55 protein-coding genes (2 of these 55 running past the window's edge) are annotated in these 57207 nt (G+C 70.9%); 43 read left to right on the top strand and 12 right to left on the bottom strand.

The window, feature by feature from the left end; genetic code table 11:
- From JOD60_RS13320 to JOD60_RS13310, 3 genes are all read left to right on the top strand, one after another.
- Positions 1–1279, top strand: partial view of a CoA-acylating methylmalonate-semialdehyde dehydrogenase gene (locus JOD60_RS13320; protein ID WP_076691063.1) — the 3' portion only. 230 nt of this gene lie to the left of the window's left edge; 1279 of the gene's 1509 nt are visible here — the last part of the coding sequence; its start codon lies off the left edge, out of view; it ends in the stop codon at positions 1277–1279.
- Positions 1280–1427: 148 nt separating this feature from the next.
- The gene (locus JOD60_RS13315; RefSeq protein ID WP_076691062.1) at positions 1428–1664 is read left to right on the top strand and encodes a response regulator; all 237 of its coding nucleotides are present in this window, start codon (positions 1428–1430) and stop codon (positions 1662–1664) included.
- Entirely contained in the window at positions 1661–2332 is a 672-nt protein-coding gene (locus JOD60_RS13310) for a CYTH domain-containing protein (RefSeq protein ID WP_076691061.1), read from the top strand. The genes JOD60_RS13315 and JOD60_RS13310 overlap by 4 nt, the downstream gene beginning before the upstream one ends.
- 39 nt (positions 2333–2371) lie before the next feature.
- Here the strand turns inward: JOD60_RS13310 and JOD60_RS13305 are convergent, their stop codons facing one another.
- Positions 2372–2941 (bottom strand): TetR/AcrR family transcriptional regulator, encoded by a 570-nt coding sequence (locus JOD60_RS13305; RefSeq protein ID WP_076691060.1) that lies wholly within the window; start codon positions 2939–2941, stop codon positions 2372–2374.
- Between the two features lie 73 nt (positions 2942–3014).
- On the opposite strand from JOD60_RS13305, the gene JOD60_RS13300 reads away from it, so the two are divergent.
- Positions 3015–3587: a dihydrofolate reductase family protein gene (locus JOD60_RS13300; RefSeq protein WP_076691059.1), complete on the top strand. Its 573-nt coding sequence runs from the start codon at positions 3015–3017 to the stop codon at positions 3585–3587.
- A 106-nt stretch (positions 3588–3693) separates the two neighbouring features.
- On the opposite strand, the gene lpdA is transcribed toward JOD60_RS13300, so the two are convergent.
- A complete protein-coding gene (gene lpdA, locus JOD60_RS13295; protein WP_076691058.1) occupies positions 3694–5094 on the bottom strand; it encodes a dihydrolipoyl dehydrogenase in 1401 nt (466 codons plus the stop codon).
- A 9-nt stretch (positions 5095–5103) separates the two neighbouring features.
- On the bottom strand, positions 5104–5658 hold the full coding sequence (locus JOD60_RS13290; RefSeq protein ID WP_076691057.1) for a copper resistance CopC family protein: 555 nt from the start codon (positions 5656–5658) through the stop codon (positions 5104–5106).
- Between the two features lie 121 nt (positions 5659–5779).
- On the opposite strand from JOD60_RS13290, the gene JOD60_RS13285 reads away from it, so the two are divergent.
- Positions 5780–6187: a four-helix bundle copper-binding protein gene (locus tag JOD60_RS13285; RefSeq protein WP_076691056.1), complete on the top strand. Its 408-nt coding sequence runs from the start codon at positions 5780–5782 to the stop codon at positions 6185–6187.
- Between the two features lie 53 nt (positions 6188–6240).
- Here the strand turns inward: JOD60_RS13285 and JOD60_RS13280 are convergent, their stop codons facing one another.
- Positions 6241–6588, bottom strand: coding sequence for a hypothetical protein (locus JOD60_RS13280; RefSeq protein ID WP_076691055.1), 348 nt, complete (start codon positions 6586–6588; stop codon positions 6241–6243).
- 185 nt (positions 6589–6773) lie between these two features.
- Here JOD60_RS13280 and JOD60_RS13275 point away from each other — a divergent pair, with 185 nt between their 5' ends.
- The 3 genes from JOD60_RS13275 to JOD60_RS13265 all read left to right on the top strand — a co-directional run bounded on the left by JOD60_RS13275 (position 6774) and on the right by JOD60_RS13265 (position 8609).
- Entirely contained in the window at positions 6774–7283 is a 510-nt protein-coding gene (locus tag JOD60_RS13275) for an FHA domain-containing protein (RefSeq protein WP_076691054.1), read from the top strand.
- Complete coding sequence (gene ftsR / locus JOD60_RS13270; RefSeq protein ID WP_076691053.1) at positions 7280–7960, top strand: transcriptional regulator FtsR; 681 nt, start codon at positions 7280–7282, stop codon at positions 7958–7960. The genes JOD60_RS13275 and ftsR overlap by 4 nt, the downstream gene beginning before the upstream one ends.
- Positions 7961–8063: 103 nt before the next feature.
- Positions 8064–8609 carry a MerR family transcriptional regulator gene (locus JOD60_RS13265; protein WP_076691052.1) on the top strand — a complete coding sequence of 182 codons (546 nt, stop codon included), beginning with the start codon at positions 8064–8066 and terminating at the stop codon, positions 8607–8609.
- Positions 8610–8688: 79 nt separating this feature from the next.
- Here the strand turns inward: JOD60_RS13265 and JOD60_RS13260 are convergent, their stop codons facing one another.
- Positions 8689–9495 carry a ParA family protein gene (locus JOD60_RS13260; RefSeq protein ID WP_076691051.1) on the bottom strand — a complete coding sequence of 269 codons (807 nt, stop codon included), beginning with the start codon at positions 9493–9495 and terminating at the stop codon, positions 8689–8691.
- 63 nt (positions 9496–9558) lie between these two features.
- Here JOD60_RS13260 and JOD60_RS13255 point away from each other — a divergent pair, with 63 nt between their 5' ends.
- The 3 genes from JOD60_RS13255 (at position 9559) to def (ending at position 14861) form a co-directional block, all read left to right on the top strand.
- Complete coding sequence (locus JOD60_RS13255; RefSeq protein WP_076692220.1) at positions 9559–12966, top strand: pyruvate carboxylase; 3408 nt, start codon at positions 9559–9561, stop codon at positions 12964–12966.
- A 72-nt stretch (positions 12967–13038) separates the two neighbouring features.
- A complete protein-coding gene (locus JOD60_RS13250) occupies positions 13039–14370 on the top strand; it encodes a MinD/ParA family ATP-binding protein (RefSeq protein WP_076691050.1) in 1332 nt (443 codons plus the stop codon).
- Entirely contained in the window at positions 14370–14861 is a 492-nt protein-coding gene (gene def, locus JOD60_RS13245; protein ID WP_076691049.1) for a peptide deformylase, read from the top strand. The genes JOD60_RS13250 and def overlap by 1 nt, the downstream gene beginning before the upstream one ends.
- 86 nt (positions 14862–14947) lie before the next feature.
- Here def and JOD60_RS13240 read toward each other — a convergent pair whose 3' ends face one another.
- Positions 14948–16795, bottom strand: a complete 1848-nt coding sequence (locus JOD60_RS13240) for an AMP-dependent synthetase/ligase (RefSeq protein ID WP_076691048.1) — start codon at positions 16793–16795, stop codon at positions 14948–14950.
- A 186-nt stretch (positions 16796–16981) separates the two neighbouring features.
- Here JOD60_RS13240 and JOD60_RS13235 point away from each other — a divergent pair, with 186 nt between their 5' ends.
- The 3 genes from JOD60_RS13235 (at position 16982) to JOD60_RS13225 (ending at position 20082) form a co-directional block, all read left to right on the top strand.
- A complete protein-coding gene (locus tag JOD60_RS13235) occupies positions 16982–17920 on the top strand; it encodes an ROK family glucokinase (RefSeq protein WP_076691047.1) in 939 nt (312 codons plus the stop codon).
- Between the two features lie 31 nt (positions 17921–17951).
- The gene (locus JOD60_RS13230) at positions 17952–18632 is read left to right on the top strand and encodes a lysophospholipid acyltransferase family protein (protein ID WP_076691046.1); all 681 of its coding nucleotides are present in this window, start codon (positions 17952–17954) and stop codon (positions 18630–18632) included.
- 112 nt (positions 18633–18744) lie between these two features.
- A complete protein-coding gene (locus tag JOD60_RS13225) occupies positions 18745–20082 on the top strand; it encodes a class II 3-deoxy-7-phosphoheptulonate synthase (RefSeq protein WP_076691045.1) in 1338 nt (445 codons plus the stop codon).
- A 64-nt stretch (positions 20083–20146) separates the two neighbouring features.
- Here JOD60_RS13225 and pknB read toward each other — a convergent pair whose 3' ends face one another.
- Both pknB and JOD60_RS13215 read right to left on the bottom strand, forming a co-directional pair.
- Complete coding sequence (gene pknB / locus JOD60_RS13220) at positions 20147–22084, bottom strand: Stk1 family PASTA domain-containing Ser/Thr kinase (RefSeq protein WP_076691044.1); 1938 nt, start codon at positions 22082–22084, stop codon at positions 20147–20149.
- 59 nt (positions 22085–22143) lie between these two features.
- On the bottom strand, positions 22144–23184 hold the full coding sequence (locus tag JOD60_RS13215) for a LysM peptidoglycan-binding domain-containing protein (RefSeq protein WP_076691043.1): 1041 nt from the start codon (positions 23182–23184) through the stop codon (positions 22144–22146).
- A 167-nt stretch (positions 23185–23351) separates the two neighbouring features.
- Here JOD60_RS13215 and JOD60_RS13210 point away from each other — a divergent pair, with 167 nt between their 5' ends.
- A complete protein-coding gene (locus JOD60_RS13210) occupies positions 23352–23702 on the top strand; it encodes an Rv2175c family DNA-binding protein (RefSeq protein WP_076691042.1) in 351 nt (116 codons plus the stop codon).
- Between the two features lie 12 nt (positions 23703–23714).
- On the opposite strand, the gene JOD60_RS13205 is transcribed toward JOD60_RS13210, so the two are convergent.
- On the bottom strand, positions 23715–24812 hold the full coding sequence (locus JOD60_RS13205; RefSeq protein ID WP_076691041.1) for a polyprenyl synthetase family protein: 1098 nt from the start codon (positions 24810–24812) through the stop codon (positions 23715–23717).
- Positions 24813–24893: 81 nt separating this feature from the next.
- On the opposite strand from JOD60_RS13205, the gene JOD60_RS13200 reads away from it, so the two are divergent.
- The 10 genes from JOD60_RS13200 (at position 24894) to murG (ending at position 36061) form a co-directional block, all read left to right on the top strand.
- Positions 24894–25265 carry an SCO2097 family morphological protein gene (locus JOD60_RS13200; protein WP_076691040.1) on the top strand — a complete coding sequence of 124 codons (372 nt, stop codon included), beginning with the start codon at positions 24894–24896 and terminating at the stop codon, positions 25263–25265.
- A 213-nt stretch (positions 25266–25478) separates the two neighbouring features.
- Positions 25479–25910 (top strand): division/cell wall cluster transcriptional repressor MraZ, encoded by a 432-nt coding sequence (mraZ, locus tag JOD60_RS13195; RefSeq protein WP_076691039.1) that lies wholly within the window; start codon positions 25479–25481, stop codon positions 25908–25910.
- A 99-nt stretch (positions 25911–26009) separates the two neighbouring features.
- Entirely contained in the window at positions 26010–26969 is a 960-nt protein-coding gene (gene rsmH / locus JOD60_RS13190; RefSeq protein WP_076691038.1) for a 16S rRNA (cytosine(1402)-N(4))-methyltransferase RsmH, read from the top strand.
- Positions 26966–27574: a cell division protein FtsL gene (ftsL, locus tag JOD60_RS13185; RefSeq protein ID WP_076691037.1), complete on the top strand. Its 609-nt coding sequence runs from the start codon at positions 26966–26968 to the stop codon at positions 27572–27574. The genes rsmH and ftsL overlap by 4 nt, the downstream gene beginning before the upstream one ends.
- Positions 27575–27579: 5 nt before the next feature.
- Positions 27580–29394 carry a peptidoglycan D,D-transpeptidase FtsI family protein gene (locus tag JOD60_RS13180; protein ID WP_076691036.1) on the top strand — a complete coding sequence of 605 codons (1815 nt, stop codon included), beginning with the start codon at positions 27580–27582 and terminating at the stop codon, positions 29392–29394.
- Between the two features lie 27 nt (positions 29395–29421).
- On the top strand, positions 29422–30834 hold the full coding sequence (locus tag JOD60_RS13175; protein WP_076691035.1) for a UDP-N-acetylmuramoyl-tripeptide--D-alanyl-D-alanine ligase: 1413 nt from the start codon (positions 29422–29424) through the stop codon (positions 30832–30834).
- Positions 30831–31940, top strand: a complete 1110-nt coding sequence (mraY, locus tag JOD60_RS13170; protein WP_076691034.1) for a phospho-N-acetylmuramoyl-pentapeptide-transferase — start codon at positions 30831–30833, stop codon at positions 31938–31940. The genes JOD60_RS13175 and mraY overlap by 4 nt, the downstream gene beginning before the upstream one ends.
- Entirely contained in the window at positions 31922–33517 is a 1596-nt protein-coding gene (gene murD, locus JOD60_RS13165; RefSeq protein WP_232321611.1) for a UDP-N-acetylmuramoyl-L-alanine--D-glutamate ligase, read from the top strand. The genes mraY and murD overlap by 19 nt, the downstream gene beginning before the upstream one ends.
- Complete coding sequence (gene ftsW, locus JOD60_RS13160) at positions 33468–34757, top strand: putative lipid II flippase FtsW (RefSeq protein ID WP_076691032.1); 1290 nt, start codon at positions 33468–33470, stop codon at positions 34755–34757. Before murD ends, ftsW begins: the two co-directional genes overlap by 50 nt.
- Before the next feature lie 212 nt (positions 34758–34969).
- Positions 34970–36061 carry an undecaprenyldiphospho-muramoylpentapeptide beta-N-acetylglucosaminyltransferase gene (murG, locus tag JOD60_RS13155; protein ID WP_076691031.1) on the top strand — a complete coding sequence of 364 codons (1092 nt, stop codon included), beginning with the start codon at positions 34970–34972 and terminating at the stop codon, positions 36059–36061.
- A 42-nt stretch (positions 36062–36103) separates the two neighbouring features.
- Here murG and JOD60_RS13150 read toward each other — a convergent pair whose 3' ends face one another.
- A complete protein-coding gene (locus JOD60_RS13150) occupies positions 36104–36895 on the bottom strand; it encodes a hypothetical protein (protein ID WP_076691030.1) in 792 nt (263 codons plus the stop codon).
- 171 nt (positions 36896–37066) lie between these two features.
- Between JOD60_RS13150 and murC the strand changes: the two genes are divergently transcribed.
- From murC to JOD60_RS13105, 9 genes are all read left to right on the top strand, one after another.
- Positions 37067–38470 (top strand): UDP-N-acetylmuramate--L-alanine ligase, encoded by a 1404-nt coding sequence (gene murC, locus JOD60_RS13145; protein ID WP_076691029.1) that lies wholly within the window; start codon positions 37067–37069, stop codon positions 38468–38470.
- A 3-nt stretch (positions 38471–38473) separates the two neighbouring features.
- On the top strand, positions 38474–39538 hold the full coding sequence (locus JOD60_RS13140) for an FtsQ-type POTRA domain-containing protein (RefSeq protein WP_076691028.1): 1065 nt from the start codon (positions 38474–38476) through the stop codon (positions 39536–39538).
- Positions 39539–39747: 209 nt separating this feature from the next.
- Complete coding sequence (gene ftsZ / locus JOD60_RS13135; protein WP_076692219.1) at positions 39748–40902, top strand: cell division protein FtsZ; 1155 nt, start codon at positions 39748–39750, stop codon at positions 40900–40902.
- Positions 40899–41597 carry a YggS family pyridoxal phosphate-dependent enzyme gene (locus JOD60_RS13130; RefSeq protein ID WP_076691027.1) on the top strand — a complete coding sequence of 233 codons (699 nt, stop codon included), beginning with the start codon at positions 40899–40901 and terminating at the stop codon, positions 41595–41597. Before ftsZ ends, JOD60_RS13130 begins: the two co-directional genes overlap by 4 nt.
- Before the next feature lie 33 nt (positions 41598–41630).
- Positions 41631–42110 (top strand): cell division protein SepF, encoded by a 480-nt coding sequence (locus JOD60_RS13125; protein WP_076691026.1) that lies wholly within the window; start codon positions 41631–41633, stop codon positions 42108–42110.
- Positions 42111–42112: 2 nt separating this feature from the next.
- Positions 42113–42415, top strand: a complete 303-nt coding sequence (locus JOD60_RS13120; protein WP_076691025.1) for a YggT family protein — start codon at positions 42113–42115, stop codon at positions 42413–42415.
- Positions 42416–42524: 109 nt separating this feature from the next.
- The gene (locus tag JOD60_RS13115; RefSeq protein ID WP_076691024.1) at positions 42525–43142 is read left to right on the top strand and encodes a DivIVA domain-containing protein; all 618 of its coding nucleotides are present in this window, start codon (positions 42525–42527) and stop codon (positions 43140–43142) included.
- Between the two features lie 5 nt (positions 43143–43147).
- The gene (gene lspA, locus JOD60_RS13110) at positions 43148–43762 is read left to right on the top strand and encodes a signal peptidase II (RefSeq protein ID WP_157127951.1); all 615 of its coding nucleotides are present in this window, start codon (positions 43148–43150) and stop codon (positions 43760–43762) included.
- 1 nt (position 43763) lies between these two features.
- Positions 43764–44681: an RluA family pseudouridine synthase gene (locus JOD60_RS13105; RefSeq protein ID WP_076691022.1), complete on the top strand. Its 918-nt coding sequence runs from the start codon at positions 43764–43766 to the stop codon at positions 44679–44681.
- Between the two features lie 178 nt (positions 44682–44859).
- Here JOD60_RS13105 and JOD60_RS13100 read toward each other — a convergent pair whose 3' ends face one another.
- Positions 44860–45330 (bottom strand): NUDIX hydrolase, encoded by a 471-nt coding sequence (locus JOD60_RS13100; RefSeq protein ID WP_076691021.1) that lies wholly within the window; start codon positions 45328–45330, stop codon positions 44860–44862.
- Between the two features lie 49 nt (positions 45331–45379).
- Between JOD60_RS13100 and dnaE the strand changes: the two genes are divergently transcribed.
- From dnaE to JOD60_RS13075, 5 genes are read left to right on the top strand one after another with little or no spacing between them, the layout of a single operon-like run.
- Positions 45380–48898, top strand: a complete 3519-nt coding sequence (gene dnaE, locus JOD60_RS13095; RefSeq protein WP_076691020.1) for a DNA polymerase III subunit alpha — start codon at positions 45380–45382, stop codon at positions 48896–48898.
- A gap of 59 nt (positions 48899–48957) precedes the next feature.
- Complete coding sequence (locus JOD60_RS13090; RefSeq protein WP_076692218.1) at positions 48958–50013, top strand: hypothetical protein; 1056 nt, start codon at positions 48958–48960, stop codon at positions 50011–50013.
- A 9-nt stretch (positions 50014–50022) separates the two neighbouring features.
- A complete protein-coding gene (gene hisD / locus JOD60_RS13085; protein ID WP_076691019.1) occupies positions 50023–51351 on the top strand; it encodes a histidinol dehydrogenase in 1329 nt (442 codons plus the stop codon).
- Positions 51351–51812: a transcriptional regulator NrdR gene (gene nrdR / locus JOD60_RS13080; protein WP_076691018.1), complete on the top strand. Its 462-nt coding sequence runs from the start codon at positions 51351–51353 to the stop codon at positions 51810–51812. The genes hisD and nrdR overlap by 1 nt, the downstream gene beginning before the upstream one ends.
- 52 nt (positions 51813–51864) lie before the next feature.
- Entirely contained in the window at positions 51865–52893 is a 1029-nt protein-coding gene (locus JOD60_RS13075) for a quinone-dependent dihydroorotate dehydrogenase (RefSeq protein WP_076691017.1), read from the top strand.
- Positions 52894–53055: 162 nt separating this feature from the next.
- On the opposite strand, the gene JOD60_RS13070 is transcribed toward JOD60_RS13075, so the two are convergent.
- The gene (locus tag JOD60_RS13070) at positions 53056–53616 is read right to left on the bottom strand and encodes a DUF3043 domain-containing protein (RefSeq protein ID WP_076691016.1); all 561 of its coding nucleotides are present in this window, start codon (positions 53614–53616) and stop codon (positions 53056–53058) included.
- An 86-nt stretch (positions 53617–53702) separates the two neighbouring features.
- On the opposite strand from JOD60_RS13070, the gene JOD60_RS13065 reads away from it, so the two are divergent.
- The 4 genes from JOD60_RS13065 to ctaD form a co-directional block, all read left to right on the top strand.
- Positions 53703–55130, top strand: a complete 1428-nt coding sequence (locus tag JOD60_RS13065; RefSeq protein ID WP_076691015.1) for a dipeptidase — start codon at positions 53703–53705, stop codon at positions 55128–55130.
- 78 nt (positions 55131–55208) lie between these two features.
- Positions 55209–55577 (top strand): iron-sulfur cluster insertion protein ErpA, encoded by a 369-nt coding sequence (gene erpA / locus JOD60_RS13060; RefSeq protein ID WP_076691014.1) that lies wholly within the window; start codon positions 55209–55211, stop codon positions 55575–55577.
- Positions 55578–55722: 145 nt separating this feature from the next.
- Entirely contained in the window at positions 55723–56628 is a 906-nt protein-coding gene (gene ctaC / locus JOD60_RS13055; RefSeq protein ID WP_076692217.1) for an aa3-type cytochrome oxidase subunit II, read from the top strand.
- On the top strand, positions 56628–57207 hold the start of the coding sequence (gene ctaD, locus JOD60_RS13050) for an aa3-type cytochrome oxidase subunit I (protein WP_076691013.1). The gene runs 1187 nt beyond the window's last position; 580 of the gene's 1767 nt are visible here — the first part of the coding sequence; it begins with the start codon at positions 56628–56630; its stop codon lies off the right edge, out of view. The genes ctaC and ctaD overlap by 1 nt, the downstream gene beginning before the upstream one ends.

The following is a 57207-nucleotide window of genomic DNA, read 5'->3' as shown; positions in this document are numbered from 1 at the left end:
GTTCCGCCTGCGGGAGATCATCTCCACGCGGGCTGAGGAGCTCGCCCGCATCATCACGGCCGAGCACGGCAAGACGGTCGACGACGCGCTCGGCGAGGTCGCCCGGGGACTGGAGAACGTCGAGTTCTGCACCTCGCTCATGCATCATCTCAAGGGCGAGTACTCCGAGCAGGTCGCCGGTGGCGTCGACGTGCACCAGGTGCGTCAGCCGATCGGCGTGGTCGCGTGCATCACGCCGTTCAACTTCCCGGCGATGGTGCCACTGTGGATGGTGACGACGGCGATCGCCGCCGGCAACGCCGTGATCCTCAAGCCCAGCGAGCGCGACCCCTCGGCGGCGGTCTGGCTCGCCGAGGCGTTCGAGGAGGCGGGGCTGCCCGCCGGCATCCTGAACGTCGTCCACGGTGACAAGGAGGCCGTCGACGCGATCCTCGACGACCCCATCATCCGCGCGGTCTCGTTCGTGGGATCCACCCCGATCGCGAAGTACATCTACGCGCGCGCGGCCGAGAACGGCAAGCGCGTGCAGGCGCTCGGCGGAGCGAAGAACCACATGATCGTCATGCCGGATGCCGACCTCGACGCCGCAGCCGACGCCGCCGTCTCCGCTGCCTACGGGTCGGCGGGGGAGCGCTGCATGGCCGTCTCGGTCGTCGTCGCCGTGGGCGAGGTCGCCGACCCGCTCATCGCGAAGGTGTCCGAGCGCATCGCAGGGCTGCGCGTCGGCGACGGCACCGACCCCGACAGCGACATGGGGCCGCTCATCACGCGCGACGCGCTGGATCGGGTCAGCGGTTTCGTCGCGGGTGCCGCCGGGGAGGGTGCGCGCGTCGTCGTCGACGGGCGCGAGGTCGCCGTGCCGGGCGAGGGATTCTTCATCGGCCCGTCGCTCGTGGACGGCGTGACCCCCGGCATGCGCGTCTACGACGAGGAGATCTTCGGCCCCGTGCTGTCGGTCGTCCGCGTCGCGAGCTACGACGAGGCGGTGGCGCTCATCAACGCGAACCGCTACGCCAACGGCACGGCGGTGTTCACCCGCGACGGCAAGACGGCCCGCCAGTTCGAGTACGACATCGAGGTGGGGATGGTGGGGATCAACGTGCCGATCCCGGTGCCCATCGGCGCGTTCTCGTTCGGCGGCTGGAGGGACTCGCTGTTCGGCGACACGCACATGTACGGGTCGGAGGCATTCAACTTCTACACGCGGCGCAAGGTCGTCACGACCCGGTGGCCCGAGCCGAGCGAGAGCCAGATCAGCCTCGGATTCCCGACGCACTGACCCGGCGCGCGGCGCCCGGGCGGTGGTGCTGCGGGCGGGGCGGCGCGACGCGTGGCGCGCGCGCGGCCCGATGTCAACCCCCGCTCGGAGACCCGGCCGGCCGCCGGCGTCGCGACTAGGCTGAGAGCATCGACCACAGGAGGTTCCCATGGCACTCGCACGACTTCAGGGCGGACCGCTCGACGGACAGGTCATTCCACTCGACGACGAGTCGCAGGACACGCTGATCCTGCCCTACAGCGAGACGCAGGTCGTCTACGAGCGCGCCGGTGCCGACGAGAACACCGGCGAGGGCGACGGCCCGACCCAGGCCGAGTTCCACTTCGTCGAGGCGCAGGACGACATCGACCCCGACGCTGACGACGACGACCGTCGCAACGAGTGACGACGGAGCCGTCCCCGTCGCTCGAGATCGAGCGCAAGTACGACGTGGATGCCGGGGCGCCGCTGCCCGACTGGGCGGCTCTCCCGGGCGTTGCGCGGGTAGGCGAGCCCGAGCCGCGCGACCTCGACGCGCGCTACCTCGACACCGCCGACGGCCGCCTCGCCGCGGCGCGCTCGGCGCTGCGCCGCCGCACGGGCGGCCCCGACGAGGGCTGGCACCTCAAGCAGGCGACGCCCGAAGGCAAGCTCGAGACTCACTGGCCCCTCGGTGAGGGCGACGGCGACGCGGGCGACGTCAGCACCACGAGCACCACCGCCGACGCCGACGCCCCGACGCTCCCCGCGGCCGTCATCGAGGGCGTCGCGGGTCTCGCCGACCCGCCCTTCGTGGTGCTCGCGCGCATCCGCAACGCACGCGTCGCGTACGCCCTCTATAACGCCGCCGGGGGAGTCGTCGCGGAGTTCGTCGACGACCACGTGACGGCGCTCGACGTGCGCCGCGGCATCTCGTCGTCCTGGCGCGAATGGGAGCTCGAGCTCGGCCCTGCCGCACCGGCGGAGGCCCCGCAGCGCGCCGCGCTGTTCGCGGCGGCGGACGCACTGGTCACCGCGGCCGGCGGGCGCGTCGCGGCATCCGAGTCGAAACTCGGCCGCGCGCTCGGCGTCTGACCGGCCCGAGAACCCCAGACGCGCCGCACGGCCGCGCACTCAGTTCGGAAGAATGGCCGCCACGAGCGCGTCGACGATCTCATCGATCGAGGTCTCCATGTCGATGGGGGAGACGAGCCTGTCGAGGACGAGCCCGTCGACCGCGTAGTGGAAGAGTGCGATCTCGCGGCGGCCGCCCGGGAGCCCCATCGCTGAGTTGAACTCGACATCACGGTCGAACCCCGCGCGCTGCCACCGGGCGAGCTCAGCGGCCAGCTCGGGGCGGCGTGCGGCCTCGAGCCGCAACTCGAAGAGCGCCAGCGTCACCTCGCGGTCTCCCAGCAGGCGGCGGACGATGTCGCGCACGTACTCGGCGAAGAGGGCACGACTCGGCGGCTCCGATGCACGCAGCTCCAGAACCTCGGGCGCGGGCGCCAGCCGCTCTTCGATGCGATCGAAGAGACCGACGATCAGCGCCTCACGACTTCGGAAGTAGTTCGAGGTCGTCCCCGCCGGCAAGCCGGCCTCGGCGTCGATCGCGCGGTGCGTCAGGCCGCGCGCGCCCTCGTGTGCGAGCACGACGATGCCCGCATCGGCGATCGCGCGGCGGCGGGCGGGGTTTCTGGCCACGCTCACAGGGTAGCGCAACCACTACAGACGCCGTATATTACTAACCACTGCAGCTGTTGTGATTGGAGAGCACATGCGAAATCTCACCTACTTCGTCGCCGTCACGGTCGATGGCTTCATCGCCGGCCCCGACGGTGAGTTCGATCACTTCTCGTTCGAAGGCGACCACGCGGCTGCGATCTGGGCGAAGTACGAGGGCACGGGCGCCACGGCGCACGTCGAGGCGGCCGGCCTGCCGATGGAGGACGGTCCATTCGACACCGTGCTCATGGGGTGGAACACGTACGCGGTCGGGCTTCCGCACATGCCGAGTCCATACCGGCATCTGCGGCAGGTCGTCTTCACCCGCGGGCATGAGCCGGTGCCCGGCGCGGACGACGTCGAGTTCACGGGCGACGACCCCGTCGAGGTGGTGCGGGAACTGAAGAGGCAGGAGGGCAAGGACATCTGGCTGTGCGGTGGCGGCGCTCTCGCCGCGACGCTCGCGGACGAGATCGACCGGCTCGTGCTCAAGGTCAACCCCGTGCTGTTCGGCAGCGGCATCCGGCTCTTCGGCGATCGTCCCTACCTTCCGCGGCGGCTGCGACCGAGCGCGGTGACGTCGTTCGAGTCGGGCGTCGTCCTCGCCGAGTACGAGCGCGAGTAGCCGCGTCGCCGGAAACCACTGACGCCGCCCCCGGCTTCGTTCGGGGCGGCGTCAGCAGTGGATGCCAGGGTACTCCGAAACCCTATGCACGTGGATCCGGAATGGATCAGAGGTTGATCATGTGGCCCGCGAGGCCGTGGAACGCCTCCTGCAGCGCCTCGGACAGCGTCGGGTGCGTGTGCACGTTCCGCGCGAGCTCGAGGGCCGTCAGGTCCCACTTCTGCGCGAGGGTGAGCTCGGGCAGCAGCTCCGACACGTCGGGGCCGATGAGGTGTCCGCCGACGAGCTCGAGGTGCTCGGCATCCGCGATGAGCTTGACGAAGCCGACCGGCTCGCCGAGTCCGTGCGCCTTGCCGTTGGCCATGAAGGGGAACGTCGCGACCTTGTACTCGCGGCCGGTCTCCTTGTACTGCGCCTCGGTGTACCCGAACGACGCCACCTGCGGCGAGCAGAAGGTCGCGCGCGGCATCATGCGGTAGTCGCCGAGCGTCATGGTCTCGGCACCGCCGATGGTCTCGGCCGCGACAACACCCTGTGCCTCCGCGACGTGCGCGAGCTGCAGCTTCGCCGTCACGTCGCCGATCGCGTAGATGCCCTCTACGTTCGTGCGCATGAAGTCGTCGATCTCGATCGCGCCGCGGTCGGTGAGCTTCACGCCGGTGTTCTCCAGACCGAAACCCTCGACGCGCGGGGCGAAGCCGATCGACATGAGCACCTTGTCGGCCTCGATCTGACCCTTCTCGCCGGTCTTGTTGTCGCTGTACGTGACCGTCACCGACGAGCCCGAGTCGACGACCGTCTCGACCTTGGTCGCGACGAGGATGTCGACGCCGAGGTTCTTGTACTGCTTGGCGATCTCCTTGGAGACATCCGCGTCCTCGTTCGGCAGGGCGCGGTCGAGGAACTCGATGATCGTGACCTTCACGCCGTAGTTCGTCAGGACGTACGCGAACTCCATGCCGATCGCGCCCGCGCCGACGATGACAATCGAGCCGGGCAGGTCGCGCGTGAGGATCTGCTCCTCGTACGTCACGACGTTCTTGCTCAGCGAGACGCCGGGCAGCAGGCGCACGGTCGAGCCGGTCGCGATGATCACGTTGTCGAACGTGACCTCCTCGGTCGACCCGTCGCTCTTCGTCACCGTGATCGCCTTCGGGCCGGTGAACGACCCGCGACCCTCGTACTCGGTGACCTTGTTCTTCTTCATCAGGTAGTGGATGCCCTTGACGCGCCCGTCGGCGACGACGCGCGAGCGGTCGAAGGCCGCGCCGAAGTCGGCCGTGAACTCACCCGAGATGCCGAAGAAGTCGGCCTTGTGCTTCAGGGTGTGCACGACCTCGGCGTTCTTCAGCAGCGCCTTGGAGGGGATGCAGCCGACGTTGAGGCACACACCGCCCCAGTACTTCTCTTCGATGATGGCGACGGACTGGCCGAGCTGCGCGGCGCGGACCGCCGCGACATAGCCACCAGGGCCGGCACCGAGGACGACGACGTTGTAATGAGGCATGCTCCCAGCCTAGTCCTCGCGCGAGGGGCGCTTCCGTGTCAGAAGGATGACCAGAAGGATGCCGCCGGCCACCCCGACGGCGCCGAGCACCCACCAGATCCACGTCATGTCGACGGCTTCCATGGGCGGGCCCGGCAGCGGCGTCTGGGTCCCGGTCGGTGCGACGGACCCGTCGCCGACGGTGAACGAGAACTCGCCCGAGACGGGGTGGCCGTCGCTGGAGACGACCCGCCAGAGGACCGTGACGGTGCCGGATGCCGAGCCGGCCAGCGGCTGCGTCAGCCGCGTGCCGTCCAGCACCGGGTCGCCGGCCGCGAGCGCGGTGCCCGCGGCATCCGTCACCACGAGCTGCGTCGCACCGGGCTCGTCCATCAGCACCCCGCTGAAGGTCAGCTGCAGTTCGGCCGGAAGCGCGTCGATCTGCGCATCGGCGGCGGGGGTCGATCCGATGAGCTCGTCGTGCGCCGACGCGGGTGTGGCCACGAGCGCCAGGGCGAGGCCGAGCAGCACCGCGAGAGCGGCGGCGAAGGGGGTGCGGGGGGAGTTGTGAATTCTGTGTGACATCACACTCACGAGCCTATCCGCGCCTGTTGCGACCGCGCCCCGAGGCCTACCATGGCGGCAGGCGGGCCGCCTCGAAGGGCTCGGGGACTCCACGTCCGCCGTGACACGGAAGAGGTGCGAGATGGACGCCATGATGATGGACGCCATGTCCGCGGACATGATGTCGATGGAGGGCATGTCGACGGACATGTCCGCGATGATGGCCGCCGCGCAGGCGTGCATGGACGCGTGCGCCGCATGCGAGCAGGCCTGCACGGTGTGCTCGACGCAGATGATGGACTGCGCGCCGTCGTGCATGAACTGCGCAGACATGTGCAACACGATGATGCGCGCCATGATGCGGATGCAGGGGATGACCCCGGCGTCGATGATGGCGATGCTCGACGCCTGCATCGCGATGTGTCAGACCTGCATGGACATGTGCATGATGCACGCCGACTCCAGCCCCGTGTGCAAGATGTGCGCGGACTCCTGCCAGGCCTGCATGGATGCGTGCATGGCGATGCGCGAAGCGCTCGCCGCCGGCTGAGCAGCGGCCGCCGACGCGCAGCGCGAGCGCCAGGTCAGAGGGCGAGCGCGAGGTCAGAGCGCGAGCGCGTTGAACCGCTCGGCGCCCACGCTCAGCACGTGATAGCGCGGGTGGTACGCCACCGGCGTCCCCACCGCGACGTGCTGCGCCGCACCGGCGCCGTTCCACACGGCGATCGGCGCGCCGTCGAGCGTGTGCAGCAGGATGCTGCCTTCGCCGGCATCCGCCGTCGTAACGATCGCGTCGACCCACTCGCCGGGCGTCGCCGCGACCAGTCGCGCCTGAATGAGATGCACCGCGTGCCCGGGGGCGAACGAGGTGCAGGCACCGCCGCGCGCGCACATGCAGATCGCGTCCTGACGCACCGGGGCGGGCGTGAGGCGGTTCTGCGACGGGGACACGTGGGGCTCCTTGCGAGGGCGGTGACGGATGCCGGGGTCTCCCGGCTCTCTCAGGCTAGGTCGACGGCCGATCCGGCGCCTTCCGGCCGACACACGGTGCAACATTCGCGACCGGCCCACCGGCCCGGATCCGGGGCTTCCGGGTCGGGGTCGATCCGTTAGGGTGAAGGGGGAGGAGGCCCATCGTGGAAGACAACAGCCGAGACGCCGGCAGCGGCGACGAGATCCGCCGCGGCGTGGGCGACGGCCGGTCGGCCGACACCACGCAGACCTTCGGGCACGATTCCGACCTCTCCTTCGTGCCGTTCGGCAGCGACCTCACCGACGTCGAGCTCGAGGCCATCGGCGCCCTGCCCGCCCGCTCGGCGCTGCTCCTGGTGCGCTCGGGCCCGACGGCGGGCGCGCGCTACCTGCTCGACGCCGACGTCACGACCGTCGGGCGTCACCCCGAGGCCGACATCTTCTTCGACGACGTGACCGTCTCGCGTCGCCACGCCGAGATCACCCGGACCGGCAATGTGTTCGAACTCGTCGACCAGCGCTCTCTCAACGGCAGCTACGTCAACGGGGAGCGGGTGGACCGCTCGATCCTCGTCGACGGCGCCGAGGTGCGCATCGGCAAGTTCCGCCTGAACTTCTTCGCGTCGCCCGTCGACCGCGATCAGGTGACCCCGGACCAGGCGATTCGAGGGTGACGGCCGCATCCTCCTCCCGCCCTCGTTCCTCGTCGGCGGGGTATCTCAGCATCGGTCAGGTGCTCGCCCGACTGACCCCGGAGTTCTCCGACCTCAGCGCCAGCAAGCTGCGCTACCTCGAGGTGCAGGGCATCGTCACGCCCCTGCGCACCGACTCGGGCTACCGCAAGTTCTCGCCGGTGGACCTCGAGCGCCTGCGCACCGCGCTCACGCTGCAGCGCGACCACTACATGCCGCTGGCGCGGATCCGCGAGTACCTCGACGAGCACGGCGCCGGTGCCGGCGGCACGCCGCCGGCCTCGATCGTGACGGCACCGCGCCGCTACCGTCGCGACGAGCTGCTGCAGGCGGCGGGCGCGCCGGCGGGCCTGCTCAACGACGCCGTCTCGACCGGGCTGATCCCGGCATCCGACAGCTTCGACGACCGTGCCCTGGGTCTGTTGCGCGCGCTGGTCGCGCTCGATGGCCACGGCATCCAGCCGCGCCACATCCGTGGGCTCCGTCAGGCGGCGGAGCGCGAGGTCGCGCTCGTTGAGAGCGCGCTGGCGCCGCTGCTGCGCCGGACGGATGCCGCTTCACGTGCACGTGCGGGCGAGCTCGCCCCCGAGCTCGTGCGGCGGCTCGAAGAGGTGCGGGCGGCCGTCGTCCACACTGCGCTGGATCGTCTCACTCCGTGAGTCGAACCGCGACACGCCGCAGCCCCGGATGCGGATGTCGTTGCCGGAGGGCAGGTGCTCATCTACCGTGGAAGCACACACCGGAGTTCGTCGGGAGGCGAGTATGACCGCGGGAGACCTTCCCGGCGAAGCGCCGTTCGCCACCGAACTCCTGTTCACCGACGGCCTGCCGCAGATGGATGACGAGGTCGGCTACCGCGGCGCCGTCGCCGCCCGGGCCGCCGGCATCACGTACCGCCAGCTGGACTACTGGGCCCGCACCGAACTCGTCGAGCCGACCGTGCGCGGCGCCAAAGGCTCCGGCTCGCAGCGCCTCTACGGCTTCCGCGACATCCTCGTGCTGAAGCTCGTCAAGCGCCTGCTCGACACCGGCATCTCGCTGCAGCAGATCCGCACCGCCGTCGACCAGCTGCGCGCCGCCGGCATCCGGGACCTCGCCGGGACCACCCTTATGAGCGACGGTGCATCGGTGTACCTGTGCACCTCGAACGACGAGGTCATCGACCTCGTCAGCCGCGGTCAGGGCGTGTTCGGCATCGCCGTGGGCAAGGTGCTGCACGAGGTGGAGTCGACCCTGCTCGACTTCGACCCGCAGGCGCCGGACCCCGTCGACGAGCTCGCCGCGCGCCGCGCCGTCCGCTCCGCCTGATCCGCGTCTCCGCGAGGCCTGAACCGCGTCTCCGCGAGGCCGTCGTCTCGACGACGCCGTCTTCAGCGTGCGGGAAGGGTCAGGCGCGCTGTTCGCCGGCGGCGATGCGGCCGGTGCGCATGACGCGATCGAGCAGGGCGTCGAAGTCGCCCGCCAGCTCCTGGGCGGAGTCGCCCGGCCAGATGTGCAACGGCTTGGCAGCGCCCTGCGCCTGCTGCAGCGACGTGCGCTCCGGAAGCTGGGGCGAAAGCACGAGCGGACCGAACATGTCGCGCAGCTCCTTGATGCGGAACTGGTGCTCGATCGACTGCGGGCGCACCCGATTGACGACAATTCCCAGCGGCTGCAGGCGCGGCGAGAGGCCGCGGCGGATCTCCTCGATCGCACGCAGCGCGCGGTCGGCGGCGGCGACCGAGAACAGTCCCGGCTCGGTGACGACGATGACGCGGTCGGATGCCGCCCACGCCGTGCGGGTGAGGGCGTTCAGCGAGGGCGCGCAGTCGATGAGGACGAGGTCGTAGTCGGCCTCGATCGTGGCGAGGGCCTCCTCGAGCTTCCACACGTCGCGCACGCTCGGGTGCGGGCCGTCGAAGTTGATGGCCGAGGGGCTGCCGATCATGACATCGATCGTGCCCGGGTGCACCTTCGCCCAGCCGCTGGGGGTGATGGCCTGACGGACCACCTTCTCCTTCGGGTTGGCGAGCACGTCGGCGACGTTCAGACGCCCGGCGACCTGGATGTCCATCCCCGTCGACACGTCGGACTGGGGGTCGAGGTCGACGACGAGAGTCCGCACGCCCCGGGCGAACGCCGCGGAGGCGAGACCCAGAGTCACGGTCGTCTTGCCGACACCCCCCTTGAGTGAGGAGACGGAGAGTACGTGCACGAGGCTCTACGTTACCGTCCCCTAGGCTGTGATCACACTCAGGCACTCGGGGAAGAGGTGCAGATGTTCCGCAAGATCCTGGTCGCGAACCGCGGTGAGATCGCCATTCGCGCATTCCGGGCGGCCTTCGAGCTGGGAGCGCGCACCGTCGCGGTGTACCCCTGGGAGGACCGGGGATCGCTCCACCGGCAGAAGGCGGACGAATCGTACGAGATCGGCGAGCAGGGCCACCCGGTCCGCGCCTACCTCGACGTCGACGAGATCATCCGCGTCGCGCTGGCCGCCGGCGCCGACGCCATCTACCCGGGCTACGGCTTCCTCTCCGAGAATCCGGAGCTCGCCGCGCGCGCCGCGGAGAACGGCATCACCTTCATCGGCCCGCCCGCGCGGGTGCTCGAGATGGCGGGCAACAAGGTCACCGCCAAGGAGCACGCCATCGCGGCGGGCGTCCCCGTGCTGCGCTCCACACCGGCATCCGACGACGTCGACGCGCTCGTCGCACAGGCGGACGAGATCGGCTTCCCGATCTTCGTGAAGGCCGTCGCCGGCGGCGGCGGCCGCGGCATGCGGCGCGTCGAGACCGCCGGCGAGCTGCCGCCCGCCATCGCGGAGGCCTCGCGTGAAGCCGCCGCCGCGTTCGGCGACGGCCGCGTCTTCCTCGAGCAGGCCGTCATCCGGCCGCGGCACATCGAGGTGCAGATCCTCGCGGATGCCGCGGGCGAGACCGTCCACCTCTACGAGCGCGACTGCTCGGTGCAGCGCCGCCACCAGAAAGTCATCGAGATCGCGCCCGCGCCGAACCTCGAGCCCGCGATCCGCGATGCGCTCACCTCCCACGCGGTCGCGTTCGCCCGTTCGATCGGCTACGTCAACGCCGGCACCGTGGAGTTCCTGCTCGAGACGGCCGGCCCGCGCACCGGCGAAGCCGTCTTCATCGAGATGAACCCGCGCATCCAGGTCGAGCACACCGTGACCGAGGAGGTCACCGACGTCGACCTCGTGCAGTCGCAGATGCGCATCGCCGCGGGCGAGACCCTCGCCGAGCTCGGCCTCCTGCAGGACGCGATCCAGCTCCGCGGCGCGGCGCTGCAGTGCCGCATCACGACGGAGGATCCGGCGCAGGGGTTCCGGCCCGACACCGGCCGCATCACGACGTACCGGTCGCCCGGCGGCGCCGGCATCCGCCTCGACGGCGGCACGACCGCCGCGGGGTCGCAGATCAGCCCTCACTTCGACTCCATGCTCGCCAAGCTCACGTGTCGTGCCCGCGACTTCCCGTCGGCCGTCACGCGCGCCAAGCGGGCCCTCGCCGAGTACCGGATCCGCGGCGTCGCGACCAACGTGCCGTTCCTGCGCGCGGTGCTCGCCGACCCGGCGTTCGCCGCCGGCGACCTGTCGACGTCGTTCATCGACGAGCGCCCCGAGCTGCTGACCAGCAACCCGTCGCGCGACCGCGCCACGAAGCTGCTGAACTGGCTGGCCGACGTCACGGTGAACCGCCCGTACGGTGAGAAGCCGCTGTCGGTGTCGCCCGGAAGCAAGCTGCCCGAGATCGACCTCACGGTTCCGCCGCCCGCCGGCAACCGTGACCGGCTGCGCGAGCTCGGCCCCGCCGGCTTCGCCGCGGCGCTACGCGCCCAGACGGCCCTCGCCGTCACCGAGACGACCTACCGCGACGCGCACCAGTCGCTGCTCGCGACGCGCGTGCGCACCCGCGACCTCGTCCGCGTCGGACCGCACGTGGCGCGCATGACGCCGCAGCTGCTGTCGGTCGAGGCGTGGGGCGGGGCGACCTACGACGTCGCGCTGCGCTTCCTCGCCGAGGACCCGTGGGAACGGCTCGAGGCGATCCGCGACGCGATGCCGAACATCCCGATCCAGATGCTGCTGCGCGGGCGCAACACCGTCGGCTACACGCCGCGTCCCACGGCCGTCACCGACGCCTTCGTGGCCGAGGCGGCATCCAGCGGCGTCGACATCTTCCGCATCTTCGACGCGCTCAACGACGTCGACCAGATGCTGCCGGCGATCTCCGCCGTGCTCGAGACCGGCACCGCCGTCGCCGAGGTCGCCCTCTGCTACACGGCCGACCTCCTCGACCCCGCCGAGAAGCTGTACACGCCGGACTACTACCTGCGACTGGCCGACCGCGTCGCGGCATCCGGCGCGCACATCCTCGCGATCAAGGACATGGCGGGCCTGCTGCGGCCCGCCGCGGCGGCCAAGCTCGTCTCGGCGCTGCGCGAGCGGTTCGACCTTCCGGTCGCGGTGCACACCCACGACACCGCGGGCGGTCAGCTGGCGACACTGCTGGCCGCCAGTGCGGCCGGCGCTGACGCGGTGGATGCCGCGGCCGCACCGCTCGCCGGCACGACCAGCCAGCCGTCGCTGTCGGCGCTCGTCGCCGCCCTCGCGCACACCGACCGCGACACCGGCCTCGACCTCCAGGCCGTCAGCGACCTCGAGCCCTACTGGGAGGCGGTACGCCACCTGTACCGTCCGTTCGAGTCGGGCCTGCCGAGCCCCACCGGCCGCGTCTACCACCACGAGATCCCCGGCGGTCAGCTGTCGAACCTGCGCCAGCAGGCGATCGCGCTGGGTCTCGCCGACCGGTTCGAGCGCATCGAGGACATGTACGCGGCCGCCGACCGGATCCTCGGCCGCATCCCGAAGGTCACGCCGTCCTCGAAGGTCGTCGGCGACCTGGCGCTCGCGCTCGTCGCGGCCGACGCCGACCCGGCCGATTTCGAGGAGAACCCGCAGAACTACGACATCCCCGACTCGGTGGTCGGGTTCATGGCGGGCGAGCTCGGCGACCTGCCGGGCGGGTGGCCCGAGCCCTTCCGCAGCAAGGTGCTGGCGGGGCGCGAGCCGAACGTCGAGATCCCGCCGCTCACCGCCGACGAGGAGGAGGGGCTCGCCCGCGAGGCCGCCGCGCGTCGCCGCACGCTCAACCGGCTGCTGTTCCCCGGCCCCGCCAAGGAGTTCGAGGCGACGCGGGAGGCCTATGGCGACCTGTCGACCCTCGGCACGCCCGACTACTTCTACGGGCTGAAGCCCGGCGAGGAGCACGTCGCCGAGATCGACCCCGGCGTGCAGCTGTATGTGGGGCTGGAGGCGATCGGCGAGCCCGACGCGGCCGGCATGCGCACCGTCATGACGACGCTCAACGGCCAGTTGCGGCCGGTGTGGGTGCGTGACCGCTCCATCGCCGTCGACAAGCCCGCTGCCGAGAAGGCCGACACCTCGCGGCCGGGACAGGTCGCGGCGCCCTTCGCCGGTGTCGTCACCGTCAAGGTGGCCGCCGGTGACACCGTCACGGCCGGCCAGCCCGTCGCCTCGATCGAGGCGATGAAGATGGAAGCGGCCATCACGTCGCCCGTCGGCGGTGTCGTGGAGCGGGTGGTCCTGGCCGCGACGGCGTCCGTCGAGGCGGGCGACCTTTTGCTCGTCGTCCGGCCCGCCGACTAGCCTGAGGACGGGGCGCGGAGCGTCCGTGAGCTTATCGGCCGATGATCCGGCCGTGATCTGGAGTGTGCAATTGTGACGCCACCTGCGACAAGCGGCAGCGAGAACGGGTCTGACGACGTCGATCTCGGAGTGCTGGAGACCACCGGCGGCATCGACACGACGCGCATCGGCATCGTCGACGGCGCCACCGCGCAGGTCGATGTGACGCTGCCGACGGCGACGGACGAGGACGACCTCGACGACGACGTCGTGCTGGACGACGATGCGACGTTCGCGGCGGATGCCGTGGTGGATGCCGACCTGGCCACCGTGACGGAGACCGCGGCACCCGCATCCGCGACGGCCGTGGCCGCGGCATCCGCGGGGTCGGCTCTGCACGCCGAGGCGCATGAGCGCCTGCGGCCGCGCACGTCCGAGATCACGCTGCAGTCGCGCCGGCTGGGCGACTTCGAGGCGGGGCGCGAGAGCAGCGACCTGCTCACCGCCGACCGGCTGCTCGACCCCGCCCACGCGGTGCGGCCCGAGCCGGAGGGTGCGTGGCGCCACCTCGTCTACACGCTGTCGGGACGGCGTCTGAACCTCGGCGACAGCAAGCGGGCGCGCGCCCGCAAGGAGCTCGACCGGCGGATCGCCGCGCCGCTGCACGGCGGCGCGAAGTTCGTGCCGGTGCTCTCGCGCAAGGGCGGCGTCGGCAAGACGACCGTGACGACCCTGCTCGGCATGGCTCTGGCCGACGCCCGTGAGGACCGGGTGATCGCCGTCGATGCGAACCCCGACCGCGGCACGCTCGCCGACCGCATCGGCCGCACCAGCGGCAAGACGGTGCGCGATCTCGTGCGCGCTCAGGCGGACGTCCGCGGCTTCAACGACATCTCCGACATCGTCGCGCGCGACCACACGCGGCTGGACATCCTGGCATCCGACACCGATCCGCACGTGTCGGAGGCCTTCAGCGACGACGATTACCGCAGCGTCGCCGAGGTCGCCGCGCACTTTTACTCCGTCGTCCTCACCGACACCGGCACGGGGATCGTCCACTCGGTCATGGGCGCGACGCTCGAGCGGGCCGACGACATCGTCGTGGTGGCGGGCCTCAGCGTCGACGAGGCGCGGCTGGCGTCCGAGACGCTGACGTGGCTGGAGACCAACGGCTTCGCCGACCTGGTCCGCCGCGCCGTCGTCGTGCTCAACACCGCACGGCCCGGGGCCGCGCTGGTGCGCGCCGAGGAGCTCGAGGCGCACTTCGCCAGCCGCGTGCGCACCGTCGTCCGCGTGCCGTACGACCCGCACATCGCCTCCGGCAGCGCGATCACGTTCCGCGATCTGCAGCCCGAGACGCGCGAGGCGGCGCGCCAGCTCGCCGCGACGCTCGTGGAGGGCCTCCGTCAGCAGGCTGCGGCCTGATGGCGGTCCGTCCGATCCGGATCTTCGGCGACCCTGTGCTGCGGGAGCCGTGCGCGCCCATCGAGGTGGTGGACGACGGCATCCGCGCCCTCGTGCAGGACCTCCTGGACACGGTGGAGCTGCCGGGACGTGCCGGCGTCGCGGCGCCGCAGATCGGCGTGGGCCTGCGCGCGTTCAGCTACAACATCGACGGCGACATCGGCTACGTCCTCAACCCGGTGCTGGTGGAGGTCGCGGGCGACCCGGTGCCGATGGGGGAGGGATGCCTGTCGGTTCCGGATCTGTGGCACGAGACCCTCCGCCACCCGTGGGCGAAGGTCGTCGGCATGGATCTCGAGGGCCGCGAGGTGGTCCTGGAGGGCGACGGGCTGCTGGCGCAGGCGCTGCAGCACGAGACGGATCACCTCGACGGCATGCTGTACCTGTCGCGGCTGAGCCCCGACGAGCGCAAGATCGCGATGCGCCGCATCCGCGAGAGCTCCTGGTTCTGACTCGCGGCGGCGTGGATCCGCCGCCCGGCCGCACCGGCGCCGACGACGTCGCGCCGGCGCCGCAGCGGCAGGCACCGCGGGCGGGGTCAGCCGCCGAGCGCGACGTTCGTGGTGTTGACGGGCACGTTGTAGAGCTCGTCAACGGCATCCGCGAAGTCCTGCATGATGACGTTGCGCTTGATGCTGAGCTTCGGCGTGAGGTGGCCGGAGGCCTCGGTCCACTCGGTGTCGAGGATCGTGAACTTGCGGATCGACTCCGCCCGCGACACGCTCTTGTTCGCGATGTCGATGGCCCGCTGCACCTCTTCGCGCACCTTCGGGTTCGCGGCGGCATCCTTCAGCGACATGTCACCGGGCAGGCCGTTGTTGGCGAGCCACGTCGGCAGCATCTCCGGGTCGAGGGTGATCAGCGCCGCGATGAACGGCTTCTGGTCGCCGACGACCACGACCTGGCCGACGATCGGGTTCGCCCGGATCGGGTCCTCGAGCACCGCCGGGGCCACGTTCTTGCCTGCCGCGGTGACGATGATCTCCTTCTTGCGTCCGGTGATCGTCAGGAAGCCCTCGTCGTCGAACGAGCCGATGTCGCCGGTGCGGAACCAGTCGCCGTCGAACGCCGCGGCGGTCGCCTCGGGGTTGCGCCAGTACTCCTTGAACACGTTGATGCCGCGGACCTCGATCTCGTCGTCCTCGGCCAGGCGCACGCCGACACCCGGAAGCACCGGGCCCACCGTGCCGATCTTCGACTTCTTCGCGAGGTTCACCGTCGCCGGCGCCGTCGTCTCGGTGAGGCCGTAGCCCTCCAGGATCGTGACGCCGAGGCTGTGGAAGAAGTGGCCGAGGCGCGGGCCCAGTGGCGCCGAACCCGACACGGCGTACGTCACGTGGCCGCCCATGGCCTCGCGCAGCTTGCCGTAGACGAGCTTGTCGAACAGGGCGAACTTGATGCGGGTGCCCAGCGGCACCTTCTTGCCCTCCTGCAGCAGGCGGGAGTGCTCGATGGCGGTGTGGGCGGCGGCGCGGAAGATCTTGCCCTTGCCGCCGGCCTCGGCCTTCTGCTCGGCGGAGTTGTAGACCTTCTCGAACACACGCGGCACGGCCAGCAGGAACGTCGGCTTGAACGAGCCCAGCGCGGGCAGCAGCTGCTTGGTGTCGGGCTGGTGCCCGGTCTTGACGCCGGCGTGGACGTTCAGGATGGAGATGAACCGTGCGAACACGTGGGCCGTCGTGATGAACAGCAGCGTCGACGCGCCGGGGGTCTGCACGACCTCCTCGAGCGCCTTGGCCGAGTTGCGGGACAGCTCCACGAAGTTGCGGTGCGTGAGGACGCAGCCCTTGGGTCGGCCGGTCGAGCCGGAGGTGTAGATCAGCGTGGCGATGTCGGCCGCGACGGCGAGGCTGCGACGGCGTTCGATCTCGTCGTCGCCGATCTCGGCACCGGCGGCGCGCAGGGTGTCGAGGTCGCCGGACGCCATCGTCCACACCTCGCGGATCAGCGGCACCTCGGAGCGGATCTCGGCGATGCGGGCGGCGTGCTCGGCGGACTCCGCGATGATCGCGATCGCGCCGGAGTCCGACAGGATCCAGCTGATCTGCGACGCGGAGCTCGTCTCGTAGACCGGCACCATGACGGCCCCGGCGAAGAAGAGGGCGAAGTCGACCAGCGTCCACTCGTAGGTCGTGCGCGCGATGAACGCGACCTTGTCCCCGGGGGCGATGCCCGCGGCGGCGAAGCCCTTGGCCAGCGCGATGACCTCGCGCTGGAACTCCGCGGCGGTGATGTCCCGCCATCCGGTGCCCCCCGCGGCGGTGTCGGGCACCGCGAACAGCGGCAGCGACGGGGTCGCCTTGACGCGCTCGACGAGCAGGTCGGCGATGTTCGCCTGCGGGTCTGCGGGGATCACGGCGGGGACTTCGAACTGGACGGCGCTCATGGGCGGCAACTCCTTCGGTACCGGGTGGCGTCGGGCATGACGGCTGACATCGAGTCTAACTGTTGATGACACTCAGTCCTGCTGCGCGCGAGGACGGCTATGCACGGTCCACGCGCCCGGTGGGACTGTGCCCTCCACACTAGACTCTCGGATGCCGTTCCGTGCGGGACGGCGGGAGGGAGTGCCGTGCTGAACGTCGGCATCGACATCGGCGGAACCAAGATCGCCGGAGGCGTCGTCGGCACCGACGGGACCATCGTCGAGCGGCTCCGCGTTCCCACCCCGACCGACACCGGCGCGCTCGCGGATGCCGTCGCCGACATGGTGCGTGAGCTGGCCTCGCGTCACGACGTCCACGCCGTCGGCGTCGCCGCGGCCGGCTTCATCGACCGCACGCGCTCGGTCATGCTGCACGCGCCCAACATCGACTGGAACAACGTGCCGCTGCGTGCGCAGTTCGAGCAGCGCATCGGGCGCCCCGTCACCCTCGAGAACGACGCCAACGCCGCCGGCTGGGGCGAGTACCGCTTCGGCGCCGGGCGCGGCTCGGTCGACATGGTCATGGTCACCCTCGGCACCGGTGTGGGCGGCGCGGTCATCACCGATGGCTCCCTGCTCATCGGCGCGAACGGCAGCGCCGCCGAACTCGGCCACCTGCGCTTCGTGCGCGGCGGCCGCCCCTGCGGCTGCGGTCAGAACGGATGCCTCGAGCAGTATGCGTCCGGCCGCGCCCTGCAGCGCGAGCTCAGCGACATCGCCGACGCTGGCGGCATCGGCGAGCGTCTGGCCGCCCACCGCGCGCCCGACGGCGTCGTGCGTGGGGCGGATCTCGCGATGCTGCTGGCCGAAGAGGATGCCGGTGCGCTCGAGGCCGTGCGTCGCGTCGCGACGGCGCTCGGCGAGGCCTGCGGCGCGTTCCAGGCCGTGCTCGACCCCGAGCTGTACGTCATCGGCGGCGGCGTCGCCGACCTCGGCGAGGTGCTGCTGGAGCCGACCCGCCTCGCTTACGAGACCTCGTTGCCCGGCTTCGGCGACCGCCCCACGGCGCGCTTCGTCACCGCCAGCCTCGGCAACGACGCCGGTCTCGTGGGCGTCGCGGATCTGGCGGGACTGCGCAGCGCGTGAGCGGACGGCGGGGGATGCGGGGGAGCGTCTGATGTTCTACTGGTTCATGAAGTACATCGTGATCGGTCCGATCGTGAAGGCCATCTTCCGCCCATGGATCGTCGGACGCGGCAACGTCCCGGCATCCGGAGCGGCGATCCTCGCCTCGAACCACCTCTCGGTCAGCGACTCGATCTTCCTGCCGCTGATGATCGACCGGCCGATGAGCTTCCTCGCCAAGAGCGATTACTTCACCGGCAAGGGGGTGAAGGGCTGGGCGACGCGCATGTTCATGAAGGCGACGGGACAGATCCCCATCGACCGCACCGGCGGCAAAGCCTCGGAGGACTCGCTCAACACCGGGCTGCAGGTGCTCGGCCGCGGCGACCTGCTCGGCATCTACCCGGAGGGCACGCGCAGCCCCGACGGCAAGCTCTACCGCGGCCGCACGGGCCTCGCGCGCATGGCGCTGGAAGCCCGTGTGCCGGTGATCCCGGTCGTCATGGTCGGCACCGACGACATCATGCCGATCGGCCGGTCGATCCCGCGGATCGGCCGCGTCGGCATGATCATCGGCGAGCCGCTGGACTTCTCGCGCTTTCAGGGGATGGAGTCCGACCGCTACGTGCTGCGGTCGGTCACCGACGAGATCATGGTCGCGCTGCAGCGCCTCGGCGAGCAGCAGTACGACGACGTCTACGCCTCGACCGTGAAGGACCGCGCGAAGGCCTGATCCGCGGCATCGGATGCGCACGAGACGCGCGTCCGACCCGGCACCCGACCCGGCGATCGGGGTCACCGCAACCCGGCGATCGGGGGTTACCGCGCGCCACTAGACTGAGCGGATGCCCTCCCTGCACGCCGACCTGGATCACTGGCGCTCGCTCCCGATCAAGCAGCAGCCGTCCTGGCCCGACGCGGATGCCGTCGCCGCCGTTTCGGACGAGCTCGCGACCCTGCCGCCGCTGGTGTTCGCCGGCGAGGTGGACAACCTGCGCGAGCGGCTCGCGCGCGCCGCGGCCGGGCAGGCGTTCCTGCTGCAGGGCGGCGACTGCGCCGAGACGTTCGCCGGCGCCACCGCCGAGCAGATCCGCAACCGCATCAAGACCGTGCTGCAGATGGCCGTCGTCCTCACCTACGGCGCGTCGATGCCGGTCGTGAAGATGGGCCGCATGGCCGGGCAGTTCGCCAAGCCCCGCTCGAGCGACACCGAGACCCGCGGCGATGTGACCCTGCCCGCCTACCGCGGGGACATCGTCAACGGCTACGACTTCACCGAGGCGTCGCGTACCGCCGACCCGCAGCGGCTGCTGAAGGGGTACCACACCGCGGCATCCACCATCAATCTCATCCGCGCCTTCACACAGGGCGGATTCGCGGACCTCCGCGAGGTGCACTCCTGGAACAAGGGCTTCGCGCAGAACCCCGCCAACCAGCAGTACGAGCGCCTCGCGACCGAGATCGACCGCGCCATCAAGTTCATGGAGGCCGCCGGAGCGGACTTCGATGAGCTCAAGCGCGTCGAGTTCTACACCGGCCACGAGGGCCTGCTGATGGACTACGAGCGGCCGATGACCCGGATCGACTCCCGCACGCTCACGCCGTACAACACCTCGGCCCACTTCCTGTGGATCGGGGAGCGCACGCGCGAGCTCGACGGCGCGCACGTGGACTACTTCTCCAAGATCCGGAACCCGATCGGCGTCAAGCTCGGCCCGTCCACGTCAACCGACACCGCGCTCGCGCTGATCGACAAGCTCGACCCCGAGCGCGAGCCCGGCCGCCTGACCTTCATCACGCGCATGGGGGCCGGCAAGATCCGCGACGCGCTGCCGCCGCTGCTGGAGGCCGTGAAGGATGCCGGGGCGACGCCGCTCTGGGTCACCGACCCCATGCACGGCAACGGCATCACGACGCCGACGGGCTACAAGACCCGTCGCTTCGACGACGTCGTGGACGAGGTGCGCGGCTTCTTCGAGGCGCATCGCGCCGTGGGGACGTTCCCCGGCGGCATCCACGTCGAGCTCACCGGCGACGACGTCACGGAGTGCCTGGGCGGCAGCGAGCAGATCGACGAGGCCACCCTCGCGACGCGCTACGAGAGCCTGTGCGACCCGCGTCTGAACCACATGCAGTCACTCGAGCTCGCGTTCCTCGTCGCCGAGGAGCTCGAGAAGCGCTGACCCGCGCCGTCGGGGTGGCCGGCGCGCGTCAGCCACCGGTCAGCCCACGCGGGCAGGGGCGGGCCTACTGGCGGACGTCGAGGGAGATCTCGACGGTCGTGCCCTTACGGTAGGAGCCGGAGGCAGGGTTCTGCGACACCACCTCGGTGAGGTCGTTGACGGCGATGTTCCACGGGAACACGATGCCGCTGACCTTGAACCCCGCCGCCTCGAGCGTGCTCTTGGCCTTGTCGCGGGTCATGCCGACGACGTTCGGCACGTCGAACAGCTGCGGTCCCTTCGACACCACGAGCGGGACGGCGTCGTTCGGCTGGAACGGCCCCCCGTCCTCGCGCGTCCCGACGCTGATGACCCGGCCCTCCTCGACGTCGTCGCTGAAGTCCTCCGTCACCGACGCCTTCAAGCCGACGGCCTCCAGCGCCGCGATGGCGGCATCCTGCGTGTCGCCGACGACGTCCGGGACGGGTCCCGCCGAGACGTCGAACGTGACGGTCGAGCCCTCCAGCGCCGTGCATCCATTCGTGCAGTCGACGGCGTCGCCGCCGCCGGGCGGCGTCACGAGCGCCCGGATGACGGTGCCCTCGGCCGCATCGGTGAAGAACCGCGCGGGATCTCCGGATGCCGTGATGTAGAACTCCGACAGGGTCTGCGTCGCGGCATCCAGCGTCTGCCCGGCCAGCGCCGGGATGTCGTGCGACTGGGGCCCGAGCGAGATGACCACCGTCACCTGCGCGTCCTTGGCCACGCGGGCGCCGGCTTCAGGATCGGTGCGGATCGCCTGCCCGAGCGGGACGTCGCGGCTGTAGTCCTGGCCCGGCACGGCGACGAGCGCGTGCTCGGCGAGGATGCCGGTGGCCTCCTCGATCGTGCTCCCGGTGACGTCGGGCACCATGACGAGCGACCCCGGCCCCGAGCCGAACCACCAGCCCGCGCCTCCTGCGAGCCCGGTCAGCAGCAGCACCAAGGCGACCAGCCACGCGCCCTTGCGGGTGTTGCGGCGGGCGCGGCGCCGCAGGCGGGTGGCGTTGTCAACGTGGTCGGTCACGGTCGGGGCGGTGAACGTGCCGGGCATGACCTTGGTCAGCTCGCCCGAGTCCACCCCGTCGTCGACCGCGATGACACCGGGAGCGGGCGCCCGTACGACGTGCGGGAACACTCCGAGGTCCTTCTCGATCTCGCGCAGCCGGTCGAGCATGACCCGGGCATCGGTCGGGCGGTCGTCGGGGTTGCGCTCGGTCGCCCACATGACGAGCTCGTCGAGCTGCTCTGGGATGGCGGGGTTGCGGGCGCTCGGGCGGGGGACCGAGTCGGTCGCGTGCTGGTAGGCGATCTGCATGGGCTGCTCGCCCTTGTACGGCTGCTCGCCCACGAGCATCTCGTAGAGCATGATGCCGAGCGCGTAGATGTCGCTGCGGGCGTCGGCGGTGCCGCGGGTGACGAGCTCGGGGGCGAGGTAGGCGATCGTGCCGAGCAGCATCTGCCCGGTCGCGGTGTTCGCGCTCGTCGCGCGGGCCAGGCCGAAGTCGCCGATCTTGATGCGGCCGTCCTCCGCGAGCAGCACGTTCTCAGGCTTGACGTCGCGGTGCACGATGCCGGCTCGGTGCGCGGCGGCGAGGCCTGACAGCACGGCATCCATGATCGTGATCGTCTGCGGGATCGACAGCCGCTTCTGCTCGCGCAGCAGCTCGCGCATCGTGATGCCGGGGAGGTACTCCATGACGAGGTACGCCATCTCGCCGTCCTGGCCCTGGTCGAACACGTTCACGACGTGCGGGTCGGCGAGCCGCGCGGCGGCGCGCGCCTCCTGGATGAACCGGCTCTGGAACACGGTGTCGTCGGAGAGGTGGCTGTGCATCACCTTCAGGGCGACGCGGCGCTCCAGCCGCAGATCGGTCGCGACGTACACCGTCGCCATGCCGCCGCGGGCGATGCGAGCACGCACCCGGTACCGGCCGTCGACCAGACGGCCGATCAGCGGGTCGGTCTGCTGGCTCGTGCTCACCCTGTGATTCTAGGGAGCGGATGTCGCCGCGGCCGGGAGCGCCTCACCCCGGCCGTGCATCAACCGAGCGCCGCGAGCCAGGCGTAGGCCTGCGGCTCCCAGGGCGCGTACCGCTCCGGGTAGGCCGAGATCTGCACGGCCTGGGCGGCTGCGCCGAACTCCATGGACTCCCACCCGGCGATGTCGAGGAGGCCCCGCGTGCGTGTTCCGTTGGGGTCGGCGGGGCCGCCGAAGAAGGCCGCCGCGGCACGCGCGGGGTCGCTGACCTCGGCCTCCGTTCCCCATCCGGTGCTGGGACGCTGCTGGAACAGGCCCAGCGAATCGCGGTCACCCCAGTCGAGGTTGCGCAGCCACGACTCCACCATCGCGGTCGCCAGCGCGATGGCGATGCCCCGGTCGGAGACGCCGAGGCTGCGACCGACCCGGATGATGAGCCGCGCGCTCTCCTGCTGCTCCGCGTCGAGCACGACGGTCGGCGCCGCCGCGGGGTCCGCGGGGGTGGCTGCGGCCGGGGCGGATGCCGCGGCCGGCGCCGCGGTGGGGATCGTGAGAGTCTGGCCCGGGTAGATGATGGCGCCGTCGGCGAGTCCGTTCGCGGCGAGGAGCGCCGCGACGGTCGTGTCGTGGGCCCGCGCGATCGCCCAGAGGGTGTCGCCCGCGGCGATGGTGTGCGTCGTCGCCGGTGCCGGTGCCGGCGCGGGCGCGGGTGCGGCGGGGGATGCTGCGGCGACGGCTCCCGGAAGCGCGAGAACCTGGCCCGGGCGAATCAGCGTCGCCGCCCCGAGACCGTTCGCCTCCTGGAGCGCCGCGACCGACGTGCCGTGGGCGCGGGCGATCGCCCACAGCGTGTCGCCGGACTGCACGGTGTAGGTCGCGGCATCGCCGACGGCGCCGACGGCGCGGGCGCCAGTGGCGTGGAAGGACGCCGCGGCGGCAGAGCGTGGCAGTGCGCGGTCAGCCGGTTGTCGCTGCGTCGCGTGCGCGTCCGCACCCGCGGCGGCCGTCGCGACCGCCGCGGGCGCGGCGGTCAGCGTGAGCGCCACCGAGCCGACGATGGCGGCGGGGGTGGTGAGGCGGGCGGAGAGGTGTGCGAGTCGCAAGGCGGACCCCCTTCTTCGACCCCGCTACCGTGTCACGGATGTCAATTGCTGTCAACGAGTGTTATAAGAAGTGACTGCTGTGACGGATGTGATTTCAGCGCGCTCCGGCACCGCACGAGCGGCGCACGCGCGGCGCACGACGAGCCCGAGAGTGGAATAGTGGAACCGTGACCGACGACACCGCCGCATCCGCCGCCACCGACTGGCTCACCCTCCCCGAACTCGTCGAGACGCTCGGCGAACCGCTCGGCCGCATCCGCCGGCTGCTCGACGAGAAGCACCTGGTCGGCTCGCGCCGCCAGGGCGCGTTCGCGGTGCCGTCGCTGTTCATCCTCGACGGCCGCCCGCTGGCGTCGCTGCGGGGCACGGTGATCGTGCTGCAGGATGCCGGGTTCAGCGACGACGAGGTCATCGACTGGCTGCTCGCACCGGAGGAGTCCATCGGGCGTCCGCCGATCGACGCCCTGCGCGAGGGGCGCAAGAGCGAGGTCCGCCGCGTCGCACAGACGCTGGCCTGAGCCGCCGCGGCGTCAGGCTGTGCGCGCCGTCGCGTCGCGCGCGAGATCGCGCAGCGCCCCGACCGCCGGTGTCCCCAGCGGCGCACCGCGCAGCGCGCGGTCGGCCTCGTCGGCGAACCGCGTGATCGCCTGCTCGACCCGCTCCAGCGCGCCGGTGTCGGCGATGGTCTGCTGCAGGGCGGCGATCTGCCCGGCATCCAGCGACGGATCTCCGATCAGCTCGTCGAAGACCTGCCGCGCCCCGGGGGCGAGCCGTTCGCGCGTGTAGGCGATGAGCAGCGTGCGCTTGCCCTCGCGCAGGTCGTCTCCCGAGGGCTTGCCGGTCACCGCGGCGTCGCCGAAGACCCCCAGCACGTCGTCGCGCAACTGGAAGGCGAGCCCCAGGGGGTGCCCGAACGCGGCGAGTGCGGCGCTCTGGCGCTCGTCGGCGCCCGCCAGTGCGGCGCCGAGCAGGAGCGGATGCTGGATGCTGTACCGCGCCGACTTCAGCGACGCGACGCGCAGCGCGCGGTCGGCGTGCTCGTCGTCGGGGGCCGTGACGAACGCGGCCTCCTCCGCGATGTCGAGGAACTGCCCGACCGTCACTTCGCGCCGCATCAGGGCGTAGACGGCGCGGGCGGATGCCGCGTGCACCGCGCCCTGCAGTCCCTCCTCCAGCAGGTCGTCGCTCCAGGCGACGAGGAGGTCGCCGAGAAGGATCGCGGCGGAGCGGCCGAACGCCGCGGCATCCCCCGCCCAGCGCGAGGTCCGGTGCGCGCTCTCCAGCGCCCGGTGGGCGGCGGGGTGGCCACGACGGGTGTCGGAGTTGTCGATGAGGTCGTCGTGCACGAGCGCGGCGGCGTGGAAGATCTCCAGGGCCGCGGCGGCCGCGAGCACCTCGTCCGGCGCCTGCGGGGAGCGCGGGGCGCCGCCCCGGTGCTCCGCGACGGCCTGCCAGCCGGTGAGGCAGAACCGCGCGCGCAGGCGCTTGCCGCCGGTGAGAGCGGCGGCCGCGGCGTCGAAGAAGGCCGCGGTTTCGGCGCCCCCGTCGCGCCACTGCGCGCGCTGGTCGGCCACGAACCTCTCCAGTCGCTGGGAAACAGCCTCGATCGGCACGGGAGACGCGGTCACGGGCCTAGCCTAGTTCTCGAGTGCACGCGTAGAATCGAGCGCACACGAGGCCGACACCCGTACGGCGAGGAGGGGGAGGCAATGCCTCTGTCAGAGCAGGAGCAGCGTCTGCTCGATGAGATGGAACGCCATCTCATGAACAAGGACGCCGATGTCGTCAGTGCGCCTCGTGATGGGCAGACCCTCAGCTACCGCAATATCGTCTACGGCACGATCCTCGTGCTGCTCGGCATCGGCGGCCTCATCGCCGGCGTCTCCTCGGGGATCATCGTCATCGGTGTCATCGCCTTCCTCGTGATGGTCGCCGGCGTCGTCCTCGCCGTCACGCCCGCGCGCGGGTTCGCCGCCGCCACGCCCCGCTCCGGTGAGAAGAAGCCGAAGCCGGGGTCGTCGTCGGCATCCTTCATGGATCGCATGAACGACCGGTGGGATCGCCGCCAGGGCGACCGCTGATCGCCGCCGACTGACTCCGCCCGGCGGAGCGCCCCCCGCCACACGCACGACCAAGCACCGACCTTCGGGTCGGTGCTTTCTTGCGTGTGGGCGGTTTTTTCGCGTCTGTGGGGGAGTGGGGGAGGAATCCGCCGAGAAATCGATAGTGAAGTGGAGGGAAGTGGAGTAAAGTGGTGCGCACCTGGATCGGGCCGGAGGAAGGGGGAGTGGCCGATGCTGTTGGGCACCTACACCCCCAAGCTCGACGACAAGGGGCGCGTCATCCTCCCGGCCAAGTTCCGCACCGACCTCGGTGACGGCGTCGTCGTCACCCGCGGTCAGGAGCGCTGCCTGTACGTGTTCAGCACGAAGGAGTTCGAGCGGGTTTACGAGAAGATCCGCGAGGCGCCGCTGACGAACAAGCAGGCGCGCGACTTCCAGCGCATGTTCCTCTCCGGAGCGAGCGACGAGAAGCCCGACAGCCAGAGCCGCATCACGATCCCGCCGCACCTGCGCACCTACGCGAACCTGGGCCGCGAACTCGTCGTCACCGGTGTCGGCGCGCACGCCGAGATCTGGGATGCCGAGGCGTGGAACGCCTACGCCGAAGGCAACGAAGACAGCTATTCCGACATGGAGCAGGAGGTGATCCCGGGCCTGTTCTGACCGTGGCCGTGACTCCCAGCCGCACGCCCTGACACACTTCCCCGGTGCCAGGTCGCGGCGGATGGGGATCACGACTCCGGATCGGATCCCGCGAAGACCATGACCTTCTCCGACATCCACACCCCCGTCCTGCTCGAGCGCTGCGTCGAGCTGCTGGCGCCCGCCCTCGCCCGGCCCGGTGCCGTGCTCGTGGATGCCACAGAAGGCATGGGCGGACACTCCGAGGCGCTGCTCGAGCGGTTCGACGGCATCCGCCTCATCGGCCTGGACCGCGACACCGACGCCCTCCGCATCGCGGGGGAGCGCCTGGCCCGCTTCGGCGACCGCGTCACGCTCGTCCACACCGTCTACGACGGCATCGCCGCGGCTCTGGCCGGTGCCGGCGTCGAGCGCGTCGACGGCATCCTGTTCGACCTGGGCGTCTCCTCGCTTCAGCTCGACGAGGCGGACCGCGGGTTCGCGTACGCGCAGGACGCCCCGCTGGACATGCGCATGGACCAGACCGCCGGCACGACGGCCGCCGACATCGTCGCGACCTACGGCGAGGGCGACCTGCGCCGCATCTTCGAGCGGTACGGCGAAGAGAAGCTCGCCGGCCGCTACGCGCGCGCCATCATCGCCGCCCGCGCGACGGCGCCGATCACGCGCTCCGGTCAGCTCGTCGACATCCTCATCGCCGCGACGCCCGCCGCCGTCCAGCGCGAGGGCCGCGGCCACCCCGCCAAGCGGGTGTTCCAGGCGCTGCGCATCGAGGTCAACGCCGAACTCGCCGTGCTCGAGCGGGCACTGCCGGCGGCGATGGACGCCCTCCGCGTGGGCGGGCGCATCGTCGTCATGAGCTACCAGTCGCTGGAAGACCGCCTCGTCAAGCGGGTGTTCGCGGATGCCGCGGCATCCACGGCACCGGCGGGGCTGCCGGTCGAGCTTCCCGAGCACGCACCGCGGTTCCGTCTCGTGGTGAAGGGTGCGGAACTCGCGACCGATGAGGAGAAGGCGCAGAACCCCCGCGCCACCCCCGTGCGCCTGCGCGCGGCCGAGCGTGTGAGGGAGGCGGCATGAGCATTCCGGCCGAGAGTTCCGTCGACCTGCTGGCGGGTCTTCCCGAGCTGCCGTCCCGCACCCGCCCGGGTGGTCCCGCCCGCGGCGAGCGACTGCGCGCCCTCGAGCAGCCCCTGCCGCGGCGGCGTCCGCGCATGCTGTACGGCATCGTCGCCGTCGCCGGTGCGGTGCTCATCGCCGCGGCGCAGATGGGGCTGTCGATCCTCACGACCCAGACCTCGTACGAGCTCTCCGCACTGACCTCGCAGCAGCGTGACCTGGACTGGCAGAAGCAGATGCTGCAGGACGACGTCGCCGGGCTGAGCTCGCCGCAGTACCTCGCGGCGAACGCGCAGGCGATGGGGATGCTGACCGGGCAGGCGCCGACGTACCTGCGCTTGAGCGACAACGCCGTCATCGGCACCGCGGCCGGCCTCAGCGGCGCCAGCGCCATCAACGCGCTGACGCAGGCGGCCGTCGGAAACGCTCTCGTCAGCGGGGTTCCGCTAGCCGGTGACCCCGCCGCGAGCCTCGGCGGCGGCGCCAGCGTCGTCGACGACGCCATCGTCAATACGACGACACCCCCTGCCATCGCCGACGGTCTTCCCACCCCCGCCACACACTGATCTGTATGACGACCCGAGCCACTCGAAGCCCGCGTCGGCGCACCGTCGTCGCCCTCGCCGTCGTCCTGGCGGTCCTCGCCGCCTTCGTCGTGCGGCTGGTCGACATCCAGGTCGTCAACGCCAACGACCACATCAACGACTCGCAGAGCTTCGCGACCGGCGCCAAGCAGCCGCTGTACGGCGCGCGGGGCGAGATCGTCGACACCGACGGCACGGTCCTCGCCTCGAGCACGCTGCGCTACGACGTGCAGATCGACCCGTCCCTGGCCGTGAAGGGGATCGCGAAGAAGGATGACGACGGCCGAGCCGTCAAGGACGACAAGGGCGAGACCGTGATGGTGCCCTGGACCGAGCTCGCCGCCGACATCGCGGGCGTCACCGGGCAGTCGGCGGCCGACGTGGAGAAGATCGTCGCCGACGCCCTCGCCGCCGACGCGGACAGCCAGTACGCCGTCGTGAAGAAGTCGGTGTCCACGGAGGAGTACCGGACGCTGGCGGGGCTGAAGCTGCCGTTCCTGTCGTTCCCGCCGCATCCGTCTCGGATCTATCCCGACGGCGCCGTCGCCGGCAACCTCATCGGGTTCGTCGGCTCGGACGGCACGCCGCTGGAGGGACTGGAGGGCCTGCAGAACTCGTGCCTGGCCGCCGAGGACGGATCGCTGACCTACCAGCGCGGCGCCGACGGGGTCATCATCCCCGGCACCGAGGTGGAGAAGCCGGCCGTGGACGGCGGGACGCTGAAGCTCACGATCGACAGCGACCTGCAGTGGTTCATGCAGCAGCTGATCAGCGAGGAGACCGCCCGCTACCAGGCGGACTGGGGCGGCATCATCGTCATGGAGGCCAAGACCGGCAAGATCCGGGCGCTCGCCGAGACGAACTCCGTCGACCCCAACGATCCCGGGGCCTCATCTCCCGACGACCGGGGCTCGCGCCTGCTGCGGGTCGCGTACGAGCCGGGATCGACGTTCAAGCCGGTCACCGCGGCGACGGCGATCGAGCAGGCCGGGCTCACCCCGACCTCCACCGTCGTCACGCCCGACCGCATCGAGTTCCCCAACGGCGCGGTCATCAACGACTCCGAGAGTCACCCCACCGAGAACCTGACCCTCACCGGCGGTCTCGTGCAGTCATCGAACGTCGCCATGAGCCAGTTCGGTACGACGGTGGCGCCCGAGGTGCGTCAGGACTACCTCCAGCGCTTCGGCGTCGGCGGCGGCGACGCCCTCGACTGGTCGGGTGCACCGCGGACCGGATTCTCCGCCGACGCGAAGGACTGGGACAACCAGACCTACTACACCACGACGTTCGGCCAGGCCTTCACCGTCACCCCGACCCAGGTCACGAGCGTCTTCCAGACGATCGCCAACGGCGGGGTGCGCATGCCCGCGCAGCTCGTCGAGTCGTGCACGAAGGCCGACGGCACGGTCGTCACCCCCGACCTTCCCGACCCGGTGCAGGTCATCAAGCCGGAGACCGCGGCCGAGGTGTCGCAGATGCTGGAGAACGTCTACGCGCAGGGCACGCTCGCCGCGGACATCAACATCCCCGGCTACCGTCTGGGCGTCAAGACCGGTACGGCGCAGGTCCCCGACGGGCACGGCGGTTACAAGGACAACCTCTACATGACGTCGCTGGCCGGTTACGCCCCGGCGGAGGATCCGCAGTACGTTGTTCTGACGCTGTTCAACGAGCCGAAGACCAACACGATGTCCTCGGCGAACCGCTCCGTCTTCAAGAAGGCGATGACGCAGGTGCTGACGCACTACCGCGTCATGCCGTCGAACCAGCCCACCCCGCTGCTGCCGGTCACCCAGTGACGCACTGCGCGTGAGGAAGCACTCCCTATGATCCGGATGACACTCGCCGAGGTCGCCGCCGCCGTCGCGGGGCGCCTCCAGGCGACGGATGCCGATACCCCCGACACCACGGTCGACGGCACCGTCGACACCGACTCGCGCCTCATCGGGCCCGGTGACATCTTCGTCGCCAAGCCCGGCGAGACCACCGACGGCCACCGCTTCGTCGCGGCCGCAGCCCAGGCCGGCGCGGCGCTCGCGATCGTCGAGCACCCCGTCGACGCGCCGATCAGCCAGATCGTCGTGGCCGACGCGGTGCAGGCCCTCGCCGATCTCGCCCGCACGGTCGTCGCGCAGGTCCGCGCCGGCGGCGACCTGCGCGTGGTCGGCATCACCGGATCCAACGGCAAGACGACGACGAAGAACCTCCTCGCCCGCATCCTGCAGGACGAGGGGGAGACGGTCGCACCGCGCGCCTCGTTCAACAACGAGGTCGGCGCGCCACTGACGATGCTGCGCGTCACCGCCGACACCCGGTTCCTGGTGAGTGAGTTCGGCGCCGCGGCCGGCGGCCAGATCGCCCGCCTCGCCGGGCTCGTGACCCCCGACATCGGCGTGGTCCTCATGGTGGGACTCGCCCACGCCGGAGGCTTCGGCGGCGTGGAGGAGACCCTGAAGGCCAAGACCGAGCTGGTCGAGGCGGTCCGCCCGGGCGGTGTGGCCGTGCTCAACGCCGACGATCCGCGCGTCGTGACGATGGCCGCCGTCGCGGCGGCCCGCGGCGTCGCGGTGCGCTGGTTCGGGCGCAGCACCGCGGCCGAGCTCCGCGCCGAAGACGTCGAGGTCACGGCATCCGGCACCACCTGCGTCGTCGTCGCCGGCGACGAGCGCCTGCCGCTGCGCCTGCGGGTGCTCGGCGAGCACCACGTCATGAACGCCCTCGCCGCCCTCGCCGCGGCCCGCGAGCTGGGCGTCGCGCTGCGCGACGGCATCGCGCGCCTGGAGACCGTCGAGATCGCCGAGCGCTGGCGCATGCAGCCGCTCGGGTCGGACCGGGTCCGCATCATCAACGACGCCTACAACGCCAGCCCCGACTCCATGGCGGCGGCGTTGCGCACCCTCGCGCAGATCGCCGAGCCCGGACAGCGCAAGGTCGCCGTCCTCGGGGCGATGAGCGAACTGGGCGAGTATGCCGGGGAGGAGCACGACCGGGTGGGGCTCCTCGCGGTGCGGCTGCGGATCGAGCGCATCGTCGTCGTCGGCCGCGACGCGCGCCGGCTGTACCTCGCCGCCGTCGGCGAGGGCTCGTGGGACGGCGAGGCGGTCTTCTTCGAGACCGCCGACGAGGCGTTCGACTACCTGTCGGGCGAGCTCCGCGACGGCGACCGCGTGCTCGTGAAGTCCTCCAACTCGGCGGGTCTGCGGCATCTGGGCGATCGTCTGGGAGAATCGTTCTCGTGAGATCCCTGCTGACGGCCGCGACGATCTCCCTCGCCTTCACCCTCTTCCTCACGCCGCTGTTCATCCGGCTGTTCGAGAAGCTCGGCTGGGGACAGGTCATCCGCACGCCGGAGGACGCCCACAACCCCAGCCACCACGCCAAGCGCGGCACGCCCACGATGGGCGGGGTGGTCTTCATCCTCGGCTCGATCGTCGGCTACGTCGTCGGCACCCTGACCGGCGGCGCGCCGCCCACGATCTCGGGGCTGCTCGTCATCTGGATGATGGTCGGCTTCGGCGTCGTCGGCTTCATCGACGACTTCATGAAGGTGCGTCAGCAGCGCAGCCTCGGCCTCTCGGGCTGGCGCAAGATCGTCGGCCAGGTGCTGGTGGCGGTGCCCTTCGGCATCCTGGCACTGAACTTCCCGAACACCTACGGTCAGACGCCCGCCTCGCCGTACGTGTCGTTCTTCCGCGACATTCCGGTGCTGTCGTTCATGGCGCTCGGGGTGATCGTCGGCTGGATCGTCTACCTGGTGTGGGTGTCGTTCATCTCCGTCGCCTGGTCCAACGCCACCAACCTCACCGACGGACTGGACGGACTGGCCACCGGCGCGGGCATCTTCACCATCTCGGCGCTGAGTCTCGTGACCTTCTGGCAGTTCCAGCAGCGCTGCATGAGCAACGCGCTCGTGGACAGCTACGTCAACGCCTGCTACCCGACGCGCGACCCCATGGACCTCACGATCGTGGCGGCTTCCTTCGTCGGCGCCCTCGTCGGGTTCCTGTGGTGGAACGCGCCGAAGGCGAAGATCTTCATGGGCGATGTCGGGTCGATGGCGATCGGCGGCGTCATCGCCGCGATGGGCATCCTCTCGCGCACCGAGCTTCTGACCGTCATCATCGCGGGCGTCTTCATCATCGGCCCCGGTTCGGTGATCCTGCAGCGCTACTACTTCAAGGCCACGGGCGGGAAACGTCTGTTCCTCATGAGCCCCTTCCATCACCATCTCGAGATGCGCGGATGGCCGGAGATCACGATCGTCGTGCGGATGTGGATCATCGCCGGCATGCTCGCGGTCACCGGCGTGGGCCTGTTCTACGTCGCGTGGCTGGCGGCGCTGTGACGGGGCGCCTCGACGAGCTGACGAGCTGGCACGCCGACTGGAAGGGCCTGCGCGTCGCGGTGCTCGGCCTGTCGATGACGGGCTTCTCCGTCGCCGACACGCTCGCCGAGCTCGGCGCCGAGGTGCTCGTCGTGACGCAGGATGCCGACGCGGAATACGCGCGGCTGCTGCCGGTGATCGGCGCGACCCTGTGGACGGGGCCGCTCGACACCGTGCCCGCCGAGCTCGAGGCGTTCGCGCCCGAGGTCGTCGTCGCTTCGCCCGGCTTCGCCCCGCACCACCCCGTCATCGCGTGGGTGCGCGCCTCGGGCATCGCGCTGTGGGGCGACATCGAGCTGGCGTGGCGCGTCCGCGACAAGGTCGTGCGCGCCGACGGCACGCCCGCGGACTGGGTGCTCATCACGGGGACGAACGGCAAGACCACGACCACGCAGCTGACAGCCGCGATGCTCGTCGCCGGGGGACTGCGGGCAGCGCCCGTGGGGAACATCGGCGTACCGGTCCTCGACGCCGTGCGCGACCCCGCCGGCTTCGACGTGCTCGTCGTGGAGCTGTCCAGCCACCAGCTCTGGTACCTGTCGCTGCAGGACGGTCCCGATCCGCTTTCGCCCCACGCGAGCGTGTGCCTGAACCTCGCCGACGACCACCTGCAGTGGCACGGCTCGTTCGCCGCCTATCGCGATGCGAAGGCGGTCGTCTACGAGAACACGCGTGTCGCGTGCGTCTACAACAAGGCGGATGCCGCGACCCGCGTCATGGTGGAAGAAGCCGACGTCGTGGACGGATGCCGCGCCATCGGCTTCGACCTCGGGGTGCCGGGGCCGGGCGACCTGGGCGTCGTCGACGGCATCCTCGTCGACCGCGCCTTCCTCGACGATCGCCGCACCCGCGCGCTGGAGCTGACCACCGTGGCCGACCTGGCGGCGCGGGGCCTTGCGGCGCCCCACGTCGTGGCGAACATCCTCGCCGCCGCGGCCCTCGCCCGCTCGCTCGATGTGCCGCCGGCGGCGATCGCGGCGGCGCTGGACACCTTCCGCCTCGACGCGCACCGCATCGAGGTCGTCGCGGTGACGGCGGGCATCACGTGGGTGGACGACTCCAAGGCCACCAACCCGCACGCCGCCGCGTCGTCGCTGGCCGCGTTCCCCGGAGCGGTCTGGGTCGTCGGCGGTCAGCTGAAGGGCGTCGACATCGCCGAGCTCGTCGCCGCGCGCGGTGGGGGAGTGAAAGCCGCGATCGTCATCGGCGTGGACCGCGACCCGATCACGGAGGCGTTCGCACGACACGCCCCCGGCATCCCGCTGTTCGAGGTCGACCACGCTCAGACTGAAGACGTCATGGCGCAGGTCGTCGAACTGGCGGCGGAGATCGCCCGTGACGGAGACGTGGTCCTCCTCGCTCCGGCCGCGGCATCCTTCGATCAATTCGATTCCTACGCCGACCGCGGTCATCGTTTCGCCAGGGCCGTGAAGGACCGGGTCGACCGGGACGAGAACCAGCAGGACCGAAGCCACGGAGGGGGAGCCGGTGACGACGACGATCCCGCCGCGGACCCGCCGCGCGGCGCCGCCGGCTGAGCCGACCGCATCCGCCTCGGACGCCGCCTCGGGGCGTGGTTTCGCCGCGCGCGTCTCGCTGGGTCGCGTCTTCGCGCCGGTGCCGAGCGAGTTCCTGCTCATCGCCTCGACGGCGCTGCTGCTGACCGGGTTCGGCCTGACGATGGTGCTGTCGGCGACGATGGCGACCGCGCTGGCCGACGGGCAGAGCCCGTTCGAAGTCGTGCTCAAGCAGGCCGTGTTCGCGGTCATCGGCATCCCGCTGATGTTCGTGGCGAGTCGGCTGCCGGTGTCGTTCTGGAAGAAGATCGCCTGGCCGGCGCTCATCCTCACGACCGTGTTCCAGCTGCTCGTCTTCGTCCCGGGTATCGGCATCGAGAACGACGGCAACCGCAACTGGGTGCGCATCGCCGGCCTCCAGATGCAGCCCTCGGAGTTCCTCAAGGTCACGCTCGCGCTGTGGCTCGGCTACGTCCTGTACCGCAAGCAGACGCTGCTCGGCCTGTGGCGGCACGTGTTCATCCCGGTGGTGCCGGTCGGCGCGCTCGTCATCGGGACGGTCATGGCCGGTCATGACCTCGGCACCGCGATGATCCTCATGGCGATCCTGCTCGGCTGCCTGTTCTTCTCCGGCGTGCGCCTGCGGCTGTTCCTCATCCCGCTCATCCTCGTCGTCGGCGCCGCCGCGGTGTTCGCGGTGACGAGCCCCAACCGCATGGGGCGCATCATGAGCTTCTTGAACGTCGACTCCACCGCCTGTTACTTCGACGACTGCTACCAGTCGCTGCACGGGGTGTGGGGGCTCGCCAACGGCGGCATCTTCGGGCTGGGGCTCGGCAATTCGCGGGAGAAGTACGGGTGGCTGCCGGCGCAGTCGAACGACTACATCTTCGCGATCCTGGGGGAAGAGCTCGGCCTCATCGGCTGCCTCGTGGTGCTCGCGCTGTTCACGCTGTTCGCGGTGGGCGCCTTCCACATCGTCCGCAAGACCCACGACCCGTTCATCCGCATCGTCGCGGGCGGCATCACGGTCTGGATCGTCGGCCAGGCGCTGCTGAACATCGCCGTCGTCCTGCGGCTGGCCCCCGTGCTGGGCGTGCCGCTGCCGTTCATGTCGCAGGGCGGGACGTCCCTTCTGTCGGTCCTGATCGCGTGCGGCGTGCTGCTGTCCTTCGCGCGGACGCTGCCGCAGCCGGCCCTCGCGCCGCCGCCCGCGTCCGGGCGTGCCGCGTCCGGGCGGCCTGCCCGCGCGAGCCGCTGACGGCGGCATCCTGCCCGCGCGAGGCGCTGACGGAACAGATCCACTGTGCCCAGCGGGCCCGGCTGACCTCACTGCAAGGGATGCCGGGCGACACGCCGCACGATCGGCGCGCCGCCCCGGCGTGTCTCCCGCACGGCCTTGTAGTCACCTCGCCTCGGGCCGCCGAGGCCGAGGCGGAAGCCGCGGCGTCGCGCGACGGTAGGCTCGATCCGGTGACGAGCGCCTCAGCATCCCCGACGTATCTGCTCGCCGGCGGTGGGACCGCCGGCCACGTCAACCCGCTGCTCGCCGTCGCCGACGGACTGCGGGCGCGGGATGCCGCGGCATCCGTTCTCGTGCTCGGCACCCGCGAGGGGCTCGAGTCTCGCCTCGTGCCCGAGCGCGGGTACGAGCTGCTGGTGGTGGACAAGGTCCCGTTCCCGCGCCGACCGAACGCCGCGGCCCTGCGGTTTCCGTTCGCGTGGCGCCGCGCCGTCCGGCAGGTGCGCGCGCACATCCGCGCGCACGGCGTCGACGTGGTGGTCGGCTTCGGCGGCTACGCCTCGGCTCCCGCGTACGTCGCGGCGCGCCGAGAAGGGGTGCCCTACGTCGTGCACGAAGCCAACGCACGCCCGGGACTGGCGAACCGGCTCGGCGCCCGCGGGGCGGCAGGCATCGGTGTCGCGTTCGAGGGGACGCCGCTGCCCGGCTCCCGTGTCGTCGGCATGCCGCTGCGGCGCGAGCTGGTCGAGCTCGACCGCGCCGAGCTGCGCGCCGAGGCGGCGGCATCGTTCGGTCTCGACCCCGCGCGTCCGGTGCTACTGGTCTTCGGCGGATCCCTCGGGGCGCGCCGGCTGAACGAAGCGTTCGCTGAGGCGTGGTCGTCGGTGACGGCGGCCGGGTGGCAGCTACTGCACGCCGCGGGGGAGCGCGATGAGCTCGTCGACCCGGGCGCGCCGGACTACCGTGTCGTGCCGTACCTCGACCGGATGGACCTGGCGCTCGCGCTGGCCGACCTCGTGGTCTCGCGCGCCGGGGCCGCGACCGTGAGCGAGCTGTCGGCGCTCGGCATCCCCGCCGTCTACGTCCCTTACGCCGTCGGCAACGGCGAGCAGGCGCTGAACGCGGCATCCGCCGTCGCCTCCGGTGCCGCGTTGATGATCCCCGACGCCGAGTTCACGGCCGCCCGTGTCCGCGAACAGATCGTGCCGCTGCTGACCGATGCCGAAGCTCTCGCCGAGATGCGGCAGGCGGCCGAGGGGTCGGGCGCGCGCGCCGGCACGGCGAACGTCATCGCGATGATCGACGAGGCCCTCGGGCGCTGACCGCGCGCCGTCCCGGCCGCGCCGACGGGGTGGCGCCGAGCGTCAGCCCGCCGAGAGGGCGCGGCGGCGCCGGCGCACCGACGCAGAGACCGCGACGACGAGCGCGGCGACCGGGGTGAGGAAGGGAAGCAGCTGCAGTCCCAGGGCGAGCACGAGGACGGGCAGGGCGGCGCCGATCGCCAGGATCCCGCCCGAGTCCGCCGCTCGCCGGGACGTGAGGAGCAGCCACGCGACGGCTCCGGCGATCGGCAGCGCGCACAGCAGAAGCTGCCACACGATCGCGTTGCCATCGCCGTCGGATGCCGCATTCACGATCGCCAGCGCGGCCGCCGCGACGACGAGGAGCACGGCGGGGCCCCAGCGGTCTCGCGTGCGGTGGCCCGTCCGCGCCACGCCCACGCACAGGGTGAGCGGAATCGCCGCGAGCGCTCCGGCTGCGATGCCCGCCCGCATCGCCTCGCTCGCGTCCAGCGGTGACCATTGCGACCCGGCGAACGCGAAGGCGACGGCCGGGATCCCGAGCACGAACGACGTCGTCGCTAGGCCCGCGATCCACCGCGAGCGGACCTCGGCGGCCCGGTCGTGCGGTGCGGGCGTGTCGGCGGGTGTGGCTGAAGTCGGCGTCCTTCCGCGTGCGGCGGGTACGGATCTCGCGGGGGACCGGGTGCCGCCGCGCGGAGGGCGCGTCCCGAGATCGGCGAGCACGAGCGCGCCGATCGCCGTCAGCCCGGCCGTCGCCGGGCTCGGCAACGTGACCATGAGCGTCGGTGCCAGCACCAGCCCCGCCGCCCCTCCGATCGCGTACGCCCAGCCGCGCAGTCGTCCCGCGAGCATCGTCCCGATGAGGATCGCGGTCGCCGCCGCGCCCAGCAGCGCGGACCCCGCCGCCAGAAACAGCCACGCGGCCGCGAACGGCGAGCGAGCGACGCCGGCGTACAGCGTCGTCCACCGGCCCAGCGCGCCGCAGCCTCCGCCCTGCGCGTGCCGACCTAGACTTGACGGGCCATGATTCGACCCGACCTGAGCCTCCCTATCCCCGCCGAGATCACCGCCGCCCACTTCATCGGGATCGGCGGATCCGGGATGTCGGGGCTCGCGGGCATGTTCCTCGACCGCGGCATCCGCGTGTCGGGGTCGGACCGTGCGGACAGCGCCGCGCTGCGGGCGCTCGCCGATCGGGGTGCCATCGTGCACGTCGGCCATGACGCGGCGAATCTTCCCGACGCCGTCGACACTGTGGTCCACACCGGAGCGATCTGGCCCGAGAACCCGGAGTTCCTCCTCGCCAAGGAGCGAGGGCTGCACGTCATCCACCGCTCGCAGGCGCTGCACTGGCTGATCGGCAGCCGCCGCCTCGTCAGCGTCGCGGGCGCCCACGGCAAGACGACGTCGACCGGCATGATCGTCACCGCACTGCGCGGCCTCGGTGAGGCGCCGACCTTCGTCAGCGGGGGAGTGATCGCCGATCTCGGCGTTTCCAGCGGCACCGGCTCGGACGAGCTGTTCGTCATCGAGGCCGACGAGTCCGACGGCACCTTCCTCCTCTACGACACCTCGGTCGCCCTCATCACCAACGTCGACCCCGATCATCTCGACCACTGGGAATCGCGCGACGCGTTCTACGACGGCTTCGTCCGGTTCGCGAACGGCGCCCGCGAGGCCGTCGTCATCTCCGCCGACGACGCCGGCGCCCGCCGCGTCGCCGCCGCGCTCACACACCCGCGGGTGATCACGTTCGGCGAGGGTGCCGCCGCCGACGTCCGCGTCACCGACATCGTGACGGCCGGTCCCGTCGCCTTCGCCCTGACGCACGACGGCGAGACCGTGCCGGGACGCCTGTCGGTCCCGGGTGCGCACAACGCCATCAACGCCGCCGGGGCCGTGGCCGTGCTGCTCACGCTCGGCTACCCGCTCGAGCCGGCCCTGCGCGCCGTCGAGCGGTTCGCGGGGACGGTCCGCCGCTTCGAGCTGCACGGCGTCGAGCGCGGCGTCAGCGTCTACGACGACTACGCCCACCACCCGACCGAGGTGGCCGCGGCCCTGTCGGCCGCGCGCAGCGTCGTCGGCGACGGCCGCATCATCGCCCTGCACCAGCCGCACACCTACTCGCGGACGCAGGAGATGTACCGCGAGTTCGCCGACGTCCTCGAGACCCTCGCCGACCACACCGTCGTCCTGGATGTCTACGGCGCCCGCGAAGACCCGGTGCCCGGCGTCACGGGCGAGCTCGTCAGCGGCGCCTTCCGCGACGCCGACCGCGTGCACTTCGTCGCCGACTGGCAGCAGGCGGCCGACTACACGGCATCCGTCGCCCGCTCCGGTGACTACGTCATCACGCTCGGCTGCGGCAACGTCCACCTCATCATCCCGCAGGTGCTCGAAGCCCTGGCCGCGAAGGCACAGGACTAGCCCATGCGCCGGCCGACTCCGCTTCCGGCCCCGCCGTCGACCGGTGCCGCCGGCGACGCGGACGCGCCGGTCGAGGTGTCGATCCCCCTGCCGCCGCGCCGCACCGAGACCGCCCCCGAGACGCCGTCCGAGCCGACCGGCGCCGTGCCCGGTGGGGCGGGGGCGGACGCGCGGGACGACGACCTCACTGCGCCGGCGTGGGCCACCACCGCGCCGCTCGCGCCCGTCGTCCCGATCGACGACCGCGATCCCTCCGACGCGGATCGGGTCAAGCCGGACGAGGGGCAGGCTCCGGATGCCGCGCCCATCGGCGTCCGCGATGTGTGGGCCGCCGCCCGCGCCCGGCGCCGGGCGCTGCGCGCCGAGGTGCGTCGCTTCACGGTGCGCCAGCGGCGGCGTCGGATGCTGTGGATCGGCGTGCTGGGCGCGCTCGCGCTGCTGGTCCTCGGCACCCTCGGCGCCGCGTACAGTCCGCTGTTCGCCGTCGAGCGGATCCGCGTGGTCGGCGCCGAGACGCTCAACCCCGGGGACGTCGAGGCCGCGCTGGACGGCCAGCTGGGCACTCCGCTCCCGCTCATCGACTCGTCCGAGATCAAGGCGGCGCTCGTGCAGTTCCCGCTGGTCCAGAGCTACACCCTCGAGGCGCGGCCGCCGCACGAGCTCGTGGTCCGCATCGTGGAGCGCACGCCCATCGGAGCGGTGCAGTCCGCGGCCGGGTACACGCTGGTGGATGCCGCCGGCGTCGCGCTCGCGACGACCCCCGATCCCCCCGCGGGTCACCCCGTGATCGAGGCGACCGACGGGATCGGATCGCCGGCGTTCACCGCGATCGGCACGGTGTACCGCTCGCTTCCCGATGACATCCGCGCCCAGGTGACGACCATGCGCGCGACGACGGCGAACGACGTGACGCTGACGCTCGGCGGAACGAACACCGACGTCGTCTGGGGCAACGCCGACGAGTCCGCCGAGAAGGCGCTGCGCCTGGCTTCGGCCATGGCGGTCCGGCCTCCGGCCGATGTCTCCAGCTACGACGTCTCCTCTGTCGACGCCGTCGTCATCCGCTGACACCGCCGCGCGAGCTTCGATCGCCCGAGACGCGAACTCCGATCGCGCGAGACGCGAACTCCGATCGCGCGACACGCCCAGCGCCTGAACCGGCCGCCGGTGTCTCCCGCTTACCTTCAATCAAGGAATTGCATACTCGGCAATTCTTTAAACCTCAACTTGAGGTTCAAGGTTTAGCAGTCAGGGTTCGGGACACAATGGAGGCCGGCATGAGCCAGAACCAGAACTACCTCGCGGTGATCAAGGTCGTGGGTGTGGGCGGCGGTGGCGTGAACGCCGTCAATCGGATGATCGAGCTCGGGCTGCGAGGTGTCGAGTTCATCGCGGTGAACACCGACGCGCAGGCGCTGCTCATGAGCGACGCCGACGTCAAGCTCGACGTGGGCCGCGAGCTCACCCGCGGGCTCGGTGCGGGCGCCGACCCCGAGGTCGGCCGTCGCGCCGCCGAGGACCACGCCGAAGAGATCGAGGAGGCGCTCGCGGGGGCCGACATGGTCTTCGTCACCGCCGGCGAGGGCGGCGGCACCGGCACCGGCGGCGCTCCCGTCGTCGCGCGCATCGCGAAGTCGATCGGCGCGCTGACGATCGGTGTCGTCACCAAGCCCTTCTCCTTCGAAGGGCGCCGCCGCCAGCAGCAGGCCGAGCAGGGTGTCTCCAAGCTCAAGGAAGAGGTCGACACCCTCATCGTCGTCCCCAACGACCGGCTGCTCGAGATCAGCGACCGCGGCATCTCGATGATCGAGGCGTTCGCCACGGCCGACCAGGTGCTCCTGGCCGGTGTGCAGGGCATCACCGACCTCATCACGACGCCCGGTCTCATCAACCTCGACTTCGCCGACGTCAAATCGGTCATGCAGGGGGCGGGGTCGGCGCTCATGGGAATCGGCTCGGCGCGCGGCGCCGACCGGGCGATAAAGGCGGCCGAGCTGGCCGTCGAGTCGCCGCTTCTGGAAGCCTCGATCGAGGGCGCCCACGGCGTGCTGCTGTCGATTCAGGGTGGGTCGAACCTCGGCATCTTCGAGATCAATGACGCCGCGCAGCTGGTGAAGGAGGCCGCGCACCCCGAGGCCAACATCATCTTCGGCACGGTCATCGACGACACCCTCGGAGACGAGGTGCGCGTGACGGTCATCGCCGCCGGCTTCGACGGCGGTGAGCCGCAGGCGCGCATCGAGCCCATCACGGCGCAGCGCCCCGTGTCCGCTCCGCTGGTCCCCGCGGTGCCGGCCGACGAGGCCGCTCGCGAGATCGCCGAGGCCGACCACAGCGCCCCCAAGGAGACCGTCTCGGTCACGGCATCCAGCGACTCGTACGACTCGGTGTTCGGCGATGACGACCTGGACATCCCCGATTTCCTGAAGTGACCGATCTGGCCGAACGACTGACCGCCCTGGACGCCCGCATCGCGGATGCGGCCAGGGCGGTCGGTCGCGACCCCGGCGCCCTGACGCGCATCGTCGTCACGAAGTTCCACCCCGCGCAGGTCGTCGCCGACCTCGCCGCCCTGGGCGTGCGCGACGTGGGGGAGAACCGCCAGCAGGAGCTGACCGCCAAGCGCGCCGCGCTGCAGCAGGTCGAGGGACCGGCCGCGGATGTCCGATGGCACTTCATCGGGCAGCTGCAGAGCAAGAAGGCCCGTGCGGTGCGCGCGGCATCCGACTGCGTGCACTCCGTCGACCGCGATCGCGTGGCCGATGCGCTGCACGCCGCCGACCCCGACGGCAGCGTGCTGGATGTCTTCCTGCAGGTGAACCTCACCGACGACCCGGGCCGCGGCGGGATCTCGCCGGGCGAGGTGGAGACCCTCGCGGAGCACGTCGCGGCGCGCTGTCCGTCGCTGCGCGTGTGCGGAGTCATGGCGGTCGCCCCGCTCACGCAGGCGCCGGCCGCGGCCTTCGAGCGCCTCGCGGCGGCCGCCGACGCGGTGCGGCGTGTCGTGCCGGATGCCGCGTGGATGTCGGCCGGAATGTCCGGCGACTTCGCCGAAGCGATCGCCGCGGGCGCGACACACCTGCGGATCGGCACGGCAATCACGGGTCCGCGGCCCGCTGACGGCTAGCCTCAAACACAGACGAGCAAACGGAGGAATGCGATGTCGAACCCGCTCAAGAAGACCATGGTGTACCTGGGCCTCGCCGATGAGGAAGAGGTCTACGACGAGCCGGTCGCCGAGACCCCGGCCCGCCGCGAGCGCACGAGCGAGCGGGGCGCGGAGCGCACCGTCGAGAAGGCCGCGCCCGTGGTCCCGCTGCACCGTCCGGCCGTGGTGCGTCAGCCCACCGCCGGCACCGTCAGCGAGATCCTCACGGTGCACCCCAAGCAGTACCGCGACGCGCAGCTGATCGCCGAGAACTTCCGCGACGGCATCCCCGTCATCATCAACCTCTCGCAGATGAGCGACGCGGACGCACGTCGCCTCATCGACTTCGCCAGCGGTCTCTCGCTCGGTCTGTACGGACGCATCGAGCGGGTGACGAGCAAGGTCTTCCTGCTCTCGCCCGAGAACGTCGCGATCTCCGGTGACGGCTCGGTCGCGCAGGCCGATCCCGAGGCCGCGCCCTTCTCGCAGTAGTCGTGGAGTTCGTGCGCCTGGCGGCATCCGTCGTCGACGTCCTGCTTCTCGTCTACATCCTGTTGCTGCTCGCGAGGCTCATCCTCGAGTACATCCCGATGTTCAACCGCGAGTGGCGGCCTCGGGGATTCGGGCTCGTGCTTGCCGAACTCGTCTTCACCGTCACCGATCCTCCGCTGCGGTTCTTCCGTCGCCTGCTGCCTCCGTTGCGGCTCGGACCCGTCGCGCTGGACCTCGGTTTCCCCGTCACGATGATCGCCTGCTTCGTGCTGCTGTCGGTCGTCCGCATCTTCGAGCGCCTGTGACGGGCTCCTCGCACCGCCCCGGCGTGCGGACTATGCTGTGTCAGTACGACTCGCCGAAGCGGGTCACCCCCAATCGGCCCGCGTCGTGAGCCCCGAAAGAGGAAACACCATGGCTTTGACCCCCGAAGACGTCGTCACCAAGCAGTTCCAGCACGTCCGTTTCAAGGAGGGCTTCGACCCGGATGAGGTCGACGACTTCCTGGACGAGATCGTCGTCGAGTGGCGCAAGACCATCGCCGAGAACGAGGAGCTGAAGGCGAAGCTCGCCGCCTACGAGTCGGGCGAGGCGCCCGCGCAGGCCGCTGCCCCGGCAGAGGAGCCGGCGGTCGAGCACTCCGCGCCCGAGCACGAGGTCGTCGAAGAGGTTCCCGCGCCCGTCGCGGCCGCTCCCGCCGCCACCGGCGGCGCCGCCGCCTCCGCCGGCATCATCGAGCTCGCGCAGCGCCTGCACGACGAGCACGTCGCCGACGGCGTCACGCAGCGCGACAAGCTCATCTCCGAGGCGCAGGCCAAGGCCGCCGCGATCCTCGCCGAGGCCGAGGCCAAGGGCCGCGAGGAGATCGCGCGCCTGGAGAGCGAGCGCGTGACGCTCGAGGGCCGCATCAGCGAGCTGCGTCAGTTCGAGCGTGATTACCGCTCGCAGCTGCGCGGCTTCATCGAGGAGAAGCTTCGCGACCTCGACGTCGCCGGCTCGACCTCGGGTGCGACGCCCGTCTCGGCATCCTGAACCCGGTGGAGCCCCGCACCTCTCGGCGCACCACCCTGCTGTCCCGGCCGGCGGCCGGCACCCTCGTCGCGATCCTCGCGGCGCTGGTGCTGGCCGCCGACCAGTTCTCCAAGCACCTCGCGCTGACGAACCTGCCCTATCAGGAGCCGGTGGAGGTCTGGGGCCAGTTCCTGCAGTTGTATCTGACCCGCAACCCCGGCGCCGCGTTCTCGTTCGGCGAGGAGGTCACCTGGGTCTTCACGCTGGTGCTCGCCGCCGCCGCGGTGACGATCGTCGTGCTGGCGGTGACGCGCGTCCGGTCCCGGACATGGGCGATCGTGCTGGGGCTGCTTCTCGGCGGCATCCTGGGCAATCTCACCGACCGACTGCTGCGTGATCCCGGATTCCTCGTCGGGCACGTCGTCGACTTCATCAACACGCCATGGATGTGGCTGGGCATGAACCCGGCGATCTACAACGTCGCCGACATGTTCATCGTGACCATGATGATCGGCGTGGCGCTGCTGGTGCTGCGCGGCCGTCGCCTGGACGGCAGCCGTGAGGGAGACGACGCGCCGGCAGAGGATGCCGACGTGAGCGCGTCTGCCGAGCCCGCGCGCGAGTCCCGCGACGACGACTGACATGCCGTCCCGCAGCATGCCCGTCCCCGACGGACTCGACGGCGTCCGCGTGGACGCCGCCCTCGCGAAGATGCTCGGCTTCTCGCGCACCTTCGCCGCCGAGGTCGCCGAGGCCGGCGGGGTGCGGCTGGACGGCCGTGCCGTCGGCAAGTCCGACAAGCTGCGCGCCGACGGCTGGCTCGAGGTCGAGTGGTCCGAGCGTCGCGAGCCCGAGATCGTCCCGATCGCCGTGCCCGACCTCGGGATCGTCCACGACGACGACGACATCGTCGTGGTCGACAAGCCTGCTGGCGTCGCGGCGCATCCGTCCGTCGGCTGGGAGGGTCCGACGGTGCTCGGCGCCCTCGCCGCCGCCGGCTTCCGCATCGCGACGACCGGTGCGCCGGAGAGGCAGGGCGTCGTGCACCGGCTCGACGTCGGCACGAGCGGCTTGATGGTCGTCGCCAAGAGCGAGCGGGCCTACACCGCGCTCAAACGCGCGTTCAAGGAGCGCGAGGTCGACAAGATCTACCACGCCGTCGTGCAGGGACACCCGGACCCCCTCGCCGGCACGATCGACGCGCCGATCGGGCGCCACCCCTCGCACTCCTGGAAGTCCGCCGTCACGCCCGACGGCAAGGACTCCATCACCCACTACGAGACGCTCGAGGCGTTCCCGCGCGCATCGCTGCTGGAGATCCACCTCGAGACCGGGCGCACGCATCAGATCCGCGTGCACATGGCCGCGCACCGGCATCCCTGCGTCGGCGACCCGCTGTACGGGGCCGACCCGACGCTGTCGGCCCACCTCGGACTGACACGGCAGTGGCTGCACGCCCATGAGCTGTCGTTCGCGCACCCTGTCACGACCGACTGGGTGACCTTCACGAGCGCGTACCCGGCCGACCTCGCGCACGCCCTCGAGGTGCTGCGCGGCTGACCCGCGCCCCGCGCCCGGCACCCGGCCCCATTCGCCGAGAGAACAACTGCGCGCCGAGAGAACGGGCATCACCCACGCTCTCGGCACCCCGTTGTTCTCTCGCGGTCACGGCCGTCGCGGGCGGGCGGGGCGGCCGCGCACGGCGGCCGCGCACGGCGCGGCGCACGGTCCGAGGCGGTCAGCGCCCGCCTTCGAAACGCGCCTCGCCCGCCTCGTCCAGGGCGGACTCGACGCGCCGGCGCATGTCGCCGGTGAGGTCCGGGTGGTCGAGCGGGAACCAGCCCACCTCGGTCATCTCGCCGTCGGCGGGGTACGGGTCGCCCGAGACCCACTCGCAGCGGAACACGAGGTCGAGGTAGTCGCTCTGGTCGCCGTTGTCGTAGATGACCCGCGGAATCTGATGCACCCACGTCAGCCGGGTCGCCCGCGCGACGACTCCCGCCTCCTCGAGCGTCTCGCGCACCGCGGCGTCTGCGGGCTCTTCCTGCGGGTCGACGATCCCGGTGATCGGCGTCAGCGCCCCGGTGTCGCTGCGCCGGCCGAGCAGCACTTCATCGCCGCGCAGCACGACGGCGGTCACCCCGGACAGGGACAGCGGCATCGTGCCGACGTGGCGGCGGAGTTCCAGGATGAAGTCGGGAGTGGGCATGCGTCCAGCCTAGAAGCCGGTGTCGGTGGCCCCGCCGTAGACTCGATCCGTGGCATCCGACTCCTTCGTACACCTGCACGTGCACAGCGAGTACTCGATGCTCGACGGAGCCGCGAAGATCGGTGCGATGACGAAGGCGGCAGCCGAATACGGGATGCCGGCGATCGCCGTCACCGACCACGGCAACACGTTCGCGGCGTTCGAGTTCTACAACGCGGCCAAGGCCGCGGGCGTGAACCCGATCATCGGGCTCGAGGCCTACGTCACCCCCGGCACGCACCGCAGCGACAAGTCCCGGGTCGCGTGGGGCTCGCCCGACCAGAAGAGCGACGACGTGTCCGGCTCGGGCGCGTACACGCACATGACGCTGTGGAGCGAGAACACCGCGGGCATGCACAACCTGTTCCGGCTGAGCTCCCGCTCGAGCATGGAGGGGTACTACTTCAAGCCCCGCATGGACCGGGAACTGCTGCAGACCTACGGCAAGGGCCTCATCGCGACGACCGGGTGCCCGTCCGGTGAGGTGCAGACCCGGCTGCGACTGGGGCAGTACGACGCCGCGCGCGCCGCCGCCGCGGAGTTCCAGGACATCTTCGGCAAGGAGAACTACTTCGCCGAGATCATGGATCACGGCCTCTCGATCGAGCGCCGCATCATGACCGACCTGCTGCGACTCGCGAAGGATCTCGACATCCCGCTGGTCGCCACCAACGACTCCCACTACACGCACCAGCACGAGGCTGACGCCCACGAGGCGCTGCTCTGCGTGCAGTCGGGGTCGACGCTGGACGATCCGAACCGGTTCAAGTTCGACGGCGACGGCTATTACATCAAGACGGCGCAGGAGATGCGCCAGCTCTTCCGCGACCATCCGGAGGCGTGCGACAACACGCTCCTGATCGCGGAGCGGTGCCAGGTCGAGTTCAACACCGCCGCGAACTACATGCCCCGCTTCCCGGTGCCCGACGGCGAGACCGAGGACAGCTGGCTCATCAAAGAGGTCGAGAAGGGCCTGCACTACCGGTACCCCGCCGGCATCCCCGACAAGGTCAGAAAGCAAGCGGAGTACGAGACCGGGATCATCCTGCAGATGGGGTTCCCGGGGTACTTCCTCGTCGTCGCCGACTTCATCAACTGGGCTAAGGACAACGGCATCCGCGTCGGACCCGGACGTGGTTCCGGCGCCGGATCCATGGTCGCCTACGCGATGAAGATCACCGACCTCGACCCGCTCGAGCACGGCCTCATCTTCGAGCGCTTCCTCAACCCCGACCGTGTCTCCATGCCCGACTTCGACGTCGACTTCGACGACCGGCGCCGCGGCGAGGTCATCGACTACGTGACGCAGAAGTACGGCTCCGAGCGGGTCGCGCAGATCGTCACGTACGGCACCATCAAGTCCAAGCAGGCGCTGAAGGATGCCGGGCGCGTGCTCGGCTTCCCGTTCAGCATGGGCGAGCGCCTCACCAAGGCCATGCCGCCGCCCGTCATGGGCAAGGACATGGAGCTCGGCGGCATGTTCAACCCCGAGCATCCGCGGTTCAAGGAGGCGAGCGAGTTCCGCAGCCTCATCGAGACCGACCCCGAGGCGAAGACGGTCTTCGACCGGGCGCTCGGGCTCGAGGGCCTGAAGCGCCAGTGGGGCGTGCACGCGGCCGGGGTCATCATGTCCTCGGAGCCGCTGCTGGACATCATCCCCATCATGCGCCGCGAGCAGGACGGCCAGATCGTCACGCAGTTCGACTACCCGTCGTGCGAGGCGCTCGGTCTCATCAAGATGGACTTCCTGGGGCTGCGCAACCTCACGATCATCTCCGACGCCCTCGACAACATTCGCATGAACCGTGGCGAGGAGATCGACCTCGAGCACCTCAGCCTCGACGATCGCGACGCGTACGATCTGCTGACCCGCGGCGACACCCTGGGCGTCTTCCAGCTCGACGGCGGCCCGATGCGGGCGCTCCTGCGCCTCATGAAGCCCGACAACTTCGAGGACATCTCCGCCGTCATCGCGCTGTACCGTCCCGGTCCGATGGGCGCGAACTCGCACACCAACTACGCGCTGCGCAAGAACGGGCAGCAGCCGATCACCCCGATCCATCCCGAGCTCGAAGAGCCGCTGCGCGACATCCTCGACACGACCTACGGCCTGATCATCTACCAAGAGCAGGTCATGGCCATCGCGCAGAAGGTCGCCGGGTTCTCCCTCGGTCAGGCCGACATCCTGCGCCGCGCGATGGGCAAGAAGAAGAAGTCCGAGCTGGACAAGCAGTACGAGGGCTTCTCCGGCGGCATGAAGGAGCGCGGCTTCGGGGAGGGCGCGATCCAGGCGCTGTGGGACATCCTCCTGCCGTTCTCGGACTACGCCTTCAACAAGGCGCACTCCGCCGCCTACGGCCTGGTGTCGTACTGGACGGCGTACCTGAAGGCCCACTATCCCGCCGAGTACATGGCCGCGCTCCTCACGAGCGTCGGCGACTCGAAGGACAAGATGGCGGTGTACCTCAACGAGTGCCGCCGCATGGGCATCAAGGTGCTGCCGCCCGACGTCAGCGAGTCGATCCGCTACTTCGCCGCCGTCGGCGACGACATCCGCTTCGGCCTGGGCGCCGTGCGCAACGTCGGCGCCAACGTCGTCGACGGGATCGTCGCGGCCCGCGAGTCCGGCCCCTACACCGGGTTCCACGACTTCCTCACGCGCGTGCCCGCGCAGGTGGCGAACAAGCGCACGATCGAATCGCTCATCAAGGCGGGCGCGTTCGACTCGCTCGGCTCCACGCGCCGCGCGCTGATGGAGATCCATGAGGACGCCACCGAGCAGGCGGTGCTCGACAAGCGACGCGAGGCGAACGGCGAGGTCGGCTTCGACTTCGACAGCCTGTGGGGCGACGACGAGCCGCAGGCGGTGCAGAAGGTTCCCGACCGGCCGGAGTGGACGAAGAAGGACAAGCTCGCCTTCGAGCGCGAGATGCTCGGCCTCTACGTCTCGGACCATCCGCTGGCCGGGCTCGAGATCCCGCTCGCCAAGCACGCGTCGACCTCGATCCACGACCTCCTCGCCTCGGATGACGTGAACGACGGCGACATCGTCACCGTCGCGGGTCTGGTCACGAGCGTGCAGCACCGCGTCGCGAAGCAGAGCGGCAACCCCTACGGCATGATCACGGTCGAGGACTTCGACGGCGAGGTGACCGTCATGTTCATGGGCAAGACCTACACCGAGTTCTCGTCGATGCTCGTCGCCGACTCGATCCTCGTCGTGCGGGGGCGCGTGTCGCGACGCGACGACGGCCTGAACCTGCACGGCCAGTCCGCCTTCTCGCCGGACCTCGGGTCGATGGATGCCGCGGGACCCCTCGTCCTGCTCATGCCCGAGCACCGCGCCACCGAATCGACGATCGGTCAGCTCGTCGAGGTGTTCGGGCGTCACCCCGGCACCACCGAGGTGACGCTGAAGCTGCACAAGGGCGGCGTCGCGAAGGTGTTCGAGGTGCCTGCCCAGGTGGGCGTCACGGTCGACCTGTACGGCGAGCTGAAGGGGCTTCTCGGTCCGCAATGTCTCGGGTGAGGCCGGCGACCGAAGAGTAGGATCGCTGTGGAGTTTCCCGTTCCGGAAGGATGCGCACCGTGACCGACGAGAAGAACACCCCCGAGACCGAACCGGCGGCCGAGCCCGTCATCGCTCCCGCCACCGACGCGGCGGCTGATGAGTCCCGCGAGGGTGAGGCCCCGGCATCCGGGCACGATGACGACGTGACCTACGCGTCGTTCGCCGAGGCCTTCGAGGCCCTCACCGACGGACCGGAGGGCGTCGACGCGTCGGCGCCGCCGCAGTACGGCGTCGGGCCGTTCTCCATTCGCGAGGTCGCGCTCGCGGGCGTCTGGCTGCTCGCGTTCGTCTTCTCGTTCTTCCCGATCTACGACTACGGCCGCGCCGGAGCCGGGCCGTCGGTGTGGACCGGCATCGACTGGCTGCTGACGATCGGCACGCCGACGATCGCGGTGTTCCTGCTGGGTCTGCGCCGGCTGTCCCCGCAGGGCATCCGCCGCGTCGGCTCGCTCGGCATCGACCAGTTCGCCTCCGTCGCCTTCTCGGTCTCGGCGATCATCTGGCTGGGCCTGCTGTGGAGCTCGTTCGTCTCCGTCTCGGGCACGGGCATCTTCCTGTCGACGTGGGTCGTGTGGGTCGAGTTCATCCTCATGCTCGCGGGCGTCCTGCTGACGGTGTTCGCGCCGCTGTTCCCCACCATCGGCGAGGACTTCCGCCACCGCCCCGAGGTGCCCGCACATCGCTTCGCGCGCCCCGCCCGCCCCGTCGTCGCGCGCCCCGCGGCGCCCCGGCCGGCGCCTGCCGCCGCACCGCACACTGCGAGCCCGTACGCGGCTCAGACTCCGCAGGCGACGGATGCCGGCGCGTACGCGGCGGCTCCGGTGGCGGAGACTGCGGCCCCCGAGACGACGGTGATCGCCGATGTCGAGCCCGCGCCGTCCGCGTCGCAGGCGTTCTGGGCGCTCGCGCCCGTGGAGCGCGACGTCGTCGATGAGAACGGTGTGCCCCTGTTCACGATCGGACCCACCGCGTGGGCGCTCGTGATCGAGGATCGTGGCGACAGTTTCGTCGTGCGTCATGAGGACGGCCGCATCGGCTACCTCCGCGACGTCTCCGGCGTGACGCGCGGGTAACCTGGACGGATGCTCCGCACCATCGACTTGCGCGGTCGCGCCCTGAGCACGCCCGAGCTGCTCGCCGCCGTGCCGCGGGCGACCGCTGCCCGTGACGAGGCGCTGACCGTCGCCGCACGGATCGTCCACGACGTCGCCGCACGCGGCGAAGAGGCGCTGCGCGAGCAGGCCGCCCAGTTCGACAATGTTCAGGGTCACGACATCCGGGTGCCGCAGCACCACCTCGACGAGGCGCTCGGCGGGCTGGATCGCGCCGTGCGCGCCGCGCTCGAAGAAGCCATCCGCCGGGTGCGGGAAGCCTCGGCCGCGCAGATCCCGCCGGTGCGCGTCACCGAGCTCGGCGCCGGCGCGCGCGTCGAGCAGCGCTGGCGCCCCGCGGAGCGCGTCGGCGTCTACGTCCCCGGCGGCAAGGCCGTCTATCCGTCCAGCGTCGTCATGAACGTCGTGCCGGCGCAGGTCGCCGGTGTCACGCACGTCGTGCTCGCCTCGCCGCCGCAGGCCGAGTTCGCCGGCCGCGTGCACCCCGTGATCCTCGCCGCAGCCCGGCTGCTGGGCGTCGAGGAGGTGTACGCCATGGGCGGCGCGGGCGCGATCGGCGCGTACGCGTACGGCGTGCCGGGGCTCGGCCTCGAGCGGGTCGACGTCATTTCCGGCCCGGGCAACAACTTCGTCGCGCTCGCGAAGCGGGTCGTCGCCGGCGTCGTGGGCACCGACTCCGAAGCCGGCGCCACCGAGATCCTCGTCGTCGCCGACGCCTCCGCCGACGCGGACTGGGTCGCCGCCGACCTCGTGAGCCAGGCCGAGCACGACGAGCAGGCCGCCGCCGTGCTGGTCACCGATTCGGCAGAGCTCGCCGACGCGGTCGCCACGCGTGTGGCCGCGCGCGCCGCCACGACGCGGCACGCCGACCGCGTCGCCGCCGCCCTGGGCGGCCCGCAATCCGCGATCGTGCTCGTCGACGACATCGCCGCGGCCACCGCCTTCAGCAACGCCTACGCCCCGGAACACCTGGAGCTGCACCTCGACGGGCTCGAGCTGGGGGACCCCCGCGTGGACGCTTTCGTCAACGCGGGCGCGGTGTTCGTCGGCGGTCACTCGCCGGTGAGTCTCGGCGACTACCTCGCCGGCAGCAACCACGTCCTGCCTACGGGGGGTCAGGCCCGCTACGCGGCCGGCCTGTCGGCATCCACCTTCCTGCGTCCGCAGCAGATCATCGCCTACGATCGCGCCGCACTGGCCGACGTGCAGGATGGGATCGTCGCCCTCGCGACGGCCGAGGCCCTGCCCGCGCACGGCGAGGCCGTCGTGGCGCGATTCGCACAGGACGGAGCGCGCTGATGCACTGTCCCTTCTGTCGCCACGCCGACTCGCGGGTGATCGACTCCCGCACGAGCGACGACGGTCTCAGCATCCGCCGCCGCCGGCAGTGCCCGGAGTGCGGCGGCCGGTTCTCGACGATCGAGACGGCCAGCCTCAACGTCATCAAGCGCTCCGGCGTCATCGAGCCGTTCAGCCGCGAGAAGGTGATGTCCGGCGTCCGCAAAGCCTGCCAGGGGCGCCCGGTGACCGAAGCCGATCTCGCGATGCTCGCGCAGGCCGTCGAGGAGGCGGTCCGCCAGACCGGATCGTCGCAGATCGACACCAACGAGATCGGGCTGGCGATCCTCGGCCCGCTGCGCGAGCTCGACGAGGTCGCGTACCTGCGCTTCGCGAGCGTGTATCAGGCGTTCGACTCGCTGGAGGACTTCGAGTCCTCCATCGCGCAGCTGCGCGCCGACCACCAGCGCGTCGCGGAATAACGACGGCCGGTGCGGCAGGGCCCGATGCCCGCCGCGCCGTAGGCTGGAGGCGATGTATCCGCTCATCTTCCGCACCGTCTTCTCGCGCATGGATCCCGAGCGCGCCCACCATCTCGTCGTGCCGGTGATCCGCGCGTTCGGAGTCTGGCCGCTGCGCCCGATCGTGCGCGCGCTGACCCGGCCCGACCCGCGCCTGCGCACCGAGGCGCTGGGGCTCGCGTTCGACTCGCCGTTCGGCGTGGCGGCCGGGTTCGACAAGAACGCGGTGATGAGCGAGGGGCTGTACGCGCTCGGATTCGGTCACGTCGAGGCGGGGACGGTGACGACGGTGCCGCAGGACGGAAACGCCAAGCCGCGGCTGTTCCGTCTCGTGGCCGATCGCGCGCTCATCAACCGGATGGGATTCAACAATGCCGGGGCCGCGGCGGCCGCACAGCGCCTGCGCCGCTCGCGTCGGCATCCGCGTCGCGCCGTGCTGGGCGCGAACATCGGCAAGAGCCGCATCGTCGACGTCGAGCACGCGACGGCCGACTACGTCACGAGCACGAAGCTCGTCGCGCCCGTGGCCGACTACCTCGTCGTGAACGTGTCTTCGCCGAACACGCCGGGGCTGCGCGGCCTGCAGGCGGTCGAGACGCTCCGGCCCCTGTTGGAGGCGGTGCGGGATGCCGCGGGTACGACGCCGCTGCTCGTGAAGATCGCCCCTGACCTGCCCGACGACGAGGTGTCCGCCATCGCCCGCCTCGCGGTGGATGCGGGGCTGTCGGGCATCGTCGCGACCAACACGACGATCGAGCGCGAGGGGCTGCGCACCCCGGCGGCCGCCGTCGCGGCGATGGGGGCGGGTGGGTTGTCGGGTGCGCCGCTGAAGGCGCGCGCGCTGGAGGTGCTGCGCATCGTCCGCGCCGCGGTGCCGGAGGATTTCTGCGTCATCGCAGCCGGGGGAGTGGAGACCGCCGCCGATGTCCAGGAGCGGCTGGATGCCGGGGCGACCCTCGTCCAGGGCTACACCGCCTTCATCTACCGCGGGCCGCTGTGGGCGCGTCAGATCAACCGAGGGCTGCTCGCCGCGCGCGACTGACGGCGTCGCGGTCGCCTGCGCTGCCGTCGTCCGTCGCACGTTGCTGTTGTAGCGGCGGGTAGGCGCGCTGTGCGTCGGTTGAGCGCGCCGCGCCGCGCATGATCCCGGCGGCGAGGGAGGCGGCGACGGATGCCGCGGCCACCGCGACGGGGGAGCGGGCGCTCAGGCCGGGCGCTGGCCGCGCTTGACCTGCGGCTTGGGCAGGCGCATGAAGCGCATCTGGATCGTGCGCATCGCGGCGTACCAGCCGAGGCCCTTCTCGGTGCGCTCGCCGAACTTCGCGCGCGCCAGCTTCTTGACCCGGATGCTGGTGAAGATCATGTCGACGACGACGAACATGATGAACAGCCACAGCCCGACGAAGCCGTAATAGACGATCGCGGTGTTGGGCACGAGGTTCAGCAGGATCACGACGAGCATGAGCGGCATCAGCAGCTCGCCGGCGTGCCACCCCGAGTCGACCCAGTCCCGCACGAACCGGCGCTGCGGGCCCTTGTCGCGCACCGGCAGATACCTCTCGTCGCCGTTGGCCATGCCGATGCGGGCCTTCTCGCGCTGGGCGGCGAGCTCGGCCTTCGCGCGGGCGCGCGCCTCCTTGGTGTCGGCGACGAGGGGACGCTTCCGGGCGGCCTCCTGCTCGGCGCGCGAGGGCGTCGGACGGTTCTTGCCGGGTCCGGCGGGGACCTCGGGGGCGGCGTCGGGGGCTGCGGAGTTCTTGGCCACGGGGTGGAACCTCGATGTCTGGGCGCGTTGCGAGCGGGGTGCGATCCGCGGGCGGCGCGCGGTTCGTGCCCCATAAGATTACCCGCATGTCCGCATCCTCGTCCCGGCCCGACCCGTCCACCCCTGGCGCATCGCGCCGCGCCGCCGTGCGCGCCGCGGCGGAGGCCGCCGTGCCCGCGGCGCTGGCAGACCTCGGAAACCTGGTGCGCATTCCGTCGGTGGCCTTCCCGGGCTTCGACCGCGCCGAGGTGGAACGCAGCGCTACCGCGGTGCAGGCGCTGCTGGCGGACCTCGGCATCTTCGACCGCGTCGAGGTGACGACGGCGGTGATCCCCGAAACCGGTGCCGAGGGGATGCCGGCGGTGCTGGCCTCGCGCGCGGCGCGCAACGGGCGCCCCACGATCCTGCTCTACGCCCACCACGATGTGCAGCCGGTGGGCGACGAATCGCTGTGGGAGTCGGCGCCGTTCGAGCCGACGGTGCGCGACGGCCGCCTGTACGGCCGCGGCGCCGCTGACGACAAGGCGGGCGTCATGGCCCATGTGGGCGCGCTGCGCGCGTTGATCGAGGCGGTCGGCACCGACTTCGACCTGGGCGTCAATCTGTTCATCGAGGGGGAGGAGGAGGCGGGCTCCGCCTCCTTCGCTGCGTTCCTCGCCGAGAACGCCGACGCGTTGCGGGCGGACGTCATCGTCGTGGCCGACTCCGGCAATTGGGATGCCGCGACGCCCGCACTGACGGTCTCGCTGCGCGGCAACGCGCGCTTCACCCTGACGGTGCGCACGCTCGAGCACGCCTCGCACTCCGGCATGTTCGGTGGTGCCGTGCCCGACGCCATGCTCGCGACCGTCAAGCTGCTGTCCACGCTGTGGGACGACGACGGTGCCGTGGCGGTCGCGGGCGTGCACGAGCGCGACGCCGAGACGCCCGAGTACACCGAGCAGACCCTCCGCGACGAGGCGGGGCTTCCCGACGGGGTCAGCCCCATCGGGAGGGGGACGATCCTCAGTCGCATCTGGAACAAGCCCTCCATCACGATCACCGGCATCGACGCGCCGAGCGTGCGAAACGCCTCCAACACGCTCTCGCCCGAGGTCTCCGTCGTCATCAGCATGCGGGTCGCGCCCGGCCAGGATGCCCGCGAGGCGTTCGCGGCGATCGAGGAGCACCTCCGTGCGCGCGCGCCGTTCGGCGCGCAGCTGAGCTTCAGCGACATCGACTGCGGCAACGCGTTCCTCGTCGACACCGGCGGATCGGCCGTTGCCCACGCCCGCGCGGCGCTGGAAGAGGGCTATGGCGTGCCGCCGGTGGACATCGGGGTCGGCGGCTCAATCCCGTTCATCGCCGACCTGGTGCGCGAGTTCCCCGGCGCGCAGATCCTCGTGACCGGCGTCGAAGATCCGCACGCGCGGGCCCACAGCCCCAACGAGTCGCTGCACCTGGACACCTTCCGGCATGCGCTCGTCTCGGAAGCGCTGCTCTTGGAGAGCCTCGATTCCGCCACGGCGTCGTGACGCGGCGGTAGAATCGAGCACATCGCACCGCGCGCGCCCGGTTCCGGACGTGCGGCCTGACACCCTGCGGAGGCACCCATGACCGACATCGCGACGCCCATCCCGACGACCGACGCCAAGGCGCACGGCGTGCTGCTCACCGATGCGGCAGCCGAGAAGGTCAAGAGCCTGCTGCAGCAGGAGAACCGCGACGATCTGCGTCTGCGCGTGGCCGTTCAGCCCGGCGGATGCTCGGGGCTCATCTACCAGCTCTACTTCGACGAGCGGTTCCTCGACGGCGACCAGGCGGTCGACTTCGACGGCGTCGAGGTCATCGTCGACGACATGTCGGTGCCGTATCTGGACGGCGCCACGATCGACTTCAAGGACACCATCTCGGAGCAGGGGTTCACGATCGACAACCCCAACGCGGCCGGCAGCTGCGCCTGCGGCGACAGCTTCCACTGAGCGGCTCCCGCTCCGCCGCGCACGCGCGGATCCGGGCCTCCGGCCCCTCCGATAGTGGTTGACATCCTGGGCGGATGGCCTGAATCGGGTGGGAGGTTGCCCTAGACTGAAGGTGTTCGACCTTCATGACCCCGAAAGGTGCACCGTGCGCGTCAAACGCCGACTCCGGCTCGCCGTCATCCCGATCGGGATCGCCACCGCGATCGCGCTCGCTGCCTGCACGCCGACCGAGCTGAACGGCTATCTGCCCGGCTTCACGGACGACGGTACCCAGGCGACCAACCACACCGAGATGGTGTCGGGCCTCTGGGTGAACTCATGGATCGTGCTCCTCGCGGTCGGTGTCATCACGTGGGCGCTGATGGGCTGGGCGGCGATCGTCTACCGTCGCCGCCGCGGCCAGACCGGTCTGCCGGTGCAGCTGCGCTACAACATGCCGGTCGAGATCTTCTACACGGTCGTGCCGCTGATCCTCGTGCTCGGCTTCTTCGCCTTCACGGCGCGCGACCAGGCCATCCTCGAGACGCAGTACGACGACCCCGACGTCTGCGTCACCGCGATCGGCAAGCAGTGGGCCTGGGACTTCCAGTACAACGACGACACCGCCAACTGCGAGGCCGGTGACGACGCGGTGTGGACCATGGGTGTCCAGGCGCAGACCGACGCGCAGGGCAACATCACCACCGAGCTGCCGACGCTGGTGCTGCCGGTCAACGAGACCGTCAAGCTCAAGCTCGTCTCGCGCGATGTCATCCACTCCTTCTGGATCATCGACTTCCTCTACAAGAAGGACATGTACATCGGCAAGGACAACTACTGGTCCTTCACGCCGACGCGCGTGGGCGAGTACGACGGCAAGTGCGCGGAGCTGTGCGGCCAGTACCACTCGATGATGCTGTTCAAGGTCAAGGTCGTCGAGCCCGCCGAGTACGAGCAGTACCTGGAGTCGCTGCGGGCGGCTGACCAGACCGGCGACATCAACGACGCGTACGACCGTCTGCAGAACTTGCCCGGCACGGGCGCATCCTCAACCTCCGAGGGAGAACACTGATGGCGACGACGACGATCCCCCTTCAGGCGGATACCTCGGGGCGTCCCACCACTCTTCCGCCCCGCCAGGCCGCGCTCATGAGCTCGACCCGCGTGGAGCAGAAGGGCAACATCATCGTCAAGTGGATCACCTCCACTGACCACAAGACGATCGGGTACATGTACCTCATCGCGTCGGTGCTGTTCTTCCTGCTCGGCGGTGTGATGGCGCTCATCATCCGCGCCGAGCTGTTCGAGCCGGGCATGCAGATCCTTCCCACGAAGGAGCAGTACAACCAGCTGTTCACGATGCACGGCACGATCATGCTGCTGATGTTCGCGACGCCGCTGTTCGCGGGCTTCGCCAACGCGATCCTGCCGCTGCAGATCGGTGCGCCCGACGTCGCTTTCCCGCGTCTGAACGCGTTCGCCTTCTGGCTGTTCCTCTTCGGCTCGCTGATCGCGGTGGCCGGCTTCCTCACCCCGCAGGGCGCTGCCGCGTTCGGTTGGTTCGCCTACCAGCCGCTGGCCGGGGCGACGTTCTCGCCGGGTGCCGGCGGCAACCTGTGGATGCTGGGGCTCGGCATGTCCGGCTTCGGAA

The organism is Microbacterium aurum, from assembly GCF_016907815.1.
Taxonomy (GTDB): domain Bacteria; phylum Actinomycetota; class Actinomycetes; order Actinomycetales; family Microbacteriaceae; genus Microbacterium; species Microbacterium aurum.
This window is presented reverse-complemented; position numbering and strand designations above follow the sequence as displayed.

Coding starts and splice junctions, on each gene's coding strand:
- JOD60_RS13300 (WP_076691059.1), top strand. CDS start 3,015: ATGCGAAATCTCACCTACTTCGTCGCCGTCACGGTCGATGGCTTCATC.
- JOD60_RS13175 (WP_076691035.1), top strand. CDS start 29,422: ATGATCCGGATGACACTCGCCGAGGTCGCCGCCGCCGTCGCGGGGCGC.
- JOD60_RS13315 (WP_076691062.1), top strand. CDS start 1,428: ATGGCACTCGCACGACTTCAGGGCGGACCGCTCGACGGACAGGTCATT.
- hisD (WP_076691019.1), top strand. CDS start 50,023: ATGCTCCGCACCATCGACTTGCGCGGTCGCGCCCTGAGCACGCCCGAG.
- JOD60_RS13240 (WP_076691048.1), bottom strand. CDS start 16,795: ATGAGCGCCGTCCAGTTCGAAGTCCCCGCCGTGATCCCCGCAGACCCG.
- JOD60_RS13065 (WP_076691015.1), top strand. CDS start 53,703: ATGTCCGCATCCTCGTCCCGGCCCGACCCGTCCACCCCTGGCGCATCG.
- ftsZ (WP_076692219.1), top strand. CDS start 39,748: ATGAGCCAGAACCAGAACTACCTCGCGGTGATCAAGGTCGTGGGTGTG.
- JOD60_RS13150 (WP_076691030.1), bottom strand. CDS start 36,895: ATGCTCGCGGGACGACTGCGCGGCTGGGCGTACGCGATCGGAGGGGCG.
- def (WP_076691049.1), top strand. CDS start 14,370: ATGGCGGTCCGTCCGATCCGGATCTTCGGCGACCCTGTGCTGCGGGAG.
- JOD60_RS13075 (WP_076691017.1), top strand. CDS start 51,865: ATGTATCCGCTCATCTTCCGCACCGTCTTCTCGCGCATGGATCCCGAG.
- nrdR (WP_076691018.1), top strand. CDS start 51,351: ATGCACTGTCCCTTCTGTCGCCACGCCGACTCGCGGGTGATCGACTCC.
- ftsL (WP_076691037.1), top strand. CDS start 26,966: ATGAGCATTCCGGCCGAGAGTTCCGTCGACCTGCTGGCGGGTCTTCCC.
- JOD60_RS13290 (WP_076691057.1), bottom strand. CDS start 5,658: ATGTCACACAGAATTCACAACTCCCCCCGCACCCCCTTCGCCGCCGCT.
- JOD60_RS13255 (WP_076692220.1), top strand. CDS start 9,559: ATGTTCCGCAAGATCCTGGTCGCGAACCGCGGTGAGATCGCCATTCGC.
- JOD60_RS13115 (WP_076691024.1), top strand. CDS start 42,525: ATGGCTTTGACCCCCGAAGACGTCGTCACCAAGCAGTTCCAGCACGTC.
- JOD60_RS13140 (WP_076691028.1), top strand. CDS start 38,474: ATGCGCCGGCCGACTCCGCTTCCGGCCCCGCCGTCGACCGGTGCCGCC.
- JOD60_RS13100 (WP_076691021.1), bottom strand. CDS start 45,330: ATGCCCACTCCCGACTTCATCCTGGAACTCCGCCGCCACGTCGGCACG.
- JOD60_RS13105 (WP_076691022.1), top strand. CDS start 43,764: ATGCCGTCCCGCAGCATGCCCGTCCCCGACGGACTCGACGGCGTCCGC.
- rsmH (WP_076691038.1), top strand. CDS start 26,010: ATGACCTTCTCCGACATCCACACCCCCGTCCTGCTCGAGCGCTGCGTC.
- JOD60_RS13125 (WP_076691026.1), top strand. CDS start 41,631: ATGTCGAACCCGCTCAAGAAGACCATGGTGTACCTGGGCCTCGCCGAT.
- erpA (WP_076691014.1), top strand. CDS start 55,209: ATGACCGACATCGCGACGCCCATCCCGACGACCGACGCCAAGGCGCAC.
- lpdA (WP_076691058.1), bottom strand. CDS start 5,094: ATGCCTCATTACAACGTCGTCGTCCTCGGTGCCGGCCCTGGTGGCTAT.
- mraZ (WP_076691039.1), top strand. CDS start 25,479: ATGCTGTTGGGCACCTACACCCCCAAGCTCGACGACAAGGGGCGCGTC.
- JOD60_RS13225 (WP_076691045.1), top strand. CDS start 18,745: ATGCCCTCCCTGCACGCCGACCTGGATCACTGGCGCTCGCTCCCGATC.
- JOD60_RS13265 (WP_076691052.1), top strand. CDS start 8,064: ATGACCGCGGGAGACCTTCCCGGCGAAGCGCCGTTCGCCACCGAACTC.
- murC (WP_076691029.1), top strand. CDS start 37,067: ATGATTCGACCCGACCTGAGCCTCCCTATCCCCGCCGAGATCACCGCC.
- JOD60_RS13200 (WP_076691040.1), top strand. CDS start 24,894: ATGCCTCTGTCAGAGCAGGAGCAGCGTCTGCTCGATGAGATGGAACGC.
- JOD60_RS13285 (WP_076691056.1), top strand. CDS start 5,780: ATGGACGCCATGATGATGGACGCCATGTCCGCGGACATGATGTCGATG.
- JOD60_RS13230 (WP_076691046.1), top strand. CDS start 17,952: ATGTTCTACTGGTTCATGAAGTACATCGTGATCGGTCCGATCGTGAAG.
- JOD60_RS13180 (WP_076691036.1), top strand. CDS start 27,580: ATGACGACCCGAGCCACTCGAAGCCCGCGTCGGCGCACCGTCGTCGCC.